General features: G+C 58.6%; 55 protein-coding genes (1 of these 55 only partly in view). 24 read left to right on the top strand and 31 right to left on the bottom strand.

The features are described 5' to 3' along the window. Positions 1-1,095, bottom strand: the 5' portion of a protein-coding gene (gene glnA / locus DT594_RS11035) for a glutamate--ammonia ligase (RefSeq protein ID WP_096346613.1). It extends 309 nt beyond the left edge of the window; the window shows 1,095 of its 1,404 coding nt (coding positions 1-1,095); its start codon is at positions 1,093-1,095; its stop codon lies off the left edge, out of view. A 456-nt stretch (positions 1,096-1,551) separates the two neighbouring features. On the opposite strand from glnA, the gene typA reads away from it, so the two are divergent. The 4 genes from typA (at position 1,552) to DT594_RS11015 (ending at position 5,862) form a co-directional block, all read left to right on the top strand. After that, positions 1,552-3,363 (top strand): translational GTPase TypA, encoded by a 1,812-nt coding sequence (typA, locus tag DT594_RS11030; RefSeq protein ID WP_149332726.1) that lies wholly within the window; start codon positions 1,552-1,554, stop codon positions 3,361-3,363. A 164-nt stretch (positions 3,364-3,527) separates the two neighbouring features. Further along, positions 3,528-4,847, top strand: coding sequence for a glycerophosphodiester phosphodiesterase family protein (locus DT594_RS11025; RefSeq protein WP_149332725.1), 1,320 nt, complete (start codon positions 3,528-3,530; stop codon positions 4,845-4,847). Beyond that, positions 4,840-5,376 (top strand): DUF924 family protein, encoded by a 537-nt coding sequence (locus tag DT594_RS11020; RefSeq protein WP_149332724.1) that lies wholly within the window; start codon positions 4,840-4,842, stop codon positions 5,374-5,376. Before DT594_RS11025 ends, DT594_RS11020 begins: the two co-directional genes overlap by 8 nt. A 60-nt stretch (positions 5,377-5,436) precedes the next feature. After that, on the top strand, positions 5,437-5,862 hold the full coding sequence (locus tag DT594_RS11015; protein ID WP_149332723.1) for a VOC family protein: 426 nt from the start codon (positions 5,437-5,439) through the stop codon (positions 5,860-5,862). A gap of 3 nt (positions 5,863-5,865) precedes the next feature. Here the strand turns inward: DT594_RS11015 and DT594_RS11010 are convergent, their stop codons facing one another. Continuing rightward, positions 5,866-7,485 (bottom strand): NAD(P)/FAD-dependent oxidoreductase, encoded by a 1,620-nt coding sequence (locus DT594_RS11010; protein ID WP_149332722.1) that lies wholly within the window; start codon positions 7,483-7,485, stop codon positions 5,866-5,868. A gap of 301 nt (positions 7,486-7,786) precedes the next feature. Between DT594_RS11010 and DT594_RS11005 the strand changes: the two genes are divergently transcribed. Together DT594_RS11005 and DT594_RS11000 are read left to right on the top strand one after the other, a co-directional pair. After that, on the top strand, positions 7,787-9,163 hold the full coding sequence (locus DT594_RS11005) for an META domain-containing protein (RefSeq protein WP_149332721.1): 1,377 nt from the start codon (positions 7,787-7,789) through the stop codon (positions 9,161-9,163). A gap of 41 nt (positions 9,164-9,204) precedes the next feature. Continuing rightward, positions 9,205-9,786: an NnrU family protein gene (locus tag DT594_RS11000; protein ID WP_149332720.1), complete on the top strand. Its 582-nt coding sequence runs from the start codon at positions 9,205-9,207 to the stop codon at positions 9,784-9,786. Positions 9,787-9,823: 37 nt separating this feature from the next. Here the strand turns inward: DT594_RS11000 and DT594_RS10995 are convergent, their stop codons facing one another. Beyond that, complete coding sequence (locus DT594_RS10995; protein WP_149332719.1) at positions 9,824-10,267, bottom strand: hypothetical protein; 444 nt, start codon at positions 10,265-10,267, stop codon at positions 9,824-9,826. Between the two features lie 84 nt (positions 10,268-10,351). On the opposite strand from DT594_RS10995, the gene pip reads away from it, so the two are divergent. Next, the gene (pip, locus tag DT594_RS10990; RefSeq protein WP_149332718.1) at positions 10,352-11,323 is read left to right on the top strand and encodes a prolyl aminopeptidase; all 972 of its coding nucleotides are present in this window, start codon (positions 10,352-10,354) and stop codon (positions 11,321-11,323) included. Between the two features lie 15 nt (positions 11,324-11,338). Then, positions 11,339-11,776, top strand: coding sequence for a D-aminoacyl-tRNA deacylase (dtd, locus tag DT594_RS10985; protein ID WP_149332717.1), 438 nt, complete (start codon positions 11,339-11,341; stop codon positions 11,774-11,776). Between the two features lie 15 nt (positions 11,777-11,791). On the opposite strand, the gene DT594_RS10980 is transcribed toward dtd, so the two are convergent. The 3 genes from DT594_RS10980 to DT594_RS10970 form a co-directional block, all read right to left on the bottom strand. Then, positions 11,792-12,379 (bottom strand): 2-hydroxychromene-2-carboxylate isomerase, encoded by a 588-nt coding sequence (locus DT594_RS10980; RefSeq protein ID WP_149332716.1) that lies wholly within the window; start codon positions 12,377-12,379, stop codon positions 11,792-11,794. Positions 12,380-12,412: 33 nt separating this feature from the next. Further along, the gene (locus tag DT594_RS10975) at positions 12,413-13,141 is read right to left on the bottom strand and encodes an SDR family oxidoreductase (RefSeq protein WP_149332715.1); all 729 of its coding nucleotides are present in this window, start codon (positions 13,139-13,141) and stop codon (positions 12,413-12,415) included. A gap of 245 nt (positions 13,142-13,386) precedes the next feature. Beyond that, positions 13,387-15,714, bottom strand: a complete 2,328-nt coding sequence (locus DT594_RS10970; protein WP_246164620.1) for a TonB-dependent receptor — start codon at positions 15,712-15,714, stop codon at positions 13,387-13,389. 225 nt (positions 15,715-15,939) lie between these two features. Between DT594_RS10970 and DT594_RS10965 the strand changes: the two genes are divergently transcribed. From DT594_RS10965 to DT594_RS10955, 3 genes are all read left to right on the top strand, one after another. Continuing rightward, entirely contained in the window at positions 15,940-16,620 is a 681-nt protein-coding gene (locus DT594_RS10965) for a Fe2+-dependent dioxygenase (protein WP_149332714.1), read from the top strand. A gap of 13 nt (positions 16,621-16,633) precedes the next feature. Beyond that, complete coding sequence (locus DT594_RS10960) at positions 16,634-17,734, top strand: alpha-hydroxy acid oxidase (protein WP_149332713.1); 1,101 nt, start codon at positions 16,634-16,636, stop codon at positions 17,732-17,734. A gap of 110 nt (positions 17,735-17,844) precedes the next feature. Then, positions 17,845-18,339 carry a winged helix-turn-helix transcriptional regulator gene (locus DT594_RS10955; protein ID WP_149332712.1) on the top strand — a complete coding sequence of 165 codons (495 nt, stop codon included), beginning with the start codon at positions 17,845-17,847 and terminating at the stop codon, positions 18,337-18,339. A gap of 40 nt (positions 18,340-18,379) precedes the next feature. Here the strand turns inward: DT594_RS10955 and DT594_RS10950 are convergent, their stop codons facing one another. The 10 genes from DT594_RS10950 to ubiE form a co-directional block, all read right to left on the bottom strand. Next, on the bottom strand, positions 18,380-20,059 hold the full coding sequence (locus DT594_RS10950; RefSeq protein ID WP_149332711.1) for a carboxylesterase/lipase family protein: 1,680 nt from the start codon (positions 20,057-20,059) through the stop codon (positions 18,380-18,382). A gap of 190 nt (positions 20,060-20,249) precedes the next feature. Further along, entirely contained in the window at positions 20,250-20,957 is a 708-nt protein-coding gene (locus DT594_RS10945; RefSeq protein ID WP_149332710.1) for a 16S rRNA (uracil(1498)-N(3))-methyltransferase, read from the bottom strand. After that, complete coding sequence (gene tatC / locus DT594_RS10940; RefSeq protein ID WP_218574508.1) at positions 20,954-21,739, bottom strand: twin-arginine translocase subunit TatC; 786 nt, start codon at positions 21,737-21,739, stop codon at positions 20,954-20,956. The genes DT594_RS10945 and tatC overlap by 4 nt, the downstream gene beginning before the upstream one ends. Further along, positions 21,729-22,175 carry a Sec-independent protein translocase protein TatB gene (tatB, locus tag DT594_RS10935; protein ID WP_149332709.1) on the bottom strand — a complete coding sequence of 149 codons (447 nt, stop codon included), beginning with the start codon at positions 22,173-22,175 and terminating at the stop codon, positions 21,729-21,731. The genes tatC and tatB overlap by 11 nt, the downstream gene beginning before the upstream one ends. A gap of 5 nt (positions 22,176-22,180) precedes the next feature. After that, positions 22,181-22,411 carry a twin-arginine translocase TatA/TatE family subunit gene (tatA, locus tag DT594_RS10930; protein ID WP_149332708.1) on the bottom strand — a complete coding sequence of 77 codons (231 nt, stop codon included), beginning with the start codon at positions 22,409-22,411 and terminating at the stop codon, positions 22,181-22,183. A 42-nt stretch (positions 22,412-22,453) separates the two neighbouring features. Next, entirely contained in the window at positions 22,454-22,786 is a 333-nt protein-coding gene (locus DT594_RS10925) for a phosphoribosyl-ATP diphosphatase (protein WP_149332707.1), read from the bottom strand. Further along, the gene (hisI, locus tag DT594_RS10920) at positions 22,779-23,192 is read right to left on the bottom strand and encodes a phosphoribosyl-AMP cyclohydrolase (protein ID WP_149332706.1); all 414 of its coding nucleotides are present in this window, start codon (positions 23,190-23,192) and stop codon (positions 22,779-22,781) included. Before hisI ends, DT594_RS10925 begins: the two co-directional genes overlap by 8 nt. A 59-nt stretch (positions 23,193-23,251) precedes the next feature. Then, positions 23,252-24,862, bottom strand: coding sequence for a ubiquinone biosynthesis regulatory protein kinase UbiB (ubiB, locus tag DT594_RS10915; protein ID WP_149332705.1), 1,611 nt, complete (start codon positions 24,860-24,862; stop codon positions 23,252-23,254). Next, a complete protein-coding gene (locus DT594_RS10910) occupies positions 24,859-25,482 on the bottom strand; it encodes a ubiquinone biosynthesis accessory factor UbiJ (protein WP_149332704.1) in 624 nt (207 codons plus the stop codon). Before DT594_RS10910 ends, ubiB begins: the two co-directional genes overlap by 4 nt. Beyond that, on the bottom strand, positions 25,482-26,243 hold the full coding sequence (ubiE, locus tag DT594_RS10905; protein WP_149332703.1) for a bifunctional demethylmenaquinone methyltransferase/2-methoxy-6-polyprenyl-1,4-benzoquinol methylase UbiE: 762 nt from the start codon (positions 26,241-26,243) through the stop codon (positions 25,482-25,484). Before ubiE ends, DT594_RS10910 begins: the two co-directional genes overlap by 1 nt. A 170-nt stretch (positions 26,244-26,413) precedes the next feature. Here ubiE and DT594_RS10900 point away from each other — a divergent pair, with 170 nt between their 5' ends. From DT594_RS10900 to DT594_RS10885, 4 genes are all read left to right on the top strand, one after another. Then, positions 26,414-26,689 carry a polyhydroxyalkanoic acid system family protein gene (locus DT594_RS10900; RefSeq protein WP_096346635.1) on the top strand — a complete coding sequence of 92 codons (276 nt, stop codon included), beginning with the start codon at positions 26,414-26,416 and terminating at the stop codon, positions 26,687-26,689. Between the two features lie 106 nt (positions 26,690-26,795). Further along, complete coding sequence (locus DT594_RS10895; RefSeq protein WP_149332702.1) at positions 26,796-27,218, top strand: phasin family protein; 423 nt, start codon at positions 26,796-26,798, stop codon at positions 27,216-27,218. A 20-nt stretch (positions 27,219-27,238) separates the two neighbouring features. Continuing rightward, positions 27,239-28,069, top strand: coding sequence for a phasin family protein (locus DT594_RS10890; RefSeq protein ID WP_149332701.1), 831 nt, complete (start codon positions 27,239-27,241; stop codon positions 28,067-28,069). 155 nt (positions 28,070-28,224) lie between these two features. Further along, a complete protein-coding gene (locus tag DT594_RS10885) occupies positions 28,225-28,659 on the top strand; it encodes a phasin family protein (protein WP_178091508.1) in 435 nt (144 codons plus the stop codon). Positions 28,660-28,703: 44 nt separating this feature from the next. On the opposite strand, the gene DT594_RS10880 is transcribed toward DT594_RS10885, so the two are convergent. The 10 genes from DT594_RS10880 to DT594_RS10835 form a co-directional block, all read right to left on the bottom strand. Then, positions 28,704-29,318 (bottom strand): TetR/AcrR family transcriptional regulator, encoded by a 615-nt coding sequence (locus DT594_RS10880; RefSeq protein WP_149332699.1) that lies wholly within the window; start codon positions 29,316-29,318, stop codon positions 28,704-28,706. Between the two features lie 9 nt (positions 29,319-29,327). Next, positions 29,328-30,959: a class II poly(R)-hydroxyalkanoic acid synthase gene (locus DT594_RS10875; protein WP_149332698.1), complete on the bottom strand. Its 1,632-nt coding sequence runs from the start codon at positions 30,957-30,959 to the stop codon at positions 29,328-29,330. 39 nt (positions 30,960-30,998) lie between these two features. Next, positions 30,999-31,856 carry a poly(3-hydroxyalkanoate) depolymerase gene (gene phaZ / locus DT594_RS10870; protein ID WP_149332697.1) on the bottom strand — a complete coding sequence of 286 codons (858 nt, stop codon included), beginning with the start codon at positions 31,854-31,856 and terminating at the stop codon, positions 30,999-31,001. 23 nt (positions 31,857-31,879) lie between these two features. Continuing rightward, positions 31,880-33,559, bottom strand: a complete 1,680-nt coding sequence (phaC, locus tag DT594_RS10865; protein WP_149332696.1) for a class II poly(R)-hydroxyalkanoic acid synthase — start codon at positions 33,557-33,559, stop codon at positions 31,880-31,882. Positions 33,560-33,803: 244 nt separating this feature from the next. Next, on the bottom strand, positions 33,804-34,196 hold the full coding sequence (locus DT594_RS10860; RefSeq protein ID WP_149332695.1) for a gamma-butyrobetaine hydroxylase family protein: 393 nt from the start codon (positions 34,194-34,196) through the stop codon (positions 33,804-33,806). 123 nt (positions 34,197-34,319) lie between these two features. Beyond that, complete coding sequence (gene hslU, locus DT594_RS10855) at positions 34,320-35,660, bottom strand: ATP-dependent protease ATPase subunit HslU (RefSeq protein ID WP_149332694.1); 1,341 nt, start codon at positions 35,658-35,660, stop codon at positions 34,320-34,322. Between the two features lie 21 nt (positions 35,661-35,681). After that, positions 35,682-36,212, bottom strand: a complete 531-nt coding sequence (gene hslV, locus DT594_RS10850; RefSeq protein WP_096346667.1) for an ATP-dependent protease subunit HslV — start codon at positions 36,210-36,212, stop codon at positions 35,682-35,684. A gap of 195 nt (positions 36,213-36,407) precedes the next feature. After that, entirely contained in the window at positions 36,408-37,004 is a 597-nt protein-coding gene (locus DT594_RS10845; RefSeq protein WP_149332693.1) for an SPOR domain-containing protein, read from the bottom strand. 5 nt (positions 37,005-37,009) lie between these two features. After that, a complete protein-coding gene (gene argS, locus DT594_RS10840) occupies positions 37,010-38,755 on the bottom strand; it encodes an arginine--tRNA ligase (RefSeq protein ID WP_149332692.1) in 1,746 nt (581 codons plus the stop codon). A gap of 80 nt (positions 38,756-38,835) precedes the next feature. Then, on the bottom strand, positions 38,836-41,049 hold the full coding sequence (locus DT594_RS10835) for a primosomal protein N' (RefSeq protein ID WP_149332691.1): 2,214 nt from the start codon (positions 41,047-41,049) through the stop codon (positions 38,836-38,838). A gap of 224 nt (positions 41,050-41,273) precedes the next feature. Between DT594_RS10835 and rpmE the strand changes: the two genes are divergently transcribed. The 4 genes from rpmE to DT594_RS10815 all read left to right on the top strand — a co-directional run bounded on the left by rpmE (position 41,274) and on the right by DT594_RS10815 (position 45,105). Then, positions 41,274-41,486, top strand: coding sequence for a 50S ribosomal protein L31 (gene rpmE / locus DT594_RS10830; protein WP_022963663.1), 213 nt, complete (start codon positions 41,274-41,276; stop codon positions 41,484-41,486). Positions 41,487-41,491: 5 nt separating this feature from the next. Then, the gene (locus tag DT594_RS10825) at positions 41,492-42,307 is read left to right on the top strand and encodes a thermonuclease family protein (protein WP_246164619.1); all 816 of its coding nucleotides are present in this window, start codon (positions 41,492-41,494) and stop codon (positions 42,305-42,307) included. Further along, positions 42,304-43,746, top strand: coding sequence for a M48 family metalloprotease (locus DT594_RS10820; protein ID WP_149332690.1), 1,443 nt, complete (start codon positions 42,304-42,306; stop codon positions 43,744-43,746). The genes DT594_RS10825 and DT594_RS10820 overlap by 4 nt, the downstream gene beginning before the upstream one ends. Before the next feature lie 96 nt (positions 43,747-43,842). Beyond that, positions 43,843-45,105, top strand: a complete 1,263-nt coding sequence (locus tag DT594_RS10815; protein WP_096346649.1) for a malic enzyme-like NAD(P)-binding protein — start codon at positions 43,843-43,845, stop codon at positions 45,103-45,105. Positions 45,106-45,148: 43 nt separating this feature from the next. Here DT594_RS10815 and DT594_RS10810 read toward each other — a convergent pair whose 3' ends face one another. From DT594_RS10810 to fmdA, 5 genes are all read right to left on the bottom strand, one after another. Continuing rightward, positions 45,149-46,207 carry an AAA family ATPase gene (locus DT594_RS10810; RefSeq protein ID WP_149332689.1) on the bottom strand — a complete coding sequence of 353 codons (1,059 nt, stop codon included), beginning with the start codon at positions 46,205-46,207 and terminating at the stop codon, positions 45,149-45,151. Positions 46,208-46,228: 21 nt separating this feature from the next. Next, on the bottom strand, positions 46,229-47,275 hold the full coding sequence (locus DT594_RS10805; RefSeq protein ID WP_096346651.1) for an aliphatic amidase: 1,047 nt from the start codon (positions 47,273-47,275) through the stop codon (positions 46,229-46,231). 33 nt (positions 47,276-47,308) lie between these two features. After that, complete coding sequence (locus tag DT594_RS10800) at positions 47,309-48,949, bottom strand: sigma-54-dependent Fis family transcriptional regulator (RefSeq protein ID WP_218574507.1); 1,641 nt, start codon at positions 48,947-48,949, stop codon at positions 47,309-47,311. Between the two features lie 82 nt (positions 48,950-49,031). Then, positions 49,032-49,355 carry an FmdB family zinc ribbon protein gene (locus DT594_RS10795; RefSeq protein ID WP_149332688.1) on the bottom strand — a complete coding sequence of 108 codons (324 nt, stop codon included), beginning with the start codon at positions 49,353-49,355 and terminating at the stop codon, positions 49,032-49,034. 69 nt (positions 49,356-49,424) lie between these two features. Beyond that, on the bottom strand, positions 49,425-50,654 hold the full coding sequence (fmdA, locus tag DT594_RS10790; protein ID WP_149332687.1) for a formamidase: 1,230 nt from the start codon (positions 50,652-50,654) through the stop codon (positions 49,425-49,427). A 440-nt stretch (positions 50,655-51,094) separates the two neighbouring features. On the opposite strand from fmdA, the gene urtA reads away from it, so the two are divergent. The 5 genes from urtA to urtE all read left to right on the top strand — a co-directional run bounded on the left by urtA (position 51,095) and on the right by urtE (position 55,944). Continuing rightward, on the top strand, positions 51,095-52,339 hold the full coding sequence (gene urtA / locus DT594_RS10785) for an urea ABC transporter substrate-binding protein (protein WP_149332686.1): 1,245 nt from the start codon (positions 51,095-51,097) through the stop codon (positions 52,337-52,339). A 75-nt stretch (positions 52,340-52,414) separates the two neighbouring features. Further along, positions 52,415-53,338, top strand: a complete 924-nt coding sequence (gene urtB, locus DT594_RS10780) for an urea ABC transporter permease subunit UrtB (protein ID WP_149332685.1) — start codon at positions 52,415-52,417, stop codon at positions 53,336-53,338. A 27-nt stretch (positions 53,339-53,365) separates the two neighbouring features. Then, positions 53,366-54,502 carry an urea ABC transporter permease subunit UrtC gene (gene urtC, locus DT594_RS10775; RefSeq protein ID WP_149332684.1) on the top strand — a complete coding sequence of 379 codons (1,137 nt, stop codon included), beginning with the start codon at positions 53,366-53,368 and terminating at the stop codon, positions 54,500-54,502. Continuing rightward, positions 54,499-55,239 carry an urea ABC transporter ATP-binding protein UrtD gene (gene urtD / locus DT594_RS10770; RefSeq protein WP_149332683.1) on the top strand — a complete coding sequence of 247 codons (741 nt, stop codon included), beginning with the start codon at positions 54,499-54,501 and terminating at the stop codon, positions 55,237-55,239. The genes urtC and urtD overlap by 4 nt, the downstream gene beginning before the upstream one ends. Before the next feature lie 15 nt (positions 55,240-55,254). Continuing rightward, positions 55,255-55,944 (top strand): urea ABC transporter ATP-binding subunit UrtE, encoded by a 690-nt coding sequence (urtE, locus tag DT594_RS10765; RefSeq protein ID WP_149332682.1) that lies wholly within the window; start codon positions 55,255-55,257, stop codon positions 55,942-55,944. The last annotated feature ends 318 nt before the right edge of the window (positions 55,945-56,262 follow it).

Here is a 56,262-nt window from a genome sequence, read left to right as displayed (position 1 = left end):
GTTGGCAGCCGGATCGGGGAAACGAGCCTCGATACGGCGGGCTTTCGGGCTGGAAACGTAAGGAATACGGATAGAAGCGGAGCGGTTACGGGCCGAGTAGGCGAGCATGACCGGAGCTTCGAAGCCGGGTACCAGACGCTTGTAGCTGTTGGTAGACGGGTTGGTGAACGCGTTCAGTGATTTGCCGTGCTTGATGATGCCGCCGATGAAGAACAGAGCGGTATCGGACAGGCCGGAATAACCTTCACCAGCAAAGGTGTTCTTGCCATCTTTGGAGATGGACATGTGCACGTGCATGCCGGAGCCGTTATCGCCATACAGAGGCTTGGGCATAAAGGTAGCTGTTTTGCCGAATGCGTCAGCAACGTTGTGTACGCAGTACTTCAGCGTCTGCACTTCGTCAGCCTTGGCAACCAGGGTATTGAACAGTACGCCAATTTCGTTCTGGCCAGCAGTCGCCACTTCGTGGTGATGCACTTCGATGGTCAGGCCCATTTCTTCCATGGCATTACACATGGCAGTACGGATTTCGTGGTCGTGATCGACCGGAGGCACGGGGAAGTAGCCGCCCTTGACGCCTGGACGGTGACCCTTGTTGCCGGTTTCGATGTCGCCATCAGTGTTCCAGGAGGCCTGTTCGGAGAAGATCTTGAACATGGAGCCCGAAATGTCGGACTTGAACTTCACTTCATCAAAGACGAAGAACTCGGGCTCGGGACCGACGAACACGGTGTCACCAATGCCAGTGGACTTCAGATACTCTTCGGCACGCTTGGCGATACCGCGCGGGTCGCGCTCGTAGCCCTGCATGGTGGAAGGCTCGATGATGTCGCACACCAGAATCAGCGTAGGCTCTTCGGTGAAGGGGTCGATTACAGCAGTGCTGTCATCGGGCATCAGGATCATGTCGGAAGCTTCAATGCCTTTCCAGCCGGCAATCGAGGAGCCGTCAAACATTTTGCCTTCTTCAAAGAAGTCATCTTTGACATCACGAGCCGGCATGGTGACGTGCTGCTGCTTGCCTTTGGTATCGGTGAAGCGCAGGTCAACCCACTTCACGTCAAATTCTTTGATCAATTGAATCGCTTTCGACATGGTTTCCTCCAGAAGGAATCATTTGCCGGGCATCTGGCCCGGCGCTTCTAAATTCGAGCGGTATATACCCGCACAACCGCTTGCATTACCGCTTGCATTACAAGTGAGCAAAAGATGTGCCATTTCGGAGCATTCGCTGTAAACCGCGCTATAACGGGATTACAGCGTGTGAGCTGAATCGGTGCAATCTTTAAGCGCACCAAAATGGTGCCTTTATATAATTAGACGCCTTATTTTGGTGCTCTCTGGCCAGTGTATTTCCTGGCCGACATATAATGCGCTTATATGCTGTACCTTACATCACTCAGGCGTTTGTTTTCGGCAAATTACCCTCGCAAATAGCGGATTATCGGCTGATGCGTACAAAAAACATACACTGTCACCTCCGGGTCTGTATAATGCCCACCTCTTTTTTCAGTTAGCTCGACCGCGGTCGGGCAATCCAGGATGTCCATAGTGATCGAGAAACTCCGCAACATTGCCATTATTGCCCACGTTGACCACGGTAAAACGACTCTGGTTGATAAGCTTCTGCGCCAATCTGGCACCCTCGAGCGGAATGAGCTCGACACCGAACGCCTGATGGACTCCAACGATCAGGAAAAAGAGCGCGGCATTACCATCCTTGCCAAGAACACCGCGATCAACTGGAACGATCACCACATCAACATCGTGGACACCCCCGGTCACGCCGATTTCGGCGGCGAAGTAGAGCGCGTGATGTCGATGGTTGACTCCGTACTGCTGCTGGTAGATGCGCAGGACGGCCCCATGCCGCAGACTCGCTTCGTGACTCAGAAGGCCTTCCAGGCTGGTTTGCGTCCGATTGTTGTGGTCAACAAGGTTGATCGCCCAGGCGCGCGCCCGGATTGGGTTGTGGACCAGATGTTCGACTTGTTCGACAACCTGGGCGCCACTGAAGAGCAACTGGATTTCCCGATCGTTTTCGCCTCGGCCATCAACGGCGTTGCCGGTCTTGAGCATGACAATCTGGCTGACGACCTGACCCCGCTGTTCCAGGCCATCGTTGATAACGTCCCTGCACCTCAGGTTGACCGCGAAGGCCCGTTCCAGATGCAGATCTCCGCTCTGGACTACAACAGCTTCCTCGGTGTAATCGGCGTGGGCCGTATCGCCCGTGGCCGCGTCAAGCCGAATACGCCGGTGGTTGCTATCGATGTTGATGGCAAGCGTCGCAATGGCCGTATCCTCAAGCTGATGGGTCACCACGGCCTGCACCGCATTGACGTTGACGAAGCTGCCGCCGGCGACATCGTCTGCATCAGCGGTTTTGACGAGCTGTTCATCTCCGACACGCTGTGTGATCCGCAGAATGTTGAAGCGATGACACCCCTGTCGGTTGACGAGCCTACCGTGAGCATGACCTTCCAGGTTAATGACTCGCCGTTCTGCGGCAAGGAAGGCAAGTTCGTCACCAGCCGTAATATCAAGGAGCGTCTGGACAAGGAGCTGCTGTACAACGTGGCTTTGCGTGTGGAAGAAGGCGACAGCGCTGACAAGTTCAAGGTATCCGGTCGTGGTGAGCTGCACCTGTCGGTCCTGATCGAAACCATGCGTCGTGAAGGTTTTGAAATGGCCGTAGGCCGTCCTGAAGTCATCATCCGCGTGATCGATGGCGAGAAGCAGGAGCCCTTCGAGAACGTTACTATCGACCTCGAAGAACAGCACCAGGGCGCAATGATGGAACAGATGGGCCTGCGTAAGGGTGATCTGACCAACATGGTTCCAGATGGCAAGGGTCGCGTACGCCTGGAGTACACCATTCCGGCTCGCGGTCTGATCGGCTTCCGTAACCAGTTCCTGACCATGACTTCCGGTGCCGGTATCATGACCAGCATCTTCAGCCACTATGGCCCGTTGAAGTCAGGCGAAATGAGCGGCCGCCAGAATGGCGTACTGGTTTCTGTTGCTACCGGCAAGGCGCTGACCTACTCGCTGGAAACCCTGCAGGCGCGTGGTAAGCTGTTCCTGGGCCATGGCGATGAAGTGTACGAAGGCATGTTGGTGGGTATCAACAGCCGTGACAACGACATGGGCGTCAACCCTACCAAGGGTAAGAAGCTGGATAACATGCGTGCTTCCGGTAAAGATGAAACCATCGCGCTGGTACCGCCAGTACGCTTCACACTGGAGCAGGCGCTGGAGTTTATCGAAGACGACGAACTGGCCGAAATCACGCCTAAGTCGATCCGTCTGCGCAAGAAGCTGTTGTCCGAAAACGAGCGCAAGCGCGCTGGCAAGAGCTAAGCTTCAGTTAGCTGACCAAACCCGCCAGGGGTGACTCTGGCGGGTTTTTTATTGCGTGGGAGGTAGACTGGGCTCAATGCCTCGAGCTCTGGCACACAGCACCAAAGCTGATAGGAACGCTCTTGTGCTTACCCGTTCTTCACCCTTTAGCGAGAAGAGGCAGGATGAAAATTCAGACCCTGGCGATGGCGCTGTTGCTGACCGGTAGTGTAGCGGCAGCAGCGACGCCGAGCCCTGCGCAGGCAGTTGAGCAAGACCGTCACGCGCATGCCGATCAGCAGGTTGCGCCCTGGACTGAGCTGCGGAGCGCCCCGCGGATTGAGCTGGGACCACGCCCGTTCTGGCTGGCAGATGGCCTGGAGGAAGGCCCACTGAAGCGGTCACTGCAAGCCTGTGATACGTCAAATCTCCAGCCGTCGACGTTCTCCATTGGACACCGCGGCGCGCCACTGCAGTTTCCAGAGCATACTCTGGAGTCCTATGTTGCCGCGGCGCGCATGGGCGCAGGGGTTATTGAGTGTGATGTGGCCTTTACCCGGGATCGCCAGCTGGTTTGCCGGCATGCCCAGGATGACCTGCACACCACTACCAACATCGTCGCCGTGCCGGCGCTGAATGCGAAGTGTACCCAGCCCTTTATCCCAGCCGATCCAGACAGCGGGCGTCCAGCCCAGGCCGAATGCCGCACCAGCGACGTCACGCTGGCCGAGTTCAAAACGCTGCAAGGCAAAATGGATGCCTTTGATCCAACGGCCACCACGCCGCAGGCCTACCTCGGCGGCACCGCCGATTGGCGCACCGACCTGTATGCCGCGCGCGGCACTGTGCTGAGTCATCGCGAGAGCATCGCCCTGTTCAAACAGCTTGGCGTTGAGTTCGTCCCGGAACTGAAGACGCCGGTGGTGAATATGCCGTTCGAGGGCGAGTACACCCAGGAGGACTATGCCCGGCAAATGATTCAGGATTATATCGATGCCGGTGTCGCGCCCGCCGATGTGATGCCGCAGTCGTTTCGACTGGAGGATGTGCTGTTCTGGATTGATCAGTTTCCGGCATTCGGCCGTCAGGCCGTCTATCTTGATGATCGCGCGCTTACCGATGAGACCGTCTCGCTGGATTACATGGCGGACTTGAAAGCTCAGGGCGTTGCAATACTGGCGCCGGCCTTGTGGAAGCTGCTCACTCTGGATGATCAGCAGCGAATCGTCCCCTCTGAGTACGCGCGAAATGCCAGGCGTGCCGGGCTCGATCTGATTGCCTGGTCGGTTGAGCGCAGCGGTCCTCTGGCGCAGGGCGGTGGCTGGTACTACCAAAGCGTCCAGGAGGCGATCAACCGGGACAGTGATGTGCTGACCGTGATTGATGTGCTGGCGCAACAGGTGGGGGTGAAGGCGATCTTCGCCGACTGGCCTGCCACAACAAGCTTTTATGCGCACTGCATGGATGTGAACCAACCCGACAAAAGGCTGCAGACTGATGATTGATGAGATTAATCGATTCTGGTTTGAAGAGATCAAACCGGCCCAGTGGTGGAGGGTGGAGCTGGCGTTTGATCGGCAGATCGCCGAGCGTTTCGGTGCCGTGCATCGGCAGGCCGAACGCGGCGAGCTGGAAGGCTGGCGGGCAACGCCCGAGGGGCGTCTTGCTGAGATCCTGGTGCTGGATCAGTTCTCCCGGAATATCTGGCGCGACACGCCACGTGCCTTCGCCAACGATAGCATGGCGCTGGTGCTGGCGCAGGAAGCGGTGCGGCAGGGTGCTGATCAGGAGCTGCCGGTCGAGCGGCGGCGGTTCGTGTACATGCCGTTCATGCACAGTGAGTCGCTGCCGATTCACGAGATGGCAGTCCAGCTTTTTTCTGCCGAGGGTCTGGAAGACAATTTGAAGTTTGAGTGGAAGCACAGGGAGATAGTTGAGCGTTTTGGGCGTTATCCGCACCGCAACGCGGTCTTGGGCAGGCCTTCAAGCCTGGCGGAATTGGCCTTTCTCAAACAGCCGGGTTCGAGTTTCTGAGCGACGTCTATTTCCGGGAGCTATGCTGAGCCACAGGCGTTCCGATGCTGGGAGTTCACCATGTTTACCTATATCAGTCTGGGTACCAACGATCTGGAGCGTGCGGTGCGTTTCTATGATGCAGCGCTGGCACCACTCGGGCTGCAGCGCTGTGACCCGCAGGACGAGGATGGCTGGGAAGAGATTGCTGGTTGGGGCACCTACGAGGAAGACGGACGCCGGGAATTGGCGTTGTGGCTAGGCAAGCCGTTCAATGGCCAGCCTGCCACCTTCGGCAACGGCACCATGGTCGCTCTCAAGGCCGATAGTTGGGAGGCCGTGCGTGCCTTCCACGCCGCAGCACTGGCAGCAGGCGGCACCAGTGAAGGTGAGCCGGGATTGCGGCCGCAGTATAACGCTGACTTTTTCGCGGCTTATGTGCGGGACCCGGACGGCAATAAGCTGGCCGCCGTGTGCCGCGGGTTCACCAGCGAACAGGACGCTTGAGTCTCAGGTCTGCCTGTCCGCCAGCATTGCCGTGGCCACGGCTTCGGCGATCTTGATCCCGTCTACGCCCGCGGAAAGAATCCCGCCAGCGTAGCCGGCACCTTCGCCCGCAGGATACAAGCCACGGGTATTGAGACTCTGCAGCGAGATATTATCGCGCTTGATGCGCACTGGGGAGGAGGTACGGGTTTCGATACCGGTGAGCACCGCATCCTGGCGGTCAAAGCCGCGAATCTGTTTGCCAAAGGCCGGCAGCGCTTCACGAATGGCCTCAATGGCGTAGGCGGGCAGGGCGGCGGCCAGGTCGCCGAGCAGTACGCCGGGCTGGTACGAAGGCTGTACCTCACCGAGGCTGCTGGAAGCTTTGGCGCGAATAAAATCCCCGACCAATTGGCCGGGCGCGCAATAGTCGCTGCCGCCCAGTTCAAAGGCGCGGGACTCAAGCTGCTCCTGCAGTTCCACGCCGGCCAGCGGCCCGCCGGGGAAGTCCTGCTCAGGGTGGATGCCAACAACGATGCCGGCATTGGCATTGCGCTCATTGCGCGAGTACTGGCTCATGCCGTTGGTGACCACGCGCCCGGGCTCCGACGTCGCCGCTACGACCATACCGCCCGGGCACATGCAGAAGCTGTAGACCGCACGCCCGTTTCTGGCGTGGTGCACCAGCTTATAGTCCGCGGCGCCGAGTTGCGGGTGGCCGGCGTATTTACCCAGCCGGGCGGTGTCGATCAACGATTGCGGATGCTCGATACGAAAGCCAATGGCAAAGGGTTTCGCTTCGACATAAACGCCGCGCTCATGCAGCTTGCGAAAGGTGTCGCGCGCACTGTGCCCCAACGCCAGCACCACATAACGACTGCGCAGTTCTTCGCCATCGGCCAGTTGCACACCTTCAATGCGGCCATCGTTGATGAGGAAATCGGTCACGCGGCTATCAAACCGAACTTCGCCGCCCAGCGCCTTGATCTCTTCGCGCATGCTCGAAACTACACCGGTGAGCCGGAAGGTGCCGATATGCGGCTTGCTGACGAACATGATTTCCTCAGGCGCGCCAGCGCGGACGAACTCATGCATGACCTTGCGGCCATAGAATTTCGGATCCTTGATCTGACTGTAGAGCTTGCCATCGGAAAACAATCCGGCCCCGCCTTCACCGAACTGCACGTTGGACTCGGGCGAGAGCACCTTGTTGCGCCATAGCGCCCAGGTGTCCTTGGTGCGGCTGCGCACATCCCTGCCGCGCTCCAGCACAATCGGCTTGAAACCCATCTGCGCGAGCGTCAACGCGGCAAACAGCCCGCAGGGTCCAAAGCCGATCACCAGCGGCCGTTCGTTCAGGTCGGTGGGCGCCTGGGCCACCGGGTAGTAAGCGGTATCCGGAGCCGGGCGGATATTGTGATCCTTGGCAAAGCGCTTGAGCACCGGCGCTTCGTTGCTCAGCTCGACATCGAGAATGTAGACGAAGGTAATCTCGCTGTTCTTCTTGCGCGCGTCATAACTGCGCTTGAACACCGTGAAGTCCAGCAGTTCGGCGTCGGTTATCTTCAGGCGCGCGACTATGGCCGGACGCAAGGCTTCGGTGGGATGATCAAGGGGTAACTGCAGTTCGTTGATGCGAATCATGCGAGTGTCCTGGCCGGTGACTCCGGCAGAGGTGGAATACAAGAGAATAGCGGGGCAGGTTTCGGGCGGCCGCAGGCGCAGTAGTTTACCTTCGGTGCGCTACGCTGTCATGCGCGCGCGGGGTAGTGCATCAGTAAGCGGTGAATAGTTATTGCTGCTTTGGAGCATGCATTGTAAGAATGCTTGATCAAAAGCTAGCTGTTGCTCGCTTTCGATTGGGCAAGACAGGGGAACGCTGACCCACGGGAAAAGTCCTAGTTCACACTATTCAACCATTTACGTTTGCTTGTGGAGCAATGCCATGACGCTATTCCCAGTCCCCTCTGCGCCTGCCCCAATTCGCTGGGGAGTCGCCGCTACCGTGCTGGGCGCTTTGCTCCTGTTGGTGGGTTGTTCCGACGCGCCACAGGAAGTCAACGCGGAGGTTGATGCTCAGCCGCCGGCGGAAGCGCAAACCTCAGTGGTGGATGCCGATGACGATCGCATGGTGTTGCGTGGTCAGCTGGTGTATCGCTCCCGGGTCGCATTGGCACCTAACAGTCAGGCGTTGATCGAATTGCGCGACGTATCCGACTCGGCGTCACCGGATGAGGCGATGATTGCCGAGCAGCGGTTCAGTCTGAATGGCCGCCAGGTACCGCTTGAATTTGCCCTGGAACTCAGCGCCAGCGATCTATCTGAGGATGGCGATTACCAGCTCAGGGCGGCGTTAACAGAAGCCGAACGTACTACCTGGATTTCCGAGCCGATCAGTGTCCCCGCGCAGGCGGGCATACGCGACCTGGGCCAGGTCACGTTGATGCCTTATCGTGCTGCGGCATTCAGCAGCGTGTTGCAATGCGGGCGTCTGCAAGTGAGTGCCGGCTACGAAGGCGACACGCTGGTACTGGATGCGAACGGCGAAAAGCACATATTGCTCCCGGTAGAGGCGGCGTCAGGTGCGCGTTATGAAGCAGAAGGCGACCCCGATACGCGGTTCTGGAGTAAAGGAAACACAGCTGATCTGATTATCGATGCCGTGCGCTATCCGCTCTGCGTCCCGCCAGGGGAGATCATCGAGCCCTTCGTTGCCAGAGGCAATGAGCCTTTCTGGCGTGTCGACCTGGAGGCTGGTGCGCTACGCCTGACGCGGCTTGAGGAGGAGTTGATCGAGGCTGCCGAATATACCCAGGCAGTGGAGTCCACCACTAGCCGCTTGGTAAGTGCCGTAGCCGGCGATTCGCAGGTCGAGATGCAAGTGAACGAAGCGCTGTGCACTGACAGCATGAGCGGCATGCTCTACCCGCAGACAGTTGAACTCAGCTATGACGATCACAATTTCTCCGGCTGTGGCGGCGACCCTCTGCGGCTGATTCAGGGGGTGGAATGGGTAGTCGAAGACATTAACGAGGCGGGTATTATTGATCGCTCGCATGTGACGGTGAATTTCGGTCCCGATGGGCTGCTCTATGGCCAGGCGTCCTGCAACAACTACCGTGGCGAATACGCGCTGTCGGGCGAAGGACTGACCCTCTCCACGGCGGCTACCACCCGCAAGGCCTGCGCGCCGGCATTGATGCAGCAGGAGCAACGAGTGTTGGCCGCTCTCGCTTCGTTACAGCGCTTTGATTTCACTGAGGATGGCGCCCTGATACTCTACGCAGGTGCCGGGCAAAGCCTGACCGCCCGTGCGCCCTGATAAGCGCCTGTGCGTATAACCATAATGAAAAGGATGTATCCATGCTGGCTTTGGTGATTGGTTTGTTGCTGTTTCTCGGGGTGCATTCCACCCGCCTGTTCGCCGCGCAGTGGCGGGCCAGGCAAATCAGCAAAAGGGGCGTGCTGCCGTACAAGGGTGCCTACGCCATTGCGTCGCTCGCCGGCCTGCTGCTGATCATCTGGGGTTACGGTCAGGCGCGCCTGGATCCTACCTGGCTATGGGTATCCCCGGTATGGACGCGGCACCTGGCGGCATTGTTGACGGTGCCAGCCTTCATCCTGCTGGCTGCGACCTATATTCCTGGCACCCACATCAAGGCTCGCGTGGGCCATCCGATGTTGCTCGGGATCAAGTTCTGGGCCATTGCCCACTTGCTGGCCAACGGCACTGTGGCGGATCTGCTGTTGTTCGGCAGCTTCCTGGCCTGGGCTGTGGCGCTGTACGTGGTCTCGCGTCGCCGCGACCGGATGGCGGGCGTGACCTATCCCAAAGGCCGGGCGGCGATGGATGGAGCGGCAGTAGTCGTGGGTCTGGTCGCTTGGGTGATCTTCGCCATGTGGCTGCATGGCGCGCTGATCGGCGTAAAACCCTTCGGCGGCTGAATCTTTCCTTGGCGTAATAGCGATATCACCGGGTGGCCTATTTCCAGGTCAACCGGTGCAACTGCCAATCGCCGTCTTCTTCCAGCCAGTTCAGCGTCACCGAGTAGACCCGGGCGCTGTCTGGAATAAAGCGCTCGGCACCACTCAAGCTGACTTGCGCCTGCGTGACGGCTTGCCCGTCGTAGACCGGGTCAATTGCGGTTTCCTGATTGATTACCAGCACGTTGACCCGCTGGTTCTGCAGAAACATCAGAGTCATGGTACGCCGCGCCCAGTCGCGATCCAGCTCGCCTCTGGCCTGAAAGTCGCTGTGCAGTACGTCCATTACCCGGTCGGTGGAACGCGCCTCCAGACCGTCCTGAAGTTCGTCAAGCTTGAGATTCAGGCGCTCGTCGGCGCTTTGCGACCCACAGCCCGCAGTCATCAGTGCGATAGTGCCAACAGCCAGCCAACACAAGAGAATGCGACGCACGGGTAGCATAGACAGAGTGCCCTTCGGTCAGTAATGTTGTGCCTATCAGATAGCAGTCGGTTCCGGCTGCCCATCAGGCCAGGAGCGGTCATCATGCAGCTGTTGTACCCGGAGATCAAACCCTTCGCCCGCCATGAACTGGCCGTGGAAAAGCCTCACATATTGTATGTGGATGAAAGCGGTCAAGCCGATGGTTTGCCAGTGGTGTTTATTCACGGGGGACCGGGTGCGGGCTGCGACGGGTTGAGCCGGCGCTTCTTCGACCCTTCGGTCTACCGCATCATCACCTTTGACCAGCGTGGTTCCGGCCGCTCGACACCGCATGCCAGCCTGGAAAACAACACCACGCAACATCTGGTGGAGGATCTCGAGGTGCTGCGCAAGCATCTGGGCATAGAACAGTGGGTGCTGTTCGGCGGCTCCTGGGGTTCGACGCTGGCGCTGGCCTACGCGCAGACGCATCCAGAGCGGGTGTTGGGGATGATTTTGCGCGGCATTTTCCTTTGTCGTGATCAGGATATCCGCTGGTTCTACCAGGAAGGCGCGAGCCATGTTTTTCCCGATTACTGGGAGGATTATCTGGCGCTGATCCCAGAAGAAGAGCGCCACGATATGGTCGCTGCCTATTACAAGCGGCTGACCGGCGACGATGAGATCTGCCGCATGCACGCGGCCAAGGCCTGGTCGATCTGGGAAGGCCGTTGTGCCACCTTGCGGCCCAGCCCGCAGGTAGTGGACCGCTTCAGCGATGCCCGGCGGGCTTATGCGATTGCACGGATTGAATGCCATTACTTCGTTAATCATGCCTTTCTTGAAGCTGATCAACTGCTGGATAACATGGAATCCATCGCGCATATTCCCGGCATCATTGTGCACGGCCGGTACGATATGGTCTGCCCGCTGGATAACGCGCACAGCCTGCATCAGAAATGGCCTGGCAGTGAGCTGAAAATTATTCGCGACGCCGGTCACGCGGCTTCGGAAACCGGTATCGCTGACGCCCTGGTACGGGCCACCGAAACCTTGTCGCGCCAGCTGCTCAACCTGCCGCCGCTGGTGGAATAGGCGAGTAATGCAGCGATGAAAGCGCTGTTACAGCGGGTCACCCAGGCGCGGGTTGAAGTCGGCGGCGAGGTGGTGGGGAGTATCGATCAGGGCCTGCTGGTGCTGGTCGGTATTGAACCGCAGGATGACCGAGCCACCGCCGACAAACTACTCCAGCGCCTGCTCAAGTATCGGGTATTCAATGATGCCGATGGGCGGATGAATTGCTCGGTACAGGATGTTCAGGGCGGTTTGTTGCTGGTATCGCAGTTCACTCTGGCGGCCGATACACGCAAAGGCTTGCGGCCTGGCTTTTCCACGGCAGCTACGCCGGCGGCTGCGGAACAACTCTTTTCCTACCTGCTGGCACAGGCACGGCATGCCCACGCCGCCGTGGCCAGCGGACGGTTTGGCGCGGATATGCAGGTGCATCTGATCAACGATGGGCCAGTGACCTTTCTGCTTGAGGTGTAGCCCTGTTGAATGTCCTTAGCGGGCCAACGCCGCCTCGACAAACTCCAGCCGGTCCTGACCAAAGAACATCTCGTCGTTGACAAAGAAGGTCGGCGCGCCAAACACGCCGCGCTCGACTGCTTCGGTTGTAGTGACCTTGAGCTGCTCCTTGACCTGCGGATCGCTGATGCGCTGCAGTACGGCAGTGGGGTCGAAGCCAGCTTTGGCCAGCACTTTGCCGACCACTTCCGGCTGGTTCATATCCTGCTCATCCACCCAGATCGCGGTGAATATCGCTTTCAGATACCGGTCGAAGTCGTCGGTGCCGAGAAACGCTGTTGCGCCTCGCATCAACTGTAGCGTGTTGATCGGAAAATACGGGTTGTGGTTGAGCGTGACGCCGTAGCGCTGCGCATAGCGCTGGAAATCCTTGCGGGTATAGTTGCCCTTGGCTTCCACCGTGGCGGGTGAGCTATTGCCGGTGGCCTGGAAAACGCCCCCCAGCAGCATAGGCCGCCAGATAATGTCAGCGCCGGTACGGCTGGCCAATTCCGGCAGTTGCGTCCAGGCGAGATAGGTTGCTGGGCTACCTACGTCAAAGAAGAATTCAAGTTTTTTGTTCATTATGCCGTCCTTAATGCCAGGTTGTTCGGGTGTTCAAAAGGTTTCCATCCAGGGCCGCAGGTCCAGCTCATGGGTCCAGCTGTCGCGTGGCTGGCAATGCAGCTGCCAATATTGTTCGGCGATATGCTCAGGATTGAGAATGCCATCCTGGTCCTTCAGCGCATAGCGTTCGGGGAAGGTATCGCGGATAAAGGCGGTATCGATCGCACCGTCAATAATCGGATGCGCGACGTGAATGCCCTGGGGGCCGAGCTCGCGCGCCATGCTTTGCGCCAGTGCGCGCAGGGCAAATTTGGCCCCGGCGAACGCGCTGAAGCCCACGCCACCGCGTAAGGAGGCCGTCGCACCGGTGAAGATGATGGTGCCCTTTTGCCGCGGCAACATAGCCTTGGCCGCTTCACGGCCGGTCAGAAAACCGGACAGCGCCGCCATTTCCCATACCTTGCGGTAGACGCGCTCAGTGGTTTCGGTAATCGAAAAACGTACGTTAGCGCCAATATTGAATACCACCACTTCAATCGGGCCGATATCCCGTTCTATGTGCTCGAACAGCTCGACCATCTGTTCTTCCACCCGGGCGTCACAGCCAAAGGGATGTGCGGTGCCACCTGCGGCCCGGATCTCATCCGCCAGCACGGTCAGTTGATCGACATTCCGGCGGGTGACACACAGGCTATAGCCTTCACGGGCGAAGCGTTTGGCAATGGCACCACCGGTGGCATCGCCAGCGCCGATCACCACTGCAACAGGGGGTGTGGACATGCTCAGTTCCTCTTCTAGACTTTTACGACGCTGATGGTCGTTGTGTGTGCGTCTTAGTGAGTTCTTTTTTTGAACCTAGCTAATAGTCAGTTTCTTTTTGGAACTTGTCAAGCGGCGGCGTGGAGGCGAAGCATTGAGGTGCGGTAAAGCAGGGGACGTTATGCGCGAAGAGTGCGGCTGAGACGCCACAGTAGATGCGCCAGCCGCACCAGAGGGTTGCTCCGGTGCGGCTGGCGGCGAGGGGGTTAGAAGTCGATGGTCGTGGTCAGCAGGTAGGAGCGGGGTGCGCCGATTGCTGCGCGTGCGCCGGACCAGTTTGACGAGGTCGCATATAGCTCATCCGTGATGTTGTTGACGTTCAACCGCAGATCAATATTCTGGCTTACCTCATAGGATGCCATGGCATTGAACACGGTGTAATCCGGCAGTTTGCCGTAGCGACCATTGGGAATGATCCGGTCGGCATCATCCGGACGCCCCAGCCAGGACTCACTCACGTAACGTGCGCCACCGCCAATTGTCAGGCCGAATGGCAGTCGGTAGGTGGTCCACAGATTGGCGCTGGTATCGGGGGTAAATGCCAGCTCGTCGCCGCGGGTCGAGGTGAACGTGCCGTAATCCCCAGGACTCGCTTCCCGTCGGGCAGCGTCCAGATAGGCACTGTGCTCACGCTCGCTTTCCAGGAACACCACACCGCCAAACACGTCCCACTCTGGGGTGATCCGCCCGGTCAGGCCCAGCTCAAGACCTTGTACGATCTGCTTGCCATACCCTTTCAGTTCGGTTGGGCTGTCGGGCTCGCCTGGCGTTTTGCCGCTGATGGCTACATTGCGTCGCTCAGTGTGGAACAGCGCGGCGGTGGCAGACAGGCGGTCGTCAAACAGTTCCCACTTGGTGCCAATTTCGTAGTTGACCGCCTCTTGCGTCTTGGCGGCGTCGTTGTTCTGGCCGATCAAGCCGGGGAAAGCATTGTTACCGGTACGAGAAATATCCGGGTTGGAAAGATAGGAGCCTGGTGGCAAAGTGGATAGTCCAACCGAGGCGTAGATCGAACCGTTCTCCGCCGGTTTGAATACCAGGCCGAGTTTACCGCCCAAGGTTGTGTCCGAGAGGCTATAGCCGTCAGCGGGGCCTTGGGGCGTTCCATCGGCATTCAGGCTGTCGATTTCAACGCGGTAGTGTTCGGCACGCAGGCCGCCAGTGACTTGCCATTGCTCGTTCAGCTCAAGGGTGTCATAAGCGTACAAGGCGACAGTTTCGATGCTGACATCGTTGCTTTGCTGCGGCTCCGGGTTGAAGGCGTCCGAGCGTGAAGGATCCGGGTTGAACAGATCGGTTTCGCCAGCATCGTTGGTAGCATAACGCTCGCCGTCGGAGGTTTCCTGGCTTAGCTCTAGCCCGGTCGACAAGGTGTGTTTCAACCCGCCGGTCTGGAAATGGGTTACCAGGCTGGTCAGATTGGACAGGGTGACGTTGGTGCGGTCGTAGAACTGGGTCTGGGTGTCGACAATATTGGTGCCGGGAGTAAAGCCGAACGGGACGGTGTAGCGAGCATCACGTTTGTTCTGCGACCAGCGCAGCTGATTGCTGAACGTGGTGTGGTCGGAAATATCATGCTCGATACGCGCCATCAGGGCGTAGGACTCGGCATCGTCGTAATCGGATTTCAATCCGTAGAAATTATCCCGGTCGCGTTCACGGGTGACGCCATCGTAGTTGTCCATGCCTTTGATATAGGCGGTCGGTATACCCCAGTCCGGCACATCCTCATGTTTCACATACTGGTACGCGAGAGTGAAGCGGGTCGGCGTGTTCAGACCAAAGGAAATCGAAGGGGCGATACCGAAGCTGCCCAGCTCGGCATGTTCGCGACCCGCAACCCCGCCATCCAGCGCCAACAGGTTGACCCGGACGGCGGTGCCGTCGGCGATGACGCGATTGCTGTCCAGGGTGGTACGCACACGGTTGTCGGAATCGTAACTGTCAAAACCGAAGCCCACCGAGGCCTGATTGAAATTCTGCAGCTGAGGCGTCTTGGTGACCTGGTTTATATAGCCACCGGGGCCGCCGCGGCCATTGTCCGCTGCTGGACCCTTGAATACTTCGACCTGTTCGACATTGAAGATGTCACGGTTCTGACTGCCTGAATCGCGAACACCATCGACAAAGATGCTGCCGCTGGTATCGAAGCCGCGCAGTTGGAAATTGTTGGAGCTGGTTGCAAAGCCGTTCTCCCCGGCGTTGAAACTGATGCCGGGGGTGTTGCCGAGTACGTCGGTCAGGCTCTGAGCGCCCTGCTGAACAAATACCTGGCGCGGAATAACCTGAATCGTTTGCGGTGTATCCAGCACCGGCGCGGTAAACTTGTCTGAACTGACAACCCCGGAGGCCGGAGCGGTGCTGCCTGTCACTGACGTAGCGTCAAGCTGCAGCACGTCTTCGGCCGGTGTATTGCTGGTGTAGGCCTGTTGCGCGTGGGCGGGCAACATGGCGAAGGTGCCGGTAGCGCAGATAATCGCCGCCGCTAGCGGATGTATGCGCGGGGACTTCGCGCTTCGGGTCTTTGCAGTCATTGATCATTTCCTTGACGATTTAGTGTTGTATTATTTGCAACTCATTGTTGTAATCTATAAGCAAATGATAATAATTAACATTTGCTGTTGGATCAAGTGGAACGTGATGTTCCTTGTATTGGTTCGCTGCTGAGGGTTGAATGAGCGGGCGCCCAGTCGCCCCAGCGCTCAAGTGCCGGTGGCGTGTTGGATTTGCCATTGATGAATCAGAGGGAGCGGTTTTAGGTGATGCATATCATTCCCAGCCTGTTGAATAAGGAACAGGTGCGTCAGGCGCGCGAGGCGCTGGACCATGCGGCATGGGCCGATGGGCAGCTTAGCGCTGGGCATCAGGCGGTGAAGGCCAAGCACAATCAGCAGCTGGATCAGAGTGATCCGCTGGGGCAGCAACTGGGCGATTTTATTCTTGAGCAGTTGGGCGCCAATCCATTGTTCATGGCGACCGCGTTGCCCTTGAAGGTTTTTCCGCCGCGATTCAATCGCTATCAGGGTGGCGGCCATTACCAGACGCATATCGATAGTGCGGTACTCAGCGTGGCAGGAACCCCGCACCGAGTGCGCGGGGATATATCCGCCACGCTGTTTCTATGTGAGCCTGAAGAATACGATGGCGGTGAATTGATTATCGACGACACCTACGGACAGCACAGCGTGAAGCTGGCCGCAGGCGATATGGTGCTCTACCCCGGCAGCAGCCTGCACCAGGTGGCACCGGTGACAAGGGGAGCCCGACTGGCTTCATTCTTCTGGATCCAGAGCATGGTGCGCCAGGACGTGCAGCGTGGCATTTTGCTTAACCTGGATCAGGCCATTCAGGACCTCACCTCCAAGCTGCCGGATGACGCCACTCTTGCGCAGTTGACGGGCGTTTATCACAACCTGTTGCGGCAATGGTCCAACACCTGAGCGGTACACGCCAATGACCCATGCATTACCACCTTTACCGCGCATTCCCGCACATGTAGTCGCGCTGGATGATTATGCCGATCTCAGCCGCGAGCACATGAGCGAGGGCGCTCGGGCCTGGCTTGATGGTGGCGCAGCGGATGAACTGACGCTCAAGGACAATCGCGCGGCCTTTGCTCGGCTCAAGCTCAAACCTCGAGTGTTGCAAGGCATGCATGGCGGCCACACCGAACTATCGCTGTTCGGCCAGCGTTTCGCTTATCCGGTATTGTTGGCTCCGGTGGCCCATCAGCGCGCGGTGCACCCCGATGGTGAGCTGGCTACCCTGCTTGGTGCGTCAGCCATGGGCGCAGGCATGGTGGTCAGTACTCAGGCGAGCGTCGCACTGGAGGATCTGGCGCAGGCGGCTCACGCGCCCCTGTGGTTTCAGCTGTATATGCTGGCGGACCGCGCACGGACTTCAGCATTGCTCGCGCGCGTCGAAGCGGCCGGTTACCAGGCGCTGGTGTTGACGGTAGATGCCCCCGTGACGGGCGTGCGCAACCGCGAGCAACGTAGCGGCTTCGTCATGCCCGATACCGCAACGGCGGTGAATCTGGACGCGGGTGCGCCCGCGCATATAGCTCGGCCGGGTGAAAGTCCGTTGTTTGGCAGTCCGCTGGTTGCCGCAGCGCCAGGTTGGCGAGAACTGGAATGGTTGCGCGCGCAGACCCGCCTGCCCATCTTGCTCAAAGGGATCCTCAACCCGGACGATGCTGCGCAGGCGCTAGGCTGTGGCGTTGACGGGATTATTGTGTCGAACCACGGTGGGCGAGTGCTGGACGGTGTGCCTGCTTCCATCGACGCCTTGCCCGGTGTGGTCAGAGCCGTCGATGGCGCTGTGCCGATTTTACTGGACGGCGGCATACGCCGCGGCACTGATGTTTTGAAGGCGTTGGCGCTCGGGGCGCAGGCGGTGCTGGTCGGCCGTCCGTACATGCACGCGCTGGCGAGTGCCGGGCCGGCTGGGGTAGCCCATGTTCTGCATATGCTCAGAACGGAGCTGGAGATGGCGATGATATTATCCGGCTGCCGCACCTTGGCGGATATCGATCAACGGATACTCTGGCAATAACTCCCCTTCGCTGATTGAGCGCCAACCTGATCTCCGTTGCGGCGCAAGCGTCAGTTTCTTTTTAGAACCCGGCGAGCTACTCTAGATTGAAGTGATTATGAGGATAGTTCATGCGGTGGGAAGAACTGGACCAGCAACCCTGCTCGCTGGCGCGAACACTGGCGGTGATTGGCGACAAATGGACGTTGCTGGTGCTGCGCGATTGTTTTCTCGGTGTGCGTCGCTTCGATGAATTCGAGAAGCGCCTGGGCATCACTCGGCATCTATTGGCCGGGCGGCTGAAGAAGCTGGTCGAGCATGGCGTATTGGCCAAGGTGGCCTATCAGCAACGCCCGCTGCGCGAAGAGTACCGGCTGACGCCAAAGGGTCTGGACCTGCACCCGACCATTCTGACGCTGGTGAGTTGGGGGGATCGGTATATGGCGGATGAGCGCGGTGCACCGGTGCTGCATTTGCACAAGGGGTGCGGCCAGATCATGAAGCCGGTGGTGGTGTGTTCCGAATGTGCAGAGCCGGTGACGGCAAGGGACGTGCGGGTGCAAGCAGGTGCTGGCTGGACAGTGCCAGGGGTGTTACCGCTAGCCGTCAGAGGTGGAACAGACTAGCGCTGCGCCGGATCGCTCCGGCGAAGCGCTATTGGCTGGATCAGAGATCCAGTGGCGGGTTTGCCCAGTAGCTGCAACGGTGATAATCAGTGAAATCACTGCTGGCCACCGCCTCGGCGGACGGCACATCCAGTTGCAGCAGCTCACCGCTGGCAGCCTGGGGCCAGGCTGCGGCGACCCCGTCCGCAGTATCCGGGCTGCCGGTGCGGGCAAAAGAGGTCCAGTAGTCGACCATCTCTGTTGCGAGCGAATCCAGTTGTTGCTCATCCCCGGTATGCCGATCTCGCATCAACTGTTCGGGGTAAAGCACGTAAGGAATTTCGCTGGCGTGGCTGGCACCCATCTCGAATTGTATAAACTGCGGCGGCACCAGCGTGTAAGGCGCATCCTCATCGCGGAACCAGTACTGGAAGGTGTTCATCTGCGCAGCGGCAAAGGTGGCGGCGTGTAGGCTACTGTTGCAGGCAAAGGTGAACTCGGTCCAGATCGCCGACAGGGCCTGGGAAAGTGGACGGCCTGCGTTCTGATACAACGCCAGATAGTCAGTGGCGATCTGCTCGCTATCGTAGGGGACCTGGCTCTGATACGGCGCAAAGAACTCGTTTACCCGCTGGCGATAAACGGCTTCGCCAAGGTCTTCGAGCGGCCCGTCACTGAGCTCATCCAGCGCCACAAAAAGCGTGCCCTCATCCTGGTTGCTGCCGATCATCACATCCAGATCGGTGTTGAAATCCTGTTCTGCCAACGCCTGCATGATCGATTTCGGCAACAGGTCATCTTCGGAATCTACCGCAGGTATGCCCTGCGAGCCCTGCAATGCCAGCAGATCGGTCACGCTGGCGGAGCGCAGGCAACTGGCGATACTCGCCGGATCGCTACAGCCCAGAGCCGTTGCGATCTGTTGTCCTTGCGCCTGAGCCACTGCCTTGGGCTGCTGGAAGGGCGCATAGGAGCCGCTCTGGACAATCGCCCGTTGGAACAGATTTTCTGCAGTGGCCCGTGGCGACACAATGTGGCTCATGACGCTATGGCCGCCAGCTGACTCGCCGAACAGTGTCACGTTGTCAGGGTTGCCGCCAAATTCGGCGATATTTTCTTTTACCCAGCGCAGCGCTTGCTGCTGATCCATCAAGGCGAAATTGCCGGCGTCGTCTTCCAGCTCTGGATGGGCGAGGAATCCGAGGTTCCCCAGCCGATAGTTCAGGGTCACGACCACCATGTCCTCGGCAACCAGTCGGGTCGGATCATATTCGCCGCCGCCATTGCCAAATACGAAGGCGCCACCATGAATCCACACCATCACCGGCAGGTCATCTGCTTCGGCGGGGGCGTAGACGTTCAGAAACAGGCAGTCCTCATCACCCTGGACTTGTCGGGTGGTGATATTGGTCTGTGGGCACATATTGCCGAATGCATCGCTGAGCTCCAGTACCGCCTCTCGGGGCTCGGCTGCTACCGTGCTGGCGAAACGCAGCTCGCCGACGGGTGGCTGTGCATAAGGGATGCCACGAAATACGCGCATGCTTTCAATCTCTATACCCTGAATATCGCCTTCGGTAGTGGTGATTCGCAAGGGATCCGGGACGGGTTCCGGGGCAGGGCTGGCGCTGGAGCCACCCCCTCCGCCGGAAAAGCAGCCGCTCAAGGTCGCTAACATTAGCGCGGCGGTGAGCGCGGTGAAGGTGGGGCGCGCCGTGCTGGCGCTAATAGGCTTTTTCATTGTTGTTATCCTTTGCGGTGACTACTTCCGAAATAACAGACGCGAGCTGTGCGTGAGACAAACACGTAAAGCGTCTGCGATAAGGGCAAAGACTAACTTTGATGGACGCACTGTGCCATGCGCCCAAACGGGTGATGGTCGAGCTCGGAAAATTGCGATATCGAAGGGAATGGATGAGGTACCGGAAGCTTTAAAACAAACGTCCGATCAGCGCGGTAACCGCTGTTTCCACGCGCAGTATGCGCGCGCCAAGCTGCACTGACTGGAACCCGGCCTCTACCAGTTTGTCCACTTCATAGGGAATCCAGCCGCCCTCAGGGCCAATCGCCAGGGCAGTGGGTTGAGTGACCGCGCGCGGGCAGGCCGGGTAGTCGCCAGGATGAGCCACCAAGGCCAGTCGGTCAGCGATGAGAGCTGGCAGGCGGTCTTCCACGAAGGGCTTGAAGCGTTTTTCGATCTGTACCTGCGGCAAGATGGTATCGCGGGCTTGCTCCAGGCCAAGGAGCAGATTCTCTTCGATCTGCTCTGGTTGCAGAAAAGGCGTTTGCCAGAAGCTTTTTTCCACCCGGAAGCTGTTCAGCAGAATGATCTCGGCAACGCCCAGGGTGGCGCAGTGCTGCAGTATGCGGCGGAACATCTTGGGTCTGGGCATCGCCAATAGAAGCGTCAAAGGCAGTTTGGCGGGTGGCGGTTGGTCCAGTTGCACGCTGAGCTCGGCGTGTTCAGCGCTCAGCGCGAGCAGCTCGCCTCGGCCCATCATCCCGCCCAGTTGGCCCACCTTGAGGCTGTCACCCACAGTTGCCTGATGCACCTGCAGCAGATGCTGCAAGCGCCTGCCGCGTAGCAGAACGCGGTCCGCACCGACAAAGTCTTCGTCGCGCAACAGCAGCAGATTCATGCGGGTGGCTGTTCTTCCGGATCGGTCTCGGCAGCATCGCGCTGGATGGGTTTGAGCATCGAGCTGAAGAGGATGCCGACTTCATAGAGCAGCCACATGGGGATCGCCAGTAGCGCCTGTGAGATTACATCCGGTGGGGTGAGGACCATGCCGATAACAAAACAACCGACAATTACGTAGGGCCTGATCTGGCGCAGCTTGGCTACGTCCACAGCGCCGGCGAGCACCAGTAGAATGGTCGCTACCGGAATTTCAAACGCCAGCCCGAACGCCATGAACAGCGTCAGCACGAAGTCCAGATACTTGTTGATATCGGTCATCACCGCCACGCCCTCTGGCGCGGTACTGGTGAAAAAGCCGAAGACCAGCGGGAAAACCACGAAGTAGGCGAAAGCCATCCCCGAGTAAAAGAGCACTATGCTGGAGGCCAGCAGCGGCACGGCCAGGCGTTTCTCGTGCTTGTACAAACCGGGTGCGATAAAGCTCCACAACTGGTGCAGCACAAAGGGCATGGCGATAAACAGCGCACTGACCAACGCCAGTTTGAATGGCGTGAGGAAGGGCGAGGCTACGTCGGTAGCGATCATGCTCGTGCCTTCGGGCATGAAGGCGCGGAGCGGCTCGGAGATAAAGGTGTAGAGGTCGTTGGCGAAGTAGAACAGCCCGGCGAAAATCAGCATCCAGATTACGATGATGCGCAGCAAACGTGAGCGCAGTTCAGTCAGGTGGGCTACCAGGGGCATGTCTTCGGCCAACTGCGCCGGGGTACGCTTATCGCTCATGGTGTGGTGTCTGCGGCTCGGCTGCGGGTACGTTCGGATTATCCAGCGTGCCTGGGTGATCCGCTGTGCTCACGGGGTCGGTGGGCTGTAGCGCGGGCTGCTCATCCGACACGGCAGCTGTAGTCTGATCAGTTGCTGTGACACTTTCGCTGCTGTTGCGTTTCACATTCGAGACAGGCTTGCCTAGGTTCTTGTCCTGATCTTTGCCGCCTTTCTTTTCAAGCGAGGACATGATTTTTTCATTGTGCAGCTGCTGACGAATTTCATCCGCGCCAATCTCGCGCTCAACCTGCGCACGCACGTCGGCGAAGCCGCGCTTGGCGCGACCTATCATCAGGCCAACGGTGCGGATAAACCCGGGCAGGCGCTCGGGGCCGAGCACCACCAGGGCAATCACCGCAATCACCAGCAGCTCAAGGAAACTGACATCGAACATGAGGATCAGTCCTTGGTGTGCGATTCCTGCTTGCGTTGAGGCTCAACGTCGAGCGTGTCGGCGCTTTTGTGTTCGTGATTCGGCTTGTCTTCATCGGTGTTGATGGATTTGCGAAAGCCTTTGATCGCCTCACCCAAATCGCTACCCACGCCTTTGAGCCGCTTGGTACCGAACAGCAGTATGACGATCACCAATACGATCGCCAGTTGCCAAATGCTAATGCCGCCAAAACCCATTTCAGACCTCCAGGGGCGGATGCCCCATGAGCGGGCTAAGCCCTATGTTTGTGGTCGCGCGGCCTTTTCGGCAAGGCCGGAAAGGTCGAAGCGTCGCTCCAGTTCTTGCAGAATGTCTTCTGGCCCGAGGCCCAAATGGCTGAGCATCACCAGGCTGTGAAACCAGAGATCGGCGGTTTCATAAATCAGGTCCGATTTATCCTCGCTGTGCTGGCAATCCTTGGCGGCCAACAGCGTCTCGGTACATTCCTCGCCCACTTTCTCGAGGATCTTGTTCAGACCTTTGGCGTGCAGGCTGGCTACGTAGGAGCTGTCCGCATCGGCTTGTTTACGCTGCTCAAGGACTTCGGCGAGCTGGCGCAGTGTGTCAGTCATGTTTATGTTCATAAATCTGTTTTGGGTCCTTGAGTACGGGGTCAACGCTATGCCATTGGCCCTCTCTGAATACCCGGTAGAAGCAGCTTTCGCGTCCGGTGTGACAGGCCATGCCGCCCAGCTGCTCGACCATCAGAATAATGACGTCGGCATCACAATCCAGCCGTAGCTCGTGCAGCACCTGCACATGGCCTGATTCTTCACCCTTGCGCCAGAGCTTCTGCCGCGAGCGCGACCAGTATATGCCGCGGCCCTCGCTTGCGGTCAGCGCGAGCGCTTCGCGATTCATCCAGGCGACCATCAGTACCCGCTGGCTGTGCACATCCTGGGCAATAGCGGGTACCAGGCCATCGGCATCCCACTTGATCATATCCAGCCAGGCGCTGTTATCTGTCGAATCATTCATAGTCAGAAGTGTGCCAGTTATAGGTCAGGTCGCGCCAGTGGTTGTTACGTGGAGAGCGTCTATTCACCGCGTGGCATGCCACGCCGCAGCACCAACCAGCCACCGACGACGATCAGTAGCCACTGGGTGGGCTCGGCCTGGGTCCAGAGTGCCGGCTCGGCGCCCAACCCGCTGGCTCCGAGTAGGCCGAGCAACAAGCCGGCAAGTCGCAGCCCGGTATTGCTGCTGCGGGTCACCACCGGCTGCACCGGTTGCATTGCCAGCCGGTCCAGCGCCTGGCGCGTGCTGTGGAGCAACGGTGGTACCTGCTCGAGCTGTTGCTGCCAGTTGCGCAATTGATGCTGCGGCATGGCACGTTCGCGCATCCAGCGCTCCAGATACGGCTGCCCGGTGGCCCATAGGTCCAGGTCGGGATACAGCTGACGTCCCAGACCTTCGATATTCAGCAGGGTTTTTTGCAGCAACACCAGTTGCGGCTGGACTTCCATATTGAAGCGCCGGGCGGTCTGGAACAGGCGCAGCAATAGTTGGCCGAAGGAAATATCCTTCAACGGCCGCTCGAAGATTGGCTCGCAGACGCTGCGGATCGCCGCTTCAAATTCATTGATGCGGGTCTCGGCGGGCACCCAGCCGGAGTCGATATGCAGTTGCGCGACGCGGCGATAATCACGTTTGAAGAACGCCATCAGATTGCGCGCCAGGTAGTTCTGATCCTCGGGAGTCAGACTGCCGACGATGCCGAAATCGATAGCGATATATTGCGGTTCCCAGGGATGGCTTCGGGAGACAAAAATATTGCCCGGGTGCATGTCCGCATGGAAGAAACTGTCGCGAAACACCTGGGTGAAAAAAATCTCGACGCCGCGTTCGGCGAGCTTTTTCATATCGGTACGCTGGTCGAGCAGCGCCGGCATGTCCGTCACCGCCAGGCCGCTGATGCGCTCCATGACCATGACCTTGTGCCGGCACCAATCCCAGTAGACCTTGGGCACGTAGAGCAAGGGCGAGTCTTCGAAATTGCGCCGCAGCTGCGAGGCGTTGGCCGCTTCGCGGTGCAGATCCAGCTCGTCGAAAATGGTGTTCTCGTAATCACGCACCACATCCACCGGGCGCAGGCGGCGACCTTCAACGGAGTGGCGCTCAAGCATACGCGCGGCCAGAAACAGCCATTGAATGTCCTGGCCGATCACTTCGCCGATGCCGGGACGAATCACCTTGACCACCACTTCGGTGCCATCCATCAGCCGCGCTGCGTGAACCTGGGCAACTGACGCGGAGGCTAATGGCTCGGCGCTGAAGCTGGCAAAGATCGACTCGATGGGCTGGCCGAGCTGCTCTTCAATGCGCTTGCGCGCCTGATCTGCAGGGAAGGGCGGAACCTTGTCCTGCAAGCGCGCCAGTTCCAGCGCTATATCGTCTGGCAGCAGGTCGCGACGGGTCGAGAGAATCTGCCCGAACTTGATGAATACCGGGCCAAGGTCTTCACAGGCCAGACGCAAGCGCGCGCCGCGCGAGAGATTTTTCGGTGCCGGACGCAAACGCCAGGGGCCGACTTTCAATAGGAAGCGCCCGGCCCATGGCAGGGGGAAGGCACCCAGTAGTTGATCCAGCCGATAGCGAGTAAAAATGTGCAGAATGCGCATCAGGCGCAGCAGGGCAGTCAGGTTCATAGGTCGTGCGTTTCCGGGTCGGAGGCGTTAAGCCGGGCCAGGCGGGCTTCGAGGCGGTCCAGATCCAGACGCAGCTGATGAAGCTGGTCGGCGCTGACGCTGGCTTCGGCGTTGCCAACCAGTTGCCGGCCTTCTTCGGTCAGATACTCGGACAGGCTGCGACTCAGGCTGTGCTGCGCCTGTCCGCCCCATTCCCTGCCTGTGCGTAATAGATTGGCCACCGCATGCCCGGCCACCGGACCAATCCAGCGCGCCAGTTCCGCCTCGCCATCCAGGCGCAAGTCGCCCAGCGCATTCTGCAGACTGACCAGTACCTGGCTATCGCCACTCAGTTGTAGAGCCGGCTCCTGCAGCAGGCGCTGACGTTGGTCACTGACCATCAGCCTCGCGAGCAACACGCTGGGTGCACTCAAAGTGCAGTCGGGAGGCAGCTCAGACGAGCGGAGCAGTTCGATACCTGAGGTGCCGGGCAGTAAATAAACCTGCCATTCGGGGTCGCGTGCCTGAATCAATATCACCTTTCCGCTCAATCCAGCCAGGCGTTGAGCGGTCAACGGGTCACGCGCCAGCGCTGCTGTCAGGCTGCGCTGCACGCCGGAAAGCAGGGCCTGGGTGAGCATCAGGGCTTGATGCCCCGATGCAGTGCCACTACGCCGCCGGTCATGTTGTGATAGGTCACGCGGGCAAAGCCGGCTTCCACCATCATCGCCTTGAGGGTTTCCTGGTCGGGATGCATGCGGATGGATTCGGCCAGGTAACGGTAGCTTTCCGAATCGTTGGTCACCAGCTTGCCCATCAACGGCAGCAGGCGGAAAGAATACTGATCGTAAGCCTTGGACAGCATCTTGTTGCCGGGCTTGGAGAACTCCAGTACCAGCAACCGCCCGCCGGGTTTCAGCACCCGCAACATGGAGGCGATGGCGCGGTCCTTGTGGGTCACGTTGCGCAAGCCGAAGGCGATGGTGATGCAATCGAAATGATTGTCCGGAAATGGCAGAGCTTCGGCGTCCGCCTGCACGAAGCGCACGTTGCCGGCGACGCCCAGATCCAGCAGCCGGTCGCGCCCGACCTTGAGCATCGAATCATTGATGTCGGCCAGGACCACTTCGCCTTCGGGCCCCACCAGCTTGGAAAACTTGCGCGTCAGATCGCCGGTACCGCCGGCAATATCCAGCACCTTGTTACCCGGTCGTACGCCGGACAGTTCGATGGTGAATCGCTTCCACAGGCGATGAATACCCCCGGACATCAGGTCGTTCATCAGGTCGTAGCGTGCCGCAACCGAGTGGAATACATCGGCAACGCGTTTAGCCTTCTCGGATTCGGCGACCGTCTGAAAGCCGAAGTGAGTGTTTTTATCTTGCTGGTCTTTATCGCTCATGGGATCCGTCTGCCTGGGCAAATCAGCCCACATTCTAACCGCTTTTTCGGTGCCAGCGGGGGTTTTCAACAGGCCGTCGTGACGCACTGGCGGGTGACGCGTGGCGGCCTTTACGGCATGCTATAGGCTTGCTGAGTGTCCTACCTCCCATTAAAAGAAGAGAAACGAAAATGGCAACTGTCGATATCACCCGTGAACACAATCTGGGCAAGGAAGTGGCGCGCGAGCGCGCCCAGAAGCTGGCAGACAAGCTGGCGCAGAAACTCGACGCGAAATGCACATGGGAAGGTGATGATCTGCTGTTCAAACGCAGCGGCGCCGATGGCTGCATCAGCGTGTCGGAAGATCAGGTACGGGTGACGGTCAAACTCGGACTGATGCTCACGCCCATGGCGGGCATGGTCAAAGGCGAGATCGACAAGGCCCTGGACAAGTATCTGAGCTGATTCGGCGTTTTAGTATGTGTTTTCTAATTTAGCTGCGTAACTTGGCCAACAAGGGTCGAACACCGGCCCATAAATGTATCCATTATTCATTACAGGAATCATTACCATGGCTAAGAACACTGCAAAGAAAATCGAAATTGAAGCTGCCTCTTTTACTGGCGACGTAAAGAACTATGCTCACCAGATCTGGCTGGCAGGCCTGGGTGCCTATGCCAAGGCTGGTAAGGAAGGCGCTGATTACTTCAAGAAGCTGGTTTCCGAAGGCGAAGCTGTTGAGAAGCAAGGCAAGGAACTGGTCTCCAGCCAGGTCGAGTCTGCCACCAGCAAGGTCAACAGCAAGGTAGAAAGCTTCAAGGGCCGTATCCAGGCGCGCACTGGTGGTAGCCTGAACAAGGTTGAAGAAGTATTCGATGACCGTGTTGCTTCTGCCCTGAGCCGCCTGGGCATCCCGAGCAAGAAGGACATTGACCAGTTGTCTGCTAAGCTGGATGATCTGAGTGCTGCACTCAAGTCGATCGACAGCAAGTAAGGTCACAGAGGAGTTACTCCATGGCGGGCAAGAAAAAGCAGGACAAAGACAATGGTTGGGTCGGTGAGATAGAAAACTACTCACGTCAGATCTGGCTGGCAGGTTTGGGCGCTTATGCCAAGGTTGGCAAGGAGGGCGTCAAGCTCTTCGAAAACCTGATCAAGGACGGCGAGGTGGCCGAGAAAGCCGCCAAGTCCGAAATTGACAAGCAGGTTGGATCCATCAAAGGCAAAGCCAGTAAGAGCAAGAAGGATTCCGTTGCGGCGGCACAGTCCAAGGTCGACAAAGCCCGTGGACGCGTCTCCGGCAGATGGAACGAGCTGGAAGAAGCTTTTGACAAGCGTTTGAACAGTGCCGTGTCCCGCCTGGGAGTTCCCTCGCGTGATGAGGTCAAGGCGCTTAACAGCAAGGTTGACGAGCTGACTCGCATGATCAGCAAGATGACCGCTGGGAACGCACCGGCCAAGGCTGCGCCGAAAGCCGCAGCAAAAGCTGCGGCCAAGCCCGCTGCCACTCGGTCGGCAGCAGCCAAGCCTGCAAGCAAGCCCAAGGCTGCCGCTGCGAAAGCACCGGCCAAGCCAAAGACGGCTGCCAGCAAGCCAGTGACAGCTCGTGCGGCAGCCAAGCCGAAAGCAGCGCCGGCAGCAGCCAAACCGGCCGCGAGCAAAGCAGCACCAAAAGCGGCTCCGAAAGCCGCTGCGAAACCGGCTGCCAAGCCTGCAGCGAAAGCCGCACCCAAGGCTACGCCAGCAGCTAGCAAGCCAACGACAGCGACACCAGCGGCAACGCCGACACCCACGCCAACGGTTGCTCCTGCAGCGCCTGCGGCGGAAAAGCCTTCGAATTCCTGAGGCTTTTCGCACTATCGAAACCCGACCCGCGCAAGCCGGTCGGGTTTTTTATTGGCGGTCTTTTATTAGTATGTTTTTTCTAAAATGACTGGGTAGTCTCGATGATGTGGCTGGCAGTAATGGCAGCCAAACCCTTATCAGCAGGAGTGACTACCATGGCACAGGTTAAAAAAAAGCGTCTTATTGATTCGAGCATCAACGCCGCCACTGAGGCAACTGATAGCCTCAAGATCCAGGCGCGGCAGCTGTGGCTGGCAACCTTGGGGGCTTACGCGAAAGTAGGCAAAGAAGGTGCCGCGTATTTCAAGGAGCTGGTGAACGAAGGCCAGGCGCTTGAGACCCAGGGCAAGGAACTGCTTTCTGAGCAGGTCGACAGCGCTACCTCTAAGGTTGAGCAGTTCAAAGCCGGGTTCAAGGCGCGCGTCGATTCTGCCACTGGCGGGCGTTTGGAGAAGGTCGTCGGTTCGGTAGAGAAAGGCCGCGCGGAGTTGCTTGGCCGGGTGGGTATCCCCAGCCGCAGTGAGCTGCAAAAGTTGTCCGCCAAGCTGGATGAACTGAGCGCATCGCTCAAGGGCGCCAAGCTCGGCTGAGTACCAGGTTGTAGTCCCCTTTACCCGGCCACTGGCCGGGTTTTTTATGCGTAGCGGTTGATCAGCATCAGCATCCATTCGCGGGTATCCGCATCCAGATACGGCAGCAACAGCCCCAGGACCTGACGCACCCCCAGAGAAGCATCTTGCTGGTCGCCGCGGGTGATGCGTTGGTAATCCAGCCAGAACAGAAAGGTCTGGCAGAGCGTATCCAGCAAGCGCTCCAGGCTGTCGTCATCACAGTCCATATGGCCTTGCTCGCGCAGTGCCAGCAGCACGCGCAGCAGGGTCTTGCGCAGGGCGGCGATCCACTGTTGCATGGCGCGGTTGATGAAGGCGTAGCGTCCGCTCAGGTTGGATAGATCCTGAAACAGGAAGTGGTAACTGATGATCGATTCGAACAGCAGATGCAGGAACAGCCAGTAGTCTTCCGGGCTGAGTTCATCGGGGTCGATGTCCAGATGCAGAAGGCTCTGGGTATTGTCGATAAAGGCGTCGAGCAAGGCCTCCAACAGCGCCTCTTTGCCGCGGAAATGGTAATACAGATTGCCCGGGCTGATATCCAGCTCGTTGGCGATGTCCAGCGTGGTCACATTGGGTTCGCCGTGCTCGTTGAACAGCGCCAGCGTGCAGAGCAGGATACGTTCACGGGTTTTCATGCGCTTCCTTCAACAATCATGTACATAACGCCCGGGTGCGGCCCCCAGCGGCGGGTAATCGAGGTTACCAAGGTGTTCGGGTGCTGGCTGCATGGCCCCGCTGTGGCTTTGCAGCCAACTGCTCCAGTGTGGCCACCAACTGCCTCCTTGTTCAACACTGTCAGCCAGCCAGCTAGTCACATCACCGGTGACCGGACCGCTGCGCATGACCGCACCCGGATAGTCCGGTGGATTGATCAGACTCTGAATATGGCCGCTGTGACTCTGCACGAAGACCGCATCGCCGCCCAGACGTCCACCCGGAAAACAGTTGTTCCAGGGCACGATATGATCACGCCGAGCGCCGAGGTGCCAACTGGGCTGGCTACACGATTGCAGGTCGATGGGGTGACCGAGCAAGCAAAGGTGCCCCGGGCGGCTCAGCGGGTCGCGTTGAAACAGGTCGAGCAGATCTTCCACCAGGCGGGCGGGCAGCCGGGTGCTGTCCTGGCTCCAGTAGAGGATGTCGCGCTTGGCCAGCGGCTGATCGAGGGCATAGCGTGCCAGTGCCTGCGGCCAGACGAACTGTTCCGGCCGCAGCCAGGCGAAGCTGGCGGCCAGTTGCCGGGCACTCAGGTAACCCTGCTGCCATAGTCGTGAGCGGAGCCGTTGTTGCGTGGCCGGCCCACTCAGCCGCAGCAAAGGTGTTTCCAGGTGGGGATCGATGGGCGTTACCAGGTAGCTGACCGAGCAGAGTTTGGCGCTATCGCCCCTGGCTTGCAGCAGCCCCTGAAATAGCAGGCCGAGGAGTCCGCCGGCGCAAACGCCGAGCAAGCTGGCCTGCGGGCTGCCGCCAACAGAGCAGGTGGTTTGCAAGGCTCGATCGCAAGCTCTTACATAATGGCTGAAGCCCCATTCGCAATGTTCCGCCAGGGGATTGCGCCAACTGATCAGAAACACCTGCAAGCCCTGATCCAGCGCATGACGAACCAGGCTTTGCTGTGGATTCAGATCCAGCAGGTAGAACCGGTTGAGCGGCGGCGGAATCACCAGCAGCGGATGTTGATGCACCTGTGGCGAAGTCGGTTGGTACTGGATAAGTTCAAACATCGGGTCGCGCAGGACGACCTGCCCCGCCGAGCACGCCAGGTCGCGGCCAACCAGATAATCATTATCTTCAATCAGCGGTGCCAGCGGCCGCTCCAGCGCCAGATCCGCGGCCAGATGTTGCACGCCTGCCGCCAGATTTCTGCCCCGGCTACGCTGCAACTGGCGTAGAAAAACCGGGTTGAGCGGGCTGTTACTGGGCGCCAAGGACGCCTCCAGCTGCATACCTAGCCAGGCAAGACGGCTGCGGTCGACCTCATTGATCCTCAGACCTTCCAGCCAACGGCTATTTTCCTGTTGCCAGCTGAGCCAGGCTTTCAGCAGCCGCTGCTGCATCGGCCGCTGCCAGCCGGGATCGCTGAAGCGCTGATCCGCGTAGTCTACCGCCTGGCTGGAGTTGCCTGCCAACGCTTCCAGCAGGCGCCCGCCGAGCCTCAGCGTGCGGCGAACATGATGGCAGGGTTGAGCGGGGAGGGTGCGCAAAAGCGCCAGAAGGCTATCGGCCAGATCCCCGCTTGACGCGCTAGGTGAGGCGGGATCTTGTGTCGCGGGCATCCAGCAGTCCTTGTCCAGATACAGATTAGTAGCGAGTGATCAGTGTTTGATCACGGCGCTGGCCGGGGGCCGGATCACCGCCGGATGTTTCTCCTCGGCGAGAAAGCCCATGATGATTGGCGCTACCGAGTCGGCACGAGTGACCAAAAACAGATGCCCATCATCAATCACGTGGAGTTGCGAATTGGGGATGCGCCAAGCAAGCATGCGCATGTTGACCAGCGGAATGATCGGATCATCATCACCAGCGAGAATCAACGTGGGTTGCCTGATCTTGTGCAGCCAATGAAAGCTGGTCCAGCCAAATCCTGCGAATAGCTGCCAGTAATATCCCACCTTGCCGGAAGAGCGCACTTTGGCGGCATGCGAGCGGGCCAGGTTGGGGTCGCGGCGAAAGGCGCCACCGTAGATGTCCGGCGCGATTTTGACCACGTGGGAAGGTTGCAGGTAACGCCGCGGGCTAGCCATCTTCCACAACACATGCGGCCGCCCAGGCACCATTACCATGCCTGCGGCAGTGGCTGCCAGGATCAGCTTCTTGCAGCGTTCCGGGTAGTCATGGGCAAACTGCTGAGCCAGTGCACCGCCCCAGGAAACGCCGATCACATTGACCTGGGCATAGTCGAGGTAATCCAGCATGCGCGCTGCCAGCTTGGCCAAGCCAGGAAACCGAAAAGGAGTGGAAGGCGTAGAAGAGCCGCCCACGCCGGGTGCATCGAATACGATTACTTCCATTTCCGGATCCAGCGCCTGGACGAACGGAAATACCAGCTCCAGGTTGGCGCCAATGCCGTTGAATACCAGCAAAGGCGGCATATGGTCCTTGCCGGGTCGGACGGCCGTTCGCAACACCTGGCCATCCAGTTCAATGGTACGAAATACAAAAGATTGGGACATGTATGGGTCTCTTGGGAACGCTCCTAGCGTTCGTGGACATAAGTCCCTGGCGCCGCTTCCATCGGCGGGAAATCTTCGTCACCCAATACTGCAGGCGCTGCTTTGAGTTTGCCACCGCGGGCATGTAGCCAGTCACGCCAGTACTGCCACCAGGAGTCTGACTGTTTGGTAGCGGTTTCCAGCCATTTCTTGGGATCGTCGGGCATCTCGGTGTTGGTGAAGAACCGCGATTTCGGATTGCCCGGTGGATTAAGGATACTCTGGATATGACCACTGGAAGACAGGACAAATTCACATTTTCCGCCGAGCAATTTGGCGGATTTGTAACAGGCATCCCACGGAGTAATGTGATCGTTGAGACCGGCGATACAAAAGAAGTCGGCTTTGACCTGCTTCAGGTCAATCGGCGTGCCGCAGACTTCCAGCGCCTTGGCGCGAGTCAATGGGTTGGTCTTGAACATTTCCAGAAATTCGCCATGCAGCGCTGCGGGCAGCCGCGTGGTGTCGTTGTTCCAGAACAGGATATCAAACACCGGCGGCTCATTGCCGAGCAGGTAGTTGTTCACCCAATAGTTCCAGATCAAATCGTTGGGGCGCATCCAGGCGAAGATCTTGGCCATGTCCTTGCCTTCCAACACGCCGCTTTGATAGGACATGCGCCGCGCCGCCTCGATCGATTTTTCGTCGGCAAATAGCGCGACCTGAGTCTTGATGCCGGTATCCAGTACGCTGACCAGCAAGGTGAAGGAGCTGACCTTCTTCTCCTTCAGCGCAGCATAGTGGCCGAGCAGCGAGGCGGTAGTGATGCCCCCGGAGCAGGCGCCGAGCATGCTCAGGTCCTTGCTGCCGGTGATCTTCAGCACAATATCGATGGCCTCTTTCAACGCTTCGATATAGGAAGACAATCCCCACTCGCGTTGCGCCTTGGTCGGGTTGCGCCAGCTGACGACAAAGGTCTGCATGTGGTTGAGGGTCAGGTAGCGTGCCAGGCTCTTCTCCGGCGACAAATCGAATACATAGAATTTGTTGATCTGCGGCGGCACGACCAATACCGGCTTTTCGTAAACTTCTTCAGTCAATGGTTTGTATTGAATCAGCTCAAGCACTTCGTTGCGGAACACTACCGAGCCTTTGGTGATGGCCAGGTTCTTGCCCACTTCAAAGGCGTTCATATTGACCTGGCTGGGCATGCCGCCATTGTTGGCGATATCCTGCGCCAGATGGGTCATGCCGTCGAACAGGCTTTTGCCGCCGGTCTCGAAGAAACGTTTGATCGCCGCCGGATTCAACGCGGTGTTGGTCGGCGACATGGCCTCGGTCATCAGCGAAATCACAAACTGGGCACGTGCTACGTCTTGAGGGGGCAGGTTGGAGGTGGTAATCCAGCTATTGAGCTCTTTGCGCCAGGCCAGATAGCTTTGCATATAGCGCCGATACAGCGGGTTCTGATTCCAGGTCGGATCAAGAAAGCGCTTATCTGCGGGGTCAGGTGCTATTTCGGAACGCCCGATCAATACATCCTTGACCGCCAGGCCGAAGCGGCCGACATGTTTAAGACTATGCACTGGTTGCTTGATTGTTTGTCGCAGGACTTGCCGTGCGGTGCTGACGATATCGCGGGTTGGTGCGCCGATGATCGGGTTGGGGCCAAGGATATTGTCACTGGCCTGCAGGCCGAGCTCTTCGTCTTTTTTTTGGGCCATCTTGTGAAGCTCCGGTGCGTGACTGAACTGAGTCGGCAGAAAAACAGGTGGGATGCATCTGGGCAAAACATTTGGCGCAGTGATTTACCCAAGGTATCGACCTATTACTACAATCTGCATTGTCCTCGAAAAGTGATTGGATATGAGACAAGTTAGCACGCGCGGAGCTGGCTGTTAAACCGAATTTGCCGCAGGATCAACGATTAGTCTGATGTGCGCTGTAGCGGATATCCAGCGCTCTGGTTTAGTGCAGCAAGCGCACCGTCGAAGTATGCGGATCACGGCTGGCGCCGGCATCGGAGATTTGCTCAAGATAGGCTTTCCAGAGCTGTTCCTGCTCTGTAGCCAATTGATAAAGATAGTCCCAGCTGTACAGACCGCTGTCGTGTCCGTCATCAAAGGTCAATTTCAGCGCATAACGTCCCGCCGGCTCCACGCCGAGCAGTGCGACATGCTGTTTGCCGGTCTGCAGCACCGGTTTGCCGTGCCCACGAACCTCGGCCGACGGCGACATTACCCGCAAATACTCCGCCGGGAGAGTAAACGCCTGACCATCGGCATAGCCTAGCTCCAGCGTGCGGGATGCTTTGTGGAGTTTGATGCTGGTGGGAATAGGGGCGGAAATAGGGCCGGGCATTAGGATCATCCTCTCGAGTTTGAAGCCATAGTCCGTCATGCCCGCCAAGGCGGGAATCCATGTTGGGGAAGAAAGAATCCCGGTAGCGAAGACCGGGATTCAACTGTCAGCCTGCAACTTACGTTAAAGAATATACCGCGACAGGTCCTCGTTCACCGCCAGCTCGCCCAGATGCTCATCCACATAGGCAGCATCGATCTTGAGCGTTTCGCCGTTCTGGCTGCTGGCCAGGTCGCCAGCACTGAAGGAGACCTCTTCCAGCAGACGCTCCAGCACCGTATGCAGACGACGAGCGCCGATGTTTTCGGTTTTCTCATTCACCTGCCAGGCAATCTCGGCCAGACGCTTGATAGCACCAGCATCAAAATCGATGGTCAGGCCTTCGGTGTTCATCAGCGCGCGATACTGTTCGGTCAGCGACGCATCGGGTTCGGTGAGAATGCGCTCGAAGTCGCCGGGCGTGAGGGACTGCAGTTCCACGCGGATAGGCAGACGACCCTGCAGCTCGGGAATCAGGTCCGAAGGCTTGGTCAGGTGGAAGGCGCCGGAGGCAATAAACAGGATATGGTCAGTCTTGATCATGCCAAACTTGGTATTGACCGTGCAGCCTTCGATCAGCGGTAGCAGATCGCGCTGCACGCCTTCGCGGGAGACGTCGGCACCGCCGCCGCTATTGGCGCGCTTGCTGACCTTGTCGATCTCGTCAAGAAACACGATACCGTTCTGCTCTACCGCATGAATCGCCCGAGCCTTGAGCTCTTCCTCGTTGACCATGCGCGCGGCTTCTTCATCGCGGACCAGCTTGAGCGCCTCCTTGACCTTCAACGTGCGCGTCTTGCGCTTGTCCTTGCCGAAGTTGGAGAACATGTTTTGCAACTGGCTGGTCATTTCTTCCATGCCTGGCGGCGCCATGATATCCACGCCGACGGGAGCTTCGGCTACTTCGATATCGATATCCTTGTCGTCCAACTGACCTTCGCGCAGGCGTTTGCGGAACAGTTGACGGGTGCTGTTATCTTCGCGCGCAGGTTGATCGCCGGTTGCCGGTCGGGCCGGGGGCAGCAAGGCGTCGAGAATGCGCTCTTCAGCGGCATCTTCAGCCCGGTGACCCATCTTGGCAATTTCCTGCTCACGGAGCATCTTGATTGCAGCATCGACCAAATCGCGAATGATCGACTCTACGTCGCGGCCCACATAACCGACCTCGGTGAACTTGGTCGCTTCAATCTTGATAAAGGGTGCCTGGGCCAGTTTTGCCAGGCGCCGTGCTATTTCGGTCTTGCCGACACCGGTTGGACCAATCATCAGGATATTCTTTGGCGTGACTTCGGCGCGCAGGGCTTCTGGCAACTGCTGGCGACGCCAGCGATTGCGCAAGGCAATGGCAACGGCGCGCTTGGCGTCCTGCTGGCCGATGATATACCGGTCCAGTTCGTGAACAATTTCGCGGGGGGTCATGGACATGCTGGCGATGTTCCGGATGCCTCAGGGATTGGCATCCAGCTCCTCAATTGTCTGGTTGTGGTTGGTGTAGATACAGATTTCACCGGCAATATTCAAACTGGTCTCGACGATCTCGCGCGCTGACAGGTCGGTATGCCGCAACAATGCCATCGCTGAAGACTGGGCATAGGGACCGCCGGAGCCAATGGCGATCAGACCCTCTTCCGGTTCGATCACATCGCCGTTGCCGGTAATGATCAGCGAGGCGTCCTTGTTGGCGACGGCCAGCAGCGCTTCCAGGCGGCGCAGTGCGCGGTCGGTACGCCAATCTTTGGCCAGCTCAACAGCAGCTCGCACCAGATGGCCCTGGTGTTTTTCCAACTGGGCTTCAAAGCGTTCGAAAAGAGTAAAAGCATCGGCGGTGCCGCCGGCGAAGCCAGCAATGACCTGATCTTTGTACAGGCGGCGTACTTTACGGGCATTGCCTTTCATCACGGTGTTGCCCAGGGAAACCTGGCCATCGCCGCCGATCACGACCTTGCCATTACGGCGTACGGAAACAATAGTGGTCACGCGCAGCTCCTGATTGGCTGTTGTGGGAGTGGCCGACATGCTGCGCCGACCCATGTTTATTTATCTGGGGGCGCAGTGGGGGATTTCAAGGCTTGGTCGTGCGCGGAATCAAGACGTGATCGACAAGGCAGGTTTAACGAAGAGGGTCAGGCCGGAGTGAAGAGCTGCAGCCCGGTAGCGGGCTGCAGTCTATATTCAAGGTGTAGTGCGCTGCTGCAACAGCAGATTGTCGAAGCCGTTCCCGGCTAGCGTAGTTTGCGCACTGCTCAGAGTCGCTCGATCCTGGAATGGACCAACCTGTACCCGATACCAGATTTCACCGCCATCCAGGCGGGCGTTTTCCAGCTTCACATCCAGCCCGAGCAACAGGATCTGCGCACGGACCCGATCAGCTTCGGCGCGCTGTCGGAAAGAACCGGCTTGCAGGTAGAAGCGGGTGCCGGACGCGGAAGCGGCATCTTCTGGCTTTTTCTCGTCGGTGCTTTTTTCAGGCTCGGCGGTTTCCGGCACACTGCTCTGCGGCACTATGACTTCTGACTCGGGCAGCAAGGTATAAAAGTCATAGCGCGGCTGATCAGCCTTGCTTGGCGGCGGTGGCGTGACCGCTGGCGGTGGTGGCGTCTTGTCACGCTGCACGGACCCGCGACCAGGCTCCAACTGAAACAGAAAGGTTACAAAGACGCCGATCGCCAGCCCGGCCACCAGCCAGAGCCAGCCGGGTATGCTGCGTTTGGAGTTGGACTGCTGCCTGCTGGCGCCGCGCCGGGGGGCGGCCTTGCGTGCTTTTGCCATACTGCTTACATGCGCTCCAGTGTGTCGATGCCGAGCAGGGTAAGCCCCTGCCGCAGGGTGCGTCCAGTCAATGCCGCCAGACGCAGGCGGCTATCTTTCTGGGCCGGCTGTTCCGCGGCCAGAATCGGACAGAGTTCATAGAAGCTGGAAAAACGTCCTGCCAGCTCGTACAGATAGTGGCAGAGGACGTGCGGTGTGCCCTCGCGCGCGACGTATTCCAGTGTCTGCGCGAACTGTGCCAAATGCGCCGCCAGCTCAGCTTCGGCCGGCTGTTCCAGCTGCATCGGACCCAGATCCTCGACGCTGGTCATGCTGCGGTCCAGCTTGCGGAACACACTGGCGACGCGGGTATAGGCGTACATCAGATAGGGAGCGGTGTTGCCCTCAAAGCTGAGCATCAGCTCGAAGTTGAAGTTGTAATCGCTGCTGCGGTGCTTGGACAGATCAGCATATTTGACCGCGCCGATACCGACTGCACGGGCGATCTGCCGTAGCTCTGCAGCATCCAGATCCGGGTTTTTCTGCGAAACCAGTTGATGTGCGCGTTCTTCAGCCTCATCCAGCAGATCTACCAGTTTCACCGTGCCGCCATCGCGGGTCTTGAACGGCTTGCCGTCGGCACCGTTCATGGTGCCAAAGCCCATATGCTCGAGCTGCATGCTCTCGGGTACGAAACCGGCGAGCCGCGCCACGGCAAATACCTGCTGAAAGTGCAGGGCCTGACGCTGGTCCACGAAGTAAAGCACGCGGTCGGCGTGCAACTGCTCGTGGCGGTAACGCATCGCAGCCAGGTCGCTGGTGGCATAGAGATAGCCACCGCCTGCCTTCTGAATGATCACCGGCAGTGGGTTGCCCTCGGCATTCTTGAACTCATCCAGAAACACACAGCGGGCGCCCTGACTTTCCGTCAGCAGGCCTTTGGCTTGCAAGGCTTCGACGATGCTCGCCAGTTTGTCGTTGTAGGCACTTTCACCGCGCACATCGGCTGGGGTCAGGCTGACGCCGAGGCGGTCATACACGGCCTGGCAATGGCCCAGCGAAATACGGTTAAAGCGCTCCCAGAGTGCCAGACAAGCCTTGTCGCCAGCCTGCAGCTGCACCACCCGCTCACGCGCGCGGTCAGAAAACTCGGGGCTTTCGTCAAAGCGCTGCTTGGCTTGGCGGTAGAAGTTTTCCAGGTCGGCCAGCTCGGCCTCGGCCTCCACGCTCTGCTCTTCCAGGTAGGCCAGCAGCATGCCGAACTGGGTACCCCAGTCGCCTACGTGGTTTTGCCGCACCACCTCGTGCCCCAGGTGCTCGAGTACGCGCACTACGGCGTCGCCAATAATGGTTGAGCGCAAATGGCCAACGTGCATTTCCTTGGCCAGATTGGGCGAGGAATAATCCACTACGACTTTCTGCTGCGGCTCGGCCAGGGCGATGGCCAGGCGCGGGTCGGTCAGTGCCCGGTCCAGATTGGCCGCCAGCCACTGACGGTTCTGAAAGAAATTGATAAACCCTGGTCCGGCGATGGACACCTCGGAGATGGCTTCATGCTCAGGCAATGCCGCGATCAGTTGCTCGGCCAGGTCGCGCGGCTTCATGCGTGCGGCTTTGGCCAGGGTCATCGCCAGGTTGCTGGCAAAATCGCCATGGGCCTTATCACGGGCAATTTCTACCTGAATGGACGGCTGAATGTCGTCAGGCAGTACGCCCTGGCTTTGAAGGCTGCTGACCGCACTGGCCAGCAGTTGGCTGATAAGGTTTTTCATGATTGGGGATTCATCCGGCGAGTGCCTGTGGAAAACCCGCCATTATCCGCATTAAGTGTGCGGTTGCCAAATACAGCGCGCTAAAACATGTCCAGCGGGTCTACATCGATTGACCAGCGGACCTTGCGGCCCAATGGATGGCTCTCGAGCTGCGGCAGCCAGTGATGCAGCAATTGGTGCAAGGTCGAACGCTGCTTGGCCTGCACCAGCAGTTGCGCCCGGTAGCGACCTGCACGACGTTCCATTGGTGAAGGCACTGGCCCGAGCATATCCACTGCCAGTCCGAGTTGATCGCTCAGGTTCTCTGCCAAGGTACAGGCGGATTCGAGAAATTCATTGGCGACGTTGGCGTTGTTGGCTTCTGCGCGCAGCAGCGCGATAAAGCTGAACGGCGGCAGGCCAGCTCTACCGCGGGCATCCAGCTCCATGTCGGCAATCGCGCCATAACCCTGTTCAGTCAGGTTGATCAGCAGCGGGTGCTCGGCCATATGGGTCTGGATTAGCACCTGCCCAGGTTTGTCGGCGCGGCCGGCACGCCCGGCGACTTGTGTGATCAGTTGCGACATCCGCTCCGGCCCGCGAAAGTCGGCCGAGAACAATCCGCCGTCGGCATCCAGAATCGCCACCAGGGTTACATCGGGAAAGTGGTGCCCCTTTGCCAGCATCTGCGTGCCCACTAGTAAACAGGGAGCGCCGCTCTGAATGCGCTTGAGCATGCCTTGCATGGCCTCCTTGCGCGCCATGCTTTCACGGTCGATGCGCAACACTGGAAAATCCGGGAAGCGCTGCGCCAGATGCTCTTCGGTACGCTCGGTGCCGGCGCCGAGCTGACGTAGATCCTTGCTCAGGCACTTCGGGCATTCGTGCTCCTGCGGGCGCTGGGTATCGCAATGATGGCAGTGCAGGCGTGGCGGGTTCTGGTGTACGGTCATACGCGCGTCACAGCGGGTGCATTCGGCGATCCAGCCGCAATCGTGGCACATCAGCGTCGGCGCAAAGCCGCGACGATTGATAAATACCAGCACCTGGTTGCCCTGTTTCAGGTGCTCGCCAATGGCCTCGATCATCGGTCGACACAGGCCGGCTTCGAGTTTGCGGCTGCGAATATCAATACAGCGAAAGCCCGGCGGCTTGGCGTTACCGGCACGTTCGGTCAGGCGCAGATGCTGGTAGCGACCGCGGCGCACGTTATGCAGGCTCTCCAGCGACGGCGTGGCCGAGCCTAGGATGATCGGTGTGTCTTCCAGATGCGCGCGATACACGGCCAGATCGCGCGCGTTGTAGCGCAGACCCTCCTGCTGTTTGAACGACAGGTCGTGCTCTTCATCGACAATAATCAGGCCCGGGCGCGCCAGTGGGGTAAAAATCGCCGAGCGGGTGCCAATAATAATGCCTGCTTCCCCGTCACGTGCGGCAACCCAGGCATCCAGCCGCTCGCGGTCATTCAGACCGGAGTGCAGGATCACCACCGGAATGCTGAAACGTTTCTGGAAGCGCTCCATGGTTTGCGGGGTCAGGCCAATTTCCGGGATCAACACCAGTGCCTGCCGACCGGCGACCAGGCAGCGCTCGATCGCCTGCAGATAGACTTCAGTCTTGCCGCTGCCGGTGACGCCGTCCAGCAACCAGGCGGTAAATCCGCTCTTGCCGGCGATCGCCTCCAGCGCCGCCTGCTGTTCGGCATTGGCCTTCAGCGGTATGTCGCTTAATAAAGGTAGCGGTTCGGCAGTGTGATGCGGGGACTGGTGAATGCGCTGAGCCAGACCTTTGCGCTCAAGCGCTTCGAGTGCATCGCGGGTTAGCCCCCATTGGCTGATCAGCGCATGGGACAAGCCATGCGGATGCTTGGCCAGCACTTGCACTGCCTGTTTCTGCTTGGTCGCGCGACTGACCGCAGGATGTTCGGGGTAGGCGCCGGGCAGCAGTTGCCAGAGCAGGTCCTGCCGGGCGATAGCCGGCTCACCCTGGCGCAGCAGCGTCGGCAGCGCGCAACCCAGGGTGTCGCCCAGGCCGTGCTGATAGTAGCTGGCGGTCCATAGAATCAGTTGCCACAAACTCTCGGGCAACAGCGGCTGCAGATCGATGAGCTCCTGGGCCGGTTTCAGTTTGGCGGCAGGCACTTCGGTGGTGTCGCTGATACCGGCAATGACGCCGACCATCTGCCGCTGTCCGAAGGGCACACGTACGCGCTGGCCGATACACAGATCCTCGGCACGCACGCCAGCCGGACTGCGGTAGTCGAACAGGCGGCGCAGGGGCGAGGGCAGGGCGACCTGCAGTATGGGTCCGGGCACGCGTGGCTTCCTGTTGCTAGGCTGTTGGTAAGGCCATGTTGATGTCGCGCCATGGTAGCATTCCCATCCCTCGTGCATGAGACTTGCGTCTGGCGCGGATTCTGGTATTATCGCCGGCCTATTTATGGCCCCTGCGCATTCCGTGCTGGCGCCAAGCAGACCACCATAGCGTGCGGTGCCTGATCAGGTTGATCTGGTGGCGGCACACACAAAGAGGATTCACCATGAAAGCTGATTTGCATCCTGCGTACCAGGAAATCGAAGCCACCTGCAGCTGCGGTAACGTGATCAAGACCCGTTCCACACTGAAAAGCGGTATTCACCTCGACGTCTGCTCCGAATGCCACCCGTTCTACACCGGCAAGCAGAAGATGCTGGACACTGGCGGTCGTATCGAGCGCTTCAAGCAGCGTTTTGGCGCTGTCAGCTCCAAGTAAGACCCATGCCGGGCCTCGCGCAAGTGATGGCCGCAGTGCAAGGCAAGAAAAAGGCGCTCCTTACGGGCGCCTTTTTTATTGCCTGTCTGTTGGCCCCCGCCGTACACGCCGATGTTTGTCAGCTAGCGGATAAAGGTGAACGCGTCAGCAGTCGGGTGGTGATCGATGGCGATACGCTGGAGCTGAGCGATCAGCGCCGGGTTCGTTTGATCGGCATCGATACACCAGAAATTGGTCGGCGCGGTGAGCCCAGTCAACCTTTCGCCCAGGCGGCCAGAAAGCGCCTGGAGCAACTGGTTCGGCAACCCGGTTTGCGATTGCATGTCGGACGGCAGCCCAAGGACCACTACGGCCGCACGTTGGCGCATCTATACGGGCCAGACGGCCAGAATATTGAAGCGCAGTTGCTCAGCGAAGGCTTGGGTTTTGCGCTGGCGGTGCCGCCCAACAGTGCGTTGATTGACTGTCATCTGGCGGCGGAAGGGCTGGCGCGCCAAGCCAAACTTGGTCTGTGGCAGGATTCCCCAGTGCAGAAGGCGAGCCAGATAAAGTCGGGTGGCTTTGCACTGGTCGGCGGGCATGTGGTGTCGGCCAATGAAGCCGGGGGTTATCTCTGGCTGGAGTTGGACGGCCCTGTGGTGTTGCGTATTGCTCAGGATGAGCGCAGATTATTTCCTGCAGGTGCGCCCGGATCCTGGAAGGGCCGGCAGCTGGAAGCGCGCGGGTGGGTAATCGACCGGCGCGGTCAGCGTCACCTTAAATCCGGCCACAAGCCGTTCATGTTGCCACTGCGTCACCCCTCGATGTTGGAGCTACAATGATTTTTCGTCCTCTGTTGGTCTTCGTTCTGGCCGGGTTAGTGCTCGGCGGCTGCGCGGCCAACCCGGTCACCGGCAAGCAGAACTTTGTGATGATGTCCGAGGCCCAGGAGATGGCTCTGGGGCAACAGGCCAGCGAGCAGATCGCACAACAGATGAGCATGCTCAAGGATCCCAAGTTGCAGGCCTATGTGCAGCGCATCGGTACGCAGTTGGCCAACAAGAGCCATCGCAGCGGTATTCCCTATCAGTTCAATGTGGTCGATTCCCCGGACATCAATGCCTTCGCGCTCCCGGGCGGACATATTTATATCAATCGCGGTCTGCTGATCTACCTCAATTCCGAGGCGCAGATGGCTGCGGTATTGGGCCATGAGATCGGTCACGTCACCGCCCGTCATGGCGTGCGGCAGCAAAGTATCGCGATGGGCACGGGCCTGATCGGCCAACTGATTACCATAGGTACGGGCATGCCGGCGGCCGGTGATCTGAGCAATATGCTCGGCACTGCCATGGTCCGTGGTTACGGCCGTGATATGGAGCTGGAGGCCGATGGTTTGGGTGCGGAGTATCTTGCCCGTACCGGGTACCGGCCGGAGGCGGTGCTGGATGTCATCGGCGCGCTGAAGAATCAGGATACCTATTCCTCGCAGAAGGCCGCAGCCCAGGGTAAACAGGTCGAGAGTTACCATGGTCTGTTCTCTACGCATCCGACCCACGACCAGCGCTTGCAGCAGGTGGTGGCCCAGGCTCAGGGGCTGACAACCGGTGACGCGCAGCGGGTGGGCCGGGACGACTATTTGCAGATGCTCGACGGTATGATCTATGGCGACAGTCCGGAACAGGGGATTGTTCGTGGTCAGCGCTTCCTGCATACCGAGTTGAACATGGTGCTGGATTATCCCAAGGGCTGGGTGATTCTCAACCGCCCGGATGTGCTGCTGGCGCACACCCCGGATGAGCAAGGGTTTATCGCGCTGACCATGGAAAACCTCAGCAACACCAATGTATCAGCCGAAGAGTTGTTACGCGCCCGTGTCGGCAAGCAGCGACTGACCCAGGACCTGGCATTCAGCGGTACTGGCTACAAAGGCTTTACCGCGACCATTCCCGGGGATAATGCGCGGCGTGTCGCGGCGATAGTGCGCGGCAAACAGGCTTTCCTGTTTATCGGTGCATTCCGTGGTCGTGGCCCGCTGGAGCTCTACGACGAGCAGTTTGTGCAGACCATCCGCAGTTTTAGGCCCCTGACCGCCGCGGACAAGAAGAACGCGCAGCCCATGCGGATTCGCCTGGTGCGGGCGCGGCAAGGCGATACTTACGCCAAATTGGCAAAGGGCAGCCCCTTGGGGGATGAGGCCGAAGCGCGTCTGCGGTTGCTGAACGCGCAATGGCCGGAGGGCCAGCCCAAGGCCGGGCAGTGGCTCAAAGTTGTAAGATAATGTCCTTGACATTGATCTCGTGAATGATCTTGTTCGTATGGGTGGTTTTCTGTATTCTCATCCGCCCGCACAAGCAACTTGACCGGAAAACTGAACATGTCTGATTTGAGAACCGATGCACTCGACTATCATGCCAACCCCCGTCCGGGCAAGCTGAGCGTCGAACTGACCAAGCCTACCGCCACTGCACGTGACCTGGCTCTGGCCTACAGTCCTGGCGTTGCCGAGCCAGTGCGTGAAATCGCCAAGGATGCTCTCAATGCCTACAAATACACCGGCAAGGGTAACCTGGTCGCGGTGATTTCCGACGGTACTGCTATTCTCGGCCTGGGTAACCTGGGTCCGTTGGCGAGCAAGCCGGTAATGGAAGGCAAAGGCGTGTTGTTCAAGCGCTTTGCTGGTATCGATGTGTTCGATATCGAAGTCGAATCCGAAAGCCCACAGGCGTTTATTGACACCGTCAAGCGTATCTCCTGCACCTTCGGTGGTATCAACCTGGAAGATATCAAGGCACCTGAGTGCTTTGAAATCGAGCGCGCTCTGATTGAGCAGTGCGATATTCCGGTTTTCCACGATGACCAGCACGGCACCGCTATTGTTACCGCCGCGGCGATGATCAATGCGCTGGAACTGGCTGACAAGACGCTGGAAGATGCCAAGATCGTTTGCCTGGGCGCCGGCGCTGCTGCCATTGCCTGCATGAAGCTGCTGGTCAGCATGGGCTGCAAGGTCGAAAACATCTACATGCTCGACCGCAAGGGCGTGATCCACTCTGGCCGTGATGACCTGAACGAATACAAGGCGATCTTCGCGACCGACACTGAAAAGCGCACCCTGGCTGATGCCATGAAAGGCGCTGACGTGTTTGTCGGCCTGTCAGGTCCTAACCTGCTGCAGCCGGCCGAACTGAAGCTGATGGCTGAAAACCCCATCGTATTCGCCTGCTCCAACCCGGATCCGGAAATCGACCCCGAGCTGGCTCACGCTTCACGTCCTGACGTGATCATGGCCACCGGTCGTTCCGATTACCCGAACCAGGTCAACAACGTACTGGGCTTCCCCTTCATCTTCCGTGGTGCTCTGGACGTTCGCGCCACGCGCATCAACGAAGAGATGAAGATTGCTGCCGTACATGCGATCCGCAAGCTGGCCAAGGAGCCGGTACCGGAGTACGTATCTGCTGCCTACGGCGGTATTTCTCTGGAATTTGGTCGTGATTACATCATTCCCAAGCCCATGGACGTGCGCCTGATCGAAGAAGTGCCTGCAGCTGTTGCCCAGGCGGCTATCGATTCCGGTGTGGCTACCCTGCCATACCCGGCCCATTACCCGCTGAAGTCAGTCGAAGACTGCATCTGATCAGCCGGTAATTGAAAACCCCGCTTCGGCGGGGTTTTTTGTGTCAATCGTCCGGGCCTTTCAGGGTCAATCTCACCCTGTGTTGCGCATCCATATCAGCCAACAGCAGGCAGCCTGGCGGGCGATCGGGAGTTTGCAACAATGCGCGAGCCACCTCCGGCTCGAGGTGTTGGCGGAAGCTGCGGGCCATGGCGCGCGCGCCATAGCGTCGGTCAAATCCCTGCTGGCCGAGCCACGACTTGAGCTGCGGTTGCGCCACCAACTGGACCTGATGCCGGGCCAGGCGATTATTCAGCCGCTGCAAAGCCAGTTCCACCAGAATCATTATCTGATCGTCGCCCAGGCGCTGATAAATCAGTTGCTGGTCAATACGGTTGAGAAATTCCGGTGCAAAGGCCTTCTCAAGAGCCAGTTGTTGATGCTTCTGCTCTTGTCGAGCGCGCCAGGCTTCGGGTAACCAACGCCGCCAGCCACTTTGCTGGCGCTGTTGCCAGGCCCAGAGTGATTGAGCGCCGACGTTACTGGTCATGAAAATCAGACTGTTGCGGAAGTCGAGGGTGCTGGTGCCTGAGCTGAGCCTTAGCTGGCCGTTGTCGAAGATGTTCATCAGTGCGCGGATCACCGGTTCACTGGCCTTTTCCAGCTCGTCAAACAGCACGATGCCGGGTTTGCCGAAGCTGCCCTCGATGGCCTCGCGATCAAATAGTGTATTGCCCTCCTTGCTGCCAACATAACCTGGCGGCGCGCCGGTGAGTGAGGCAGCGTAATGTTCCTGGGCCAAAGTATTCATGTCGATGCGGCACAGCGCATCGGCGCGGCCATGAATGGCCTCGGCGAGCAGGCGCACGGTTTCGGTTTTGCCCACCCCTGTTGGCCCCATCAATAACATTACCGCCAGGGGCTTTCTCGGGTCGCCCAGCTCAGCTTTGGTCAGGGCCAGGCTCGCGGCGATAGCATCCAGCGCCGCACCCTGACCGGTGATGCGCGAGCGCAGCGACTGCATGACTTTGTCCAGATCGAACTGAAAGCGCGACTGGCGCATGGGCGGCGTGCTGCCGCCCATGCGCTGATTGTGCTCCAGCACTTCATTGATAAACGGCATGACCGATTCCCGTCAGCGGCGTCAGGCGCCGGCTTCCTTGTCCTTGCCCGGATGCGGCAGTTCACCGACCGGGCAATCCTTCACGCCGATGGTGCTGCGGGTCATTTTCTCCACATCATCGCGGGCCTTTTCCGCATCCAGTACCCAGGTGCGGTAAAAGTCGAATGGGCAATCGGCAACGCCGCGATCACCATCACCGGAGTTGTACACACCGGTGTAGCCACGGTGCAGCAGTTTGAACAGGTGGTTCTGTGACTGATCATTGGCCCGCGCATCGCGGATCTGCGATACCGACAGCTGGGCGTACTGAATACCCATATCCTCTTCACCGCATTCACCCAGCGTGCGACCGTCGAAGCCGATAATTGCCGAGTGGCCGAAGTAGGAGTACACGCCATCGAAGCCGCTGGCATTGGCCACCGCGACATAACAATTGTTGGCCCAGGCCATGCTCTTGGCCATCATCACCTGCTGTTCCTTGGCCGGGTACATATAGCCCTGGCAGCGCACGATCAGCTCGGCGCCCTTCATCGCGCAGTCCCGCCAGATTTCCGGATAGTTGCCATCATCACAGATGATCAGGCTGATCTTCATGCCCTTGGGGCCGTCGGATACATAAGTGCGGTCACCGGGGTACCAGCCTTCGATCGGGCACCAGGGTATGCACTTGCGGTATTTCTGTACTATCTCGCCCTGATCATTGATCAGTACCAGAGTGTTATAGGGTGCCTTGTGCGGATGTTCTTCATGCTGCTCGCCGGTCAGGGAAAAAATACCCCAGGTTTTTGCCTGCTTGCAGGCTTCGCTGAAAATGCGCGTTTCATCACCGGGAATGGTCGCGGCCGTGGCCATCATTTCATCGTGGTCGTACATGATGCCCATGGTGCTGTATTCCGGAAACACCACCAGGTCCATACCCGGCAAACCCTGTTTCATGCCGATGATCATCTCGGCGATATTGCGGGCGTTGGCCAATACATCATCGCGGGTGTGCAGCCGCGGCATCTTGTAATTGACTACGGCAACACCAACGGTATCGGGGCTGCTTGATATATCTCCATGACGCATGAGTATTCCTCCGCTTGCTTGATTGAATGGGGGTCAGTGCAGGTCGATACCCAGCTTGCTGACCCGGTAGCGCAATTGTCTGAGGCTGATATTCAGGCGCCTGGCCGCCTCGGACTGGTTATTGTTGGTGTCGACCAGCATGGCGCGGATATGCGCTGCTTCATCCTGGTTCACCCAGTTATATGAACGCCCGTAGGGCCGTTGACCGTTAACGCTCAGCGGCTGGCTGGCCAGCTCTGCCGGTGCAGGGTTAGGGGCTTTTTCGTGCTGGATATGCTGCGGCAGATTGATCGCGCTTTCCGAAGAGAGACTGCGCTTGATCTTGTCGCCGCTCAGCGAATCTGCGTCGCTGGTCAGCGCGGTGCGTTCCAGCACGTTCTGCAACTGGCGGATATTGCCCGGCCAGTCGAAGCGTTCGAGAATTTCGAAGGCGTCGGCTTCCAGGCTCCAGTTGCGCTCGTAGTGGTGGTTGAGCTCATTGAGAAAGTGCAGAGCCAATTGGCGTATGTCGTCCTGCCGCTCGCGCAGTGGTGGCAGGTGCACCGGGACCACGTGCAGGCGGTAGAACAGATCCAGGCGGAAGCGGCCCTGATTGACCGATTCCTGCAAGTTGACGTGCGTCGCGGTGATCACCCGAAAATCCACCGAGATGGCGTGATCACTGCCGACCGGGTCGACCTTCTTCTCCTGCAATACGCGCAGCAGCTTGGCCTGCAAGGCCAGGGGCATGTCGCCGATTTCGTCGAGAAACAGGGTGCCGCCGTCGGCCTGCAGAATCTTGCCCTGCTTGGCTTGTGAGGCCCCGGTAAAGGCGCCCTTGGCGTGGCCGAAGAGTTCGGATTCGAGTAATTCTGCGGGAATCGCCGCGCAGTTGATGCAGATAAACGGCTTCTCGCGCCGGTCGCTCTGCTGGTGGGTCATGCGCGCAAATTTCTCCTTGCCGGTGCCGGACTCGCCCAGGAGCATGACCGGAGCATCGCTGCGAGCGACCTGGATAGTCGAGCGCACCGCATCCATCAGCGCCGGACTGGTGCCCAGAATCCCATGCGCCAGGCTTTGTTTGAGCATCGCCTCGACCGCGATACTGTGCCTGAGATGCTGGTTTTCCTTGACCAGATGCGCGGTCTGATCCACCACGAACTGATGAATGCGCAGTACCTGGCCAATCATTGAGGCGGCGATGCGCAGCAGGCTGATATCGTCATCGAACGGGCGCTCGTGCAGGCCTTCGCGCTGTACCGAGAGCACGCCGATGGGTGTGCCGGACTCCAGAATGGGCACGGCAATAAAGGTCATGCGCCCGCCGGTATGATTGGACAGCTCAGCCACTCGGTAAATAAACAGCGGCTCCTTGCTGACATCCGGCACCAGGCCGATCGATCCGGTGCGCATCACATAGCCGGTGACACCCTGATTGATGTTCAAGTTGAAGCGGCCGGCCTTCAGATCTTCCGGTGCCAGGCCGTAGGAGTAGCGTACTTCCAGACTGTTGGTGGCAGTGATTGGCAGGCTGACCCTGCCGCAGTTCAGACCGTACAGCTGCGCCAGTAGCCGCAGAATCCCCTGGATGGTGCGCGGGGCGTCCAACGGCTTCTCCAACAGCTTGGCCATTTCCAGAATAACGACCAATTCACGCTTCATCTGCTGGGATGTCCGATCTGATAGGGTTATCACGGTATGCAGGCTCCTTCGCGCGGGTACAACTGATTCCCGTGGGCCTGCGTCGGTTAATGCCGCTGAACTCAGCGTCTCGAGTTCAGTGACTGATCATCCATGGACGACGCGGGCCACTCTGCTGCTTGAGGGCGGGCGGTTGACCGTCCTCACGGGGTTTATGAGTGCAGCTTCCAGAGCTGCAACAACTGTGCCCGTGGCTGACCTTGGGTTGGTGAGCGCTACGTTCATTGGTCTCATGCGCAGTGCGTTGCTGTGAACTGAGGACCTGCAGGCGCGGAGCGCTGATCAGGCGCTGCATGGGCTGGCCACAGGCCGGGCAATCGCGCGGCAGGTTGCGTTCGGCACTGGGTAGCAGCGCTTCGAAGCCGCCGCATTGTGGGCAATCAAAATCGTATAAGGGCATAAAATGCTCCCTGGGCGTGCGAACGAGGGGGTGTCGCCGCACCACAATGGTGGCGGCGACGCTGCAGACCTACTTGTTCCACTTCGATGTGGGCACTTCCGGGCTGTTGACCGAGATGGTCGGGCCGTCGGCGTTGGGCATGATGTCGAAGTCGAATATCTCGGTGGGGATCCACAGGGTGGCGCAGACGTTGGGTACGTCGACAATCCCGCTGATATGCCCTTGTACCGGCGCAGTGCCGAGCAGGGAGTACGCCTGGGCGCCACTGAAACCGAACTTCTTCAGATACTCGATCGCGTTCAGACACGCCTGGCGGTAGGCAACGTGCGCATCCAGGTAATGCTGTTTGCCGCTTTCGTCGACCGAGATGCCTTCGAAGATCAGGTGTTTCTTGTAGCTGGGTGCCATGTCGCTGGGCTGGAAGATCGGGTTCTTCACACCGTATTTCTTTACCCCGTCCTTGATCAGGTTGACGCGAATATGGATCCAGCCAGCCATTTCAATCGCGCCGCAGAAGGTGATTTCGCCGTCGCCCTGAGAGAAGTGCAGGTCACCCATCGACAGCCCACCGCCTTTCACATACACCGGGAAGAATACCCGTGAGCCTTTGGTCAGGTCCTTGATGTCACAGTTGCCGCCGTGTTCACGCGGCGGCACGGTGCGCGCGCCTTCGTTGGCGATTTTCGCCGCAACGTCACCGGTGGCGCGGCCAACGTGAGCAGTGGGTGCATAGGGTGGGTTGGCCAGGCCAGGTACGCGATCCGGATCGGTATCGATCAGCGCCTGCTCACGCTTGTTCCATTCGTCCAGCAGTTCCTGTGACGGCAGGCAACCGATCAGGCCGGGGTGCATCAGGCCAATAAATTCGACGCCGGGGATATGCCGAGACTTGGTATAGATGCCATTGAAATCCCAGATTGTCTTGCGTGCTTCAGGGAAATGTTCGGTCAGGAAGCCGCCACCGTTTTCCTTGGCGAATACGCCGTTAAAGCCCCACATCTGGTCGGCGAAGGCGCCGAGGTCGAGAATATCGACCACCATCAAGTCGCCTGGTTCGGCACCTTCTACAGCCACTGGGCCGCTCAGGTAGTGCACCTTGCTCAGGTCCACGTCGCGCACGTCATCAGCGCTGTCATTGTTTTCGATCTGCCCGCCGGTCCAATCCATGCATTCGATGATGAAGTCATCGCCTGGCTTCACGGTCGCGACCATCGGAACGTCCGGGTGCCAGCGGTTATGGATGATGTCGTGTTCCTTGGGGCTCTTGTTCAGATCGATCTTGATCAATGTCTCAGCCATGACGATGAATCCTCTGTGTGGGTGATGGCGTTCAAGGCCGGATATGGGCCAGTGCAATCAGCAGAGCAGATGCCGTGCCAGCTTTGTCATGCATGGTAAAAATCGTTGTTAATCAGTCTGTTGCGATTGGATGGTCAGTTATTGTCATATTGGGGATCCAGGCCGATGTGACAATGTCACGGGCTTGCGGCTGACAATGTCATGACAATGTCAGATCGCCTTGTGAGGGCTAACATTCTCGCTGAAGGAGGAAGCGCGCGCCTCGGTGCGGAGGGCGCGTGCAGGTCATTGATAAATAGCCATTTAAATAAAATACGTAATTCTTTTATGGCCATTTGGCGTTGATGGCACAAGGGTTGCTCAGGGGTGTGGTGACAGGCTGGCGAACTGGGGAGATGGGTTTGCTGGTCAGTTTTACCCACATCAAGGAGAACCACCCTATGCACGAATCAATACGCAAGATGCCCGCCTGGAAGCGCCATGTGTTGGCGTTGGCGCTGGGCTCTGGTTTAGGCTTCACCGGCCTCGCCGGCGCGGCAGATTTCCCTACCGATCAGGTCAATACCACCGGCCTGGCCGTGACCGATGACACCGTCAAGGTCGGCATTCTGCACTCCATTACCGGCACCATGGCCATCAGCGAAACTGGTTCGGTCGAGGCAGAAATGCTGGCGATTGAACAGATCAACGCGATGGGTGGCGTACTTGGCCGGCAGATCGAAATCGTGCAGGAAGATGGCGCCAGTGACTGGCCGACCTTCGCGGAAAAATCGCGCAAGCTGCTGACCCAGGACAAGGTTGCCGCGGTATTCGGTTGCTGGACATCTGCGTCACGCAAGGCCGTGTTGCCGGTCTTCGAAAAAGAAAACGGCATGCTCTACTACCCGACTTTCTATGAAGGGCTGGAGCAGTCCAAGAACGTAATTTACACCGGCCAGGAAGCCACTCAGCAGATTCTTGCCGGTCTGGACTGGATCGCCAAAGAGAAAGATGCCAAGACCTTCTACCTGGTCGGCTCTGACTATATCTGGCCACGCACCTCGAACAAGATCGCCCGCAAGCATATCGAAAACGTCCTGGGCGGCACCGTTGTAGGGGAAGAGTACTACCCGCTGGGCAACACCAACTTCGGTTCGCTGATCAACAAGATCCGTCTTAAAAAGCCTGACGTGGTGTATTCCAGCATTGTCGGTGGCTCCAACGTCGCCTGGTGGAAGCAGCTGAATGCTGCCGGCATCACTGCTGACCGCCAGACCATCATGACCATCTCTGTAACCGAAGACGAAGTACTGGGCATCGGTGGCGAGAATATGGTGGGTTTCTACTCCTCCATGAAGTACTTCCAGTCGCTGGAAAACGACAACAACTCCGAGTTCGTCAAGGCGTTCAAGGCGCGTTGGGGTGAAGACAGCGTGATTGGTGACGTAACTCAGGCCGCCTATCTTGGCCCCTGGTTGTGGAAAGCCGCAGTTGAGAAAGCAGGTAGCTTCGATGTGGATGATGTTGCAGCGGCCTCTCCAGATATCGAGCTGACAACTGCGCCTGAAGGATACGTGAAAGTTCACGAAAACCATCACCTGTGGAGCAAGTTGCGCGTAGGCGAGTGGCAGGCCGATGGTCAAGCCAAGGTCGTTTACGAGTCTGAGCTGATCGAACCGAACCCCTTCCCAGAAGGTTACCAATAAGTCGCTCCCGTCAGGGTAAATCAACACTGGTGCGGTCTTTGTTGACCGCATCTTACCGAATTAAGGAGAGCGATCATGGGCGGATATTCCTCGCAGGAGCTCACGGCCATCTTTGTTATGCAGGGCTTTAGCGGGCTTAGCTTGTTTTGCGTATTCCTGTTGATGGCGTTGGGTCTGGCGATCATTTTTGGACAAATGGGCGTGATCAATATGGCCCACGGTGAATTTCTAACCTTGGGCGCCTATATCACCTGGTTGGTGTCTGAGCTGGGTACCAGTATCTGGCCCTGGATGGAGCACATTTATTTCCCTATCGCCATACTGGCGGCTTTTACGGGAACCTTTATTTTGGGCTACCTGGTCGAGCGTTTCATGATCAGGCTGCTGTACAACCGGCCGTTGGATACCTTGCTGGCGACCTGGGGGTTGGGTCTTATCATGCAACAGGCCTTCCGCTCCGGTTTCGGCCCGCGCGAGGTCAGTGTCAGTTTGCCTGGCTGGTTGATGGGCTCCTGGGCACCTACCGACATTATCGATATTCCAATGAACGGCATGTTCGTCATGGGCATCACCTTCTTCATTACCCTGGGCGTCGTCATCCTGCTGTACAAATCGCGCTGGGGTATCAAGGTGCGCGCGACCACGCAGAATCGTGCGATGGCCAATGCTGCGGGTATCAATACCCAGCGGGTCGACCGCTTTACCTTTGCCTTGGGTTGCGGAATCGCCGGTGTTGCCGGTGCGGCCTTCACCACTATCGCCTCCACCGGACCGACCACCGGATCGCTGTATATCGTCGATACCTTCCTCGTCGTGGTGTTCGGCGGTGCAGCCAGCATTCTTGGCACAGTGGTTTCAGCATTCGGTATCGCCCAGTCGCAATCGATACTCGAGTTCTTCCTCAGCGGTTCCATGGCCAAGGTCATCACCCTCACGGTTGTGGTCGGCATTCTGATGGTTCGTCCCCAGGGACTCTTTGCAAGCAAGGTACGCCGGTGATTGGCGTGCCAGCTGGAGGTTATTGATATGCACAGATGGATAGCAGCATTCGGGGGAGGGCAACGCCTGCTGCAGTTGCTGGCGCTGGCCGTGCTGTTGATGGTGATCCTGCCTTTGACGCTGGATATTTTCCGCCTCAACCTGCTGGGCAAATATCTGACCTACGCCTTTGTCGCCGTGGGTCTGGTGTTGTGCTGGGGTTATGGCGGCATTCTGAGCCTGGGTCAGGGGATCTTCTTTGGTCTTGGTGGTTACTGCATGGCGATGTTTCTCAAGCTGGAGTCGTCAGCGCCCGAGTTCACCTCGATTCAGAGCACACCCGGCATTCCGGACTTCATGGACTGGAACCAAATCACCGAGTTGCCGATGATGTGGATGCCGTTCAACAGTCTGTTTCTGACGATTGTATTGATCCTTACCGTGCCGGCGATTGTGGCGTTCATTATCGGTTTCGCGATGTTCAAGCGGCGGGTGGGTGGGGTGTATTTCGCCATCATTACCCAGGCGATCGCCTCCATCGCAACGATCTTGATCATCGGCCAGCAGGGTTACACCGGTGGGATCAATGGCATCACCGACCTGCGTACGCTGTTGGGCTGGGACATACGTTCCGATAGCGCCCGTTACATCCTCTACTTTGTCTGCTGCGTAGCCTTGATCATCTGTTTGCTGATCGGTCAATTTGTGCTCAACAGTCGGTTCGGCAAGCTGCTGATTGCGATGCGCGACCAGGAAGACCGCGTGCGCTTCTCCGGCTATGACGTGGCCAATATCAAGATCTTCGTCTTCGCGTTGGCCGGGGTGTTTTCCGCCATCGGCGGCGCCATGTTCGCGCTGCAGGTCGGCTTCATGTCGCCGTCCTTTGTCGGCACCGTGGCGTCGATCGAAATGGTGATTTTCTGTGCGGTCGGTGGGCGGCTGTCGTTGATAGGTGCGGTCTACGGTGCGCTGCTGGTTAACCTGGCCAAGACCATGCTTTCGGAAACCTTCCCGCAGCTGTGGATCGTATTTATGGGCGCGCTGTTTATTGGCGTTGTTCTATTGTTCCCGCGAGGTCTGGCCGGCATCTATACCGATTTCGTCCAGCCGCGTCTGGACGGGGTGTTTGGCCGGAAACGCAAGAAGTCCAGCCAAACCGCTATCGCCCAGGAGGTGCAGTCATGACGTCGCCGATACTCTTGGCAATTGAAGATCTGACCGTTTCATTCGATGGCTTCAAGGCGGTCGATGGATTGAATCTCTACGTTGAGCGTAACGAGGTGCGCGTGGTGATCGGTCCAAATGGCGCCGGTAAGACCACACTGCTTGACTTGATATGCGGCAAGACCAGGGCGTCGTCTGGTTCCATCATGTTCAAGAATACCGAGCTGACCAAGCTGGCCGAGAATCAGATCGTCAAGGCCGGGGTCGGGCGCAAGTTCCAGACCCCTTCTATCTATGAAAACCTGACCGTGCGGGAGAATTTACAGCTTTCCTACCCTGGCGGGCGCACGGTATTCGGAAGTTTGTTCTTCAAGGTGACTGAAAAAGTCACCGAGCGCGTCCGCGAGGTGGCCGGCGAAATCTTCCTGTCCGACAAGCTGGAAACCAGTGCGGGCCTGCTGAGTCACGGCCAGAAACAGTGGTTGGAAATCGGCATGCTGCTGATCCAGGACCCGGAGCTATTGATGCTCGATGAGCCAGTTGCCGGCATGAGCGTTTCCGAACGCGAAGCCACGGCGGACCTGTTGCGGCGTATCAGCAACAACCGCTCGGTGATCGTCATCGAGCATGACATGGACTTCGTTAAGGACATTGCCAACAAGGTTACTGTTCTGCATCAGGGCAAGTTGCTGGCCGAAGGCAAGATGGAAGACGTGCAGAATAACGAGAAGGTCATCGAGGTGTACCTTGGCCACTAATATAAGGAGGCAACTATGCTGACGGTTCGTGATCTGCGGGTAAGTTACGGCATGAGCGAAGTCATCCATGGTATCTCGCTGGATGTTGGTGAGAACGAAACGGTGGCGATCATGGGTCGCAACGGGATGGGCAAGACTACCCTGTTCAAATCATTGATTGGCATGCATCCCAGCAGCAGCGGGGAGATTACCTTCAATGGCAAGGAGCTGAGCAAGGCGCAGTCCTACCAGCGTGTAGCAAGTGGCATAGCCTACGTCCCGCAGGGGCGTATGGTGTTTCCGACGCTGACGGTGGAAGAAAACATCATGGCTGGTCTGGAGGCCTCCGGGCGCAAGAAGGTGCCGGATGACATCTATGAGTTGTTCCCGGTACTGCTTGAAATGCGCCATCGCAAAGCGGGTAACCTCTCGGGCGGTCAGCAGCAACAGCTGGCTATTGGTCGGGCGCTGGCCGCAGACCCGAAGATCCTGTTGCTGGATGAGCCTACCGAAGGTATTCAACCTTCGATCATCAAGCAGCTGGCGACCACCCTGAACGAGATCAAGCAGCTGCGCAAAATCAGCATTGTGGTTTCCGAACAGGTGCTCAGCTTCGCGTTGGCCGTGTCCGACCGTATGCTGGTAATCGACAAGGGGCATATAGTCCACGAAGCCAGCGGCGATCAGATCGACCGCGCACATATCAGTCGTTACCTTTCGGTATAGAGTGTTGCGCCAGGCCCGCCGCCGGGTAAAACGGGCGGCGGGCTTTTTATTGTCTTAAATCCGTCATTAACCCTTGACGGTTTTTTCATAGCCCCTATAATGCGCGTCTGCCCAAACGGGGTGCTTTGAATAAAGCGCTTTACAATCAATAAGTTAGCGATAATTTAGGGGTTGACAGGGCAGGCGAGTAGCGTAGAATGCGCCGCTCACTGGGAAGGTCGGCAGGATCGCTTTTCCAGGCGCTGAGTTAAGTCAGCGAAGTTTCACGGAAGCGGTTGACAGGGGTTTTGGCTCCTGTAGAATGCGCCTCCCGGTCAC

The organism is Halopseudomonas laoshanensis (genome assembly GCF_008365385.1).
Lineage (GTDB): Bacteria > Pseudomonadota > Gammaproteobacteria > Pseudomonadales > Pseudomonadaceae > Halopseudomonas > Halopseudomonas laoshanensis.
This window is presented reverse-complemented; position numbering and strand designations above follow the sequence as displayed.

Excerpts from the sequence above, each read along its gene's own strand:
- DT594_RS11025 (WP_149332725.1), top strand. The coding sequence starts at position 3,528 with ATGAAAATTCAGACCCTGGCGATGGCGCTGTTGCTGACCGGTAGTGTA.
- DT594_RS11020 (WP_149332724.1), top strand. The coding sequence starts at position 4,840 with ATGATTGATGAGATTAATCGATTCTGGTTTGAAGAGATCAAACCGGCC.
- DT594_RS11015 (WP_149332723.1), top strand. The coding sequence starts at position 5,437 with ATGTTTACCTATATCAGTCTGGGTACCAACGATCTGGAGCGTGCGGTG.
- DT594_RS11010 (WP_149332722.1), bottom strand. The coding sequence starts at position 7,485 with ATGATTCGCATCAACGAACTGCAGTTACCCCTTGATCATCCCACCGAA.
- DT594_RS11005 (WP_149332721.1), top strand. The coding sequence starts at position 7,787 with ATGACGCTATTCCCAGTCCCCTCTGCGCCTGCCCCAATTCGCTGGGGA.
- DT594_RS11000 (WP_149332720.1), top strand. The coding sequence starts at position 9,205 with ATGCTGGCTTTGGTGATTGGTTTGTTGCTGTTTCTCGGGGTGCATTCC.
- DT594_RS10995 (WP_149332719.1), bottom strand. The coding sequence starts at position 10,267 with ATGCTACCCGTGCGTCGCATTCTCTTGTGTTGGCTGGCTGTTGGCACT.
- pip (WP_149332718.1), top strand. The coding sequence starts at position 10,352 with ATGCAGCTGTTGTACCCGGAGATCAAACCCTTCGCCCGCCATGAACTG.
- dtd (WP_149332717.1), top strand. The coding sequence starts at position 11,339 with ATGAAAGCGCTGTTACAGCGGGTCACCCAGGCGCGGGTTGAAGTCGGC.
- DT594_RS10980 (WP_149332716.1), bottom strand. The coding sequence starts at position 12,379 with ATGAACAAAAAACTTGAATTCTTCTTTGACGTAGGTAGCCCAGCAACC.
- DT594_RS10975 (WP_149332715.1), bottom strand. The coding sequence starts at position 13,141 with ATGTCCACACCCCCTGTTGCAGTGGTGATCGGCGCTGGCGATGCCACC.
- DT594_RS10970 (WP_246164620.1), bottom strand. The coding sequence starts at position 15,714 with ATGACTGCAAAGACCCGAAGCGCGAAGTCCCCGCGCATACATCCGCTA.
- DT594_RS10960 (WP_149332713.1), top strand. The coding sequence starts at position 16,634 with ATGACCCATGCATTACCACCTTTACCGCGCATTCCCGCACATGTAGTC.
- DT594_RS10955 (WP_149332712.1), top strand. The coding sequence starts at position 17,845 with ATGCGGTGGGAAGAACTGGACCAGCAACCCTGCTCGCTGGCGCGAACA.
- DT594_RS10950 (WP_149332711.1), bottom strand. The coding sequence starts at position 20,059 with ATGAAAAAGCCTATTAGCGCCAGCACGGCGCGCCCCACCTTCACCGCG.
- DT594_RS10945 (WP_149332710.1), bottom strand. The coding sequence starts at position 20,957 with ATGAATCTGCTGCTGTTGCGCGACGAAGACTTTGTCGGTGCGGACCGC.
- tatC (WP_218574508.1), bottom strand. The coding sequence starts at position 21,739 with ATGAGCGATAAGCGTACCCCGGCGCAGTTGGCCGAAGACATGCCCCTG.
- tatB (WP_149332709.1), bottom strand. The coding sequence starts at position 22,175 with ATGTTCGATGTCAGTTTCCTTGAGCTGCTGGTGATTGCGGTGATTGCC.
- tatA (WP_149332708.1), bottom strand. The coding sequence starts at position 22,411 with ATGGGTTTTGGCGGCATTAGCATTTGGCAACTGGCGATCGTATTGGTG.
- DT594_RS10925 (WP_149332707.1), bottom strand. The coding sequence starts at position 22,786 with ATGACTGACACACTGCGCCAGCTCGCCGAAGTCCTTGAGCAGCGTAAA.
- hisI (WP_149332706.1), bottom strand. The coding sequence starts at position 23,192 with ATGAATGATTCGACAGATAACAGCGCCTGGCTGGATATGATCAAGTGG.
- ubiB (WP_149332705.1), bottom strand. The coding sequence starts at position 24,862 with ATGAACCTGACTGCCCTGCTGCGCCTGATGCGCATTCTGCACATTTTT.
- DT594_RS10910 (WP_149332704.1), bottom strand. The coding sequence starts at position 25,482 with ATGCTCACCCAGGCCCTGCTTTCCGGCGTGCAGCGCAGCCTGACAGCA.
- ubiE (WP_149332703.1), bottom strand. The coding sequence starts at position 26,243 with ATGAGCGATAAAGACCAGCAAGATAAAAACACTCACTTCGGCTTTCAG.
- DT594_RS10900 (WP_096346635.1), top strand. The coding sequence starts at position 26,414 with ATGGCAACTGTCGATATCACCCGTGAACACAATCTGGGCAAGGAAGTG.
- DT594_RS10895 (WP_149332702.1), top strand. The coding sequence starts at position 26,796 with ATGGCTAAGAACACTGCAAAGAAAATCGAAATTGAAGCTGCCTCTTTT.
- DT594_RS10890 (WP_149332701.1), top strand. The coding sequence starts at position 27,239 with ATGGCGGGCAAGAAAAAGCAGGACAAAGACAATGGTTGGGTCGGTGAG.
- DT594_RS10885 (WP_178091508.1), top strand. The coding sequence starts at position 28,225 with ATGGCACAGGTTAAAAAAAAGCGTCTTATTGATTCGAGCATCAACGCC.
- DT594_RS10880 (WP_149332699.1), bottom strand. The coding sequence starts at position 29,318 with ATGAAAACCCGTGAACGTATCCTGCTCTGCACGCTGGCGCTGTTCAAC.
- DT594_RS10875 (WP_149332698.1), bottom strand. The coding sequence starts at position 30,959 with ATGCCCGCGACACAAGATCCCGCCTCACCTAGCGCGTCAAGCGGGGAT.
- phaZ (WP_149332697.1), bottom strand. The coding sequence starts at position 31,856 with ATGTCCCAATCTTTTGTATTTCGTACCATTGAACTGGATGGCCAGGTG.
- phaC (WP_149332696.1), bottom strand. The coding sequence starts at position 33,559 with ATGGCCCAAAAAAAAGACGAAGAGCTCGGCCTGCAGGCCAGTGACAAT.
- DT594_RS10860 (WP_149332695.1), bottom strand. The coding sequence starts at position 34,196 with ATGCCCGGCCCTATTTCCGCCCCTATTCCCACCAGCATCAAACTCCAC.
- hslU (WP_149332694.1), bottom strand. The coding sequence starts at position 35,660 with ATGTCCATGACCCCCCGCGAAATTGTTCACGAACTGGACCGGTATATC.
- DT594_RS10845 (WP_149332693.1), bottom strand. The coding sequence starts at position 37,004 with ATGGCAAAAGCACGCAAGGCCGCCCCCCGGCGCGGCGCCAGCAGGCAG.
- argS (WP_149332692.1), bottom strand. The coding sequence starts at position 38,755 with ATGAAAAACCTTATCAGCCAACTGCTGGCCAGTGCGGTCAGCAGCCTT.
- rpmE (WP_022963663.1), top strand. The coding sequence starts at position 41,274 with ATGAAAGCTGATTTGCATCCTGCGTACCAGGAAATCGAAGCCACCTGC.
- DT594_RS10825 (WP_246164619.1), top strand. The coding sequence starts at position 41,492 with ATGCCGGGCCTCGCGCAAGTGATGGCCGCAGTGCAAGGCAAGAAAAAG.
- DT594_RS10820 (WP_149332690.1), top strand. The coding sequence starts at position 42,304 with ATGATTTTTCGTCCTCTGTTGGTCTTCGTTCTGGCCGGGTTAGTGCTC.
- DT594_RS10815 (WP_096346649.1), top strand. The coding sequence starts at position 43,843 with ATGTCTGATTTGAGAACCGATGCACTCGACTATCATGCCAACCCCCGT.
- DT594_RS10810 (WP_149332689.1), bottom strand. The coding sequence starts at position 46,207 with ATGCCGTTTATCAATGAAGTGCTGGAGCACAATCAGCGCATGGGCGGC.
- DT594_RS10805 (WP_096346651.1), bottom strand. The coding sequence starts at position 47,275 with ATGCGTCATGGAGATATATCAAGCAGCCCCGATACCGTTGGTGTTGCC.
- DT594_RS10795 (WP_149332688.1), bottom strand. The coding sequence starts at position 49,355 with ATGCCCTTATACGATTTTGATTGCCCACAATGCGGCGGCTTCGAAGCG.
- fmdA (WP_149332687.1), bottom strand. The coding sequence starts at position 50,654 with ATGGCTGAGACATTGATCAAGATCGATCTGAACAAGAGCCCCAAGGAA.
- urtA (WP_149332686.1), top strand. The coding sequence starts at position 51,095 with ATGCACGAATCAATACGCAAGATGCCCGCCTGGAAGCGCCATGTGTTG.
- urtB (WP_149332685.1), top strand. The coding sequence starts at position 52,415 with ATGGGCGGATATTCCTCGCAGGAGCTCACGGCCATCTTTGTTATGCAG.
- urtC (WP_149332684.1), top strand. The coding sequence starts at position 53,366 with ATGCACAGATGGATAGCAGCATTCGGGGGAGGGCAACGCCTGCTGCAG.
- urtD (WP_149332683.1), top strand. The coding sequence starts at position 54,499 with ATGACGTCGCCGATACTCTTGGCAATTGAAGATCTGACCGTTTCATTC.
- urtE (WP_149332682.1), top strand. The coding sequence starts at position 55,255 with ATGCTGACGGTTCGTGATCTGCGGGTAAGTTACGGCATGAGCGAAGTC.